Here is a 55,304-nt window from a genome sequence, read left to right on the forward strand (position 1 = left end):
CTTGATTCGATTTGTTAAAGAGCGGTTGGTTAAGAGCTTTTCGCCTCAACCGAGGCGCGCATTTTACGCTTTCCTCATTTGCTGTCAAGCGTTTATTTTGAAGTTTTTTACAACCGCTTTCTTTCGAAAGCTTCAACCTCAATAACTTACCGCTTGCCCCGAAGCGTTCATCGCTGCGAGGAGGCGAATAATACGCGCTTTGAAATCAGAGTCAACACCTTGATCTGAAAAAACTTTCCGCCAGTGTTTGGCCTCCATCCGGCAACTAATGAAGATGCAGCGAATCTGTAAAGAAACACCCCCACGGAGCGTAGCGGCCATGAGCGATGCGCAAAGCGAGAAAACCCCAGGCTTGTCGGCAGACGAAGAACAGGAAGTCAGCCATAACCAGCCACCGCGGGCAGCAGTGCTGCACGAAATCATTCGTTACCAAGGCGACCAGGAACTGGAGCGCACACTGGCCGCACTGTGGTGGTCGGCACTGGCTGCGGGCTTGTCCATGGGCCTGTCGCTCATGGCCATGGGGCTGTTCTATGCCCGCCTGCCGGAAGGTGACAGTGCCCAGGTGATAGCCAGCATCGGCTACAGTGCCGGCTTCCTCGCTGTGATCCTGGCGCGCCAGCAACTGTTCACCGAGAACACCTTGACTGCCGTGCTGCCAATCATGACCGCCCCTACCTTGGCCAACCTCGGGCGCCTGCTGCGCCTGTGGAGCGTGGTATTGCTCGGCAACCTTGCCGGTACCGTGCTGGTAGCCTGGGTAATGCTGGAATTGCCGATCTTCGACGCCAAGACCGACGTGGCTTTCCTTGAAGTCGGCCGCAAGGTGATGAAGAACGACATCAGCCAGATGTTCGCCAAAGGTATCGTCTCGGGCTGGATGATCGCCACCATGGTGTGGATGATTCCGTCGATGGAGCACGCCAAGATCTGGATCATCCTGATGATCACCTACCTGATGGCCCTGGGCGACTTCACCCATATCGTGGTCGGCTCGGTCGAGGTGTCCTACCTGGTCTGGGCCGGCGATGAAACCTGGCGTAGTTTCTGGTTGGAGTTCGCCCTGCCGACCCTGGCGGGCAACATCATTGGTGGCAGCTTCATCTTCGGCCTGATCAGCCATGCACAAGTACGTAGTGACAGCGGCAAACCGCCCTCGCGGCTACTCGAGGACGACCACCACACCTCCCCACCCAGCAAGGACGGCAACGAATGAACATCAGCGTGCCGTCACTGCACGTTCGGTCGACTGAGCATCGGCCTGTCGGCGTTCGAGGCTGGCCTGGAATCCCCCGAGCACTGGCTGGAACAGACGGACAAGGCGCTGTACACCGCCAAGCACGCTGGCCGCGACCAGGTCAATTTTGCCCGCAGCGAAGCTGCGACGCTCAGGCTGGCCTATCCTGATTGAACCTCCTTCCTGACTGCCTGGCGGGAGGCTGCTTGAAGGAGCCGCCTATGGCCAGGACCGCCGACCTTCCACCCGCCAGCCCCACACCGCGCGTCCAGGTGCACCGCCTCATTGCCGGCTTCAGCGTCATTTTCGGCCTGGCCTGCCTGGTCACCCTCGGCGCCCTGTTCAATATCGCAGCCACCCTTGATCATCAGGAGCGCCAGCGCAGCGCCTTCCATGCAACCCAGGCGCTGGAGCAACGGCTGCTCGCCTCGCGCCAGTTCCTGTCCAGCTACGCCGTGTGGGATGCCGCGTTCGAACACCTGGCGGGCCAGGCCGACTGGCAATGGGCCTACAAAGAAAAGAATGTGGGCGAGTCGCTGTACGGCGCCAGCGGCTATGAAGGCGTGTTCGTGGTGGAGAACGCGCGTACTACCTATGGCTTGTTCAAAGGCCAGCCCACCCAGGCGGCCGCCAGCACCTACATCAATGCAGCGCTGCAACCGATCATCGACCAGGCCCGTGCCGCAGCCATTGCACGCGAACAGATCACCCGTTTCGTCCTCTTCAACGGCTGGCCAGCCGTGCTCAGTGCCGCTGCCGTACGCCCGGACCGGGATGTCACCGACGAAGAAGTGAGCCAGGCGCCGGTGATGCTGTTCATCGACCAGCTTACCGAGGACAAGCTGGCGCGACTGGGCAGCGGTGCCGGCCTTGCCGGCATGCACCTGGAAAAGGATGATGTCGCCAAGCGCGGCCAGCCGCGCATCGAACTGGGCAAAACCGGCTACCACCTGTCCTGGAGCAGCCCTCTACCGGGGCGCCAACTGCTGTGGGCGGTGTTACCAGCGCTGTCATGTGCGCTGCTGATACTCGGCTTGATCATGCTGTACCTGTTTCGCCTCGCCTTGCGCAGTTCGCGGGCGATCGACCTCACGCTCGCGCACCTGCAGCAGAGCAACCAGGCCCTGGAGGCCAGCGAGCAACGTTTTCGCGCCGTGGCCGAGTCGGCGTCCGACTGGATCTGGGAAACCGACCGACAACAACGCCTGACCTACCTGTCGCAACGTTTTGCCAACGTCACCGGTTACCCGCTGGACGACTGGCTGGGCCACCCGCTCAACCAGTTGCTGGCCTGCGATACCACGCCACTATCGCCCTGGCTGGACGCCCTGACCACGGCCGACCCGCAACAACTGGCCAATCTGCGCTGTACCTACCGCGACCAGAATGGCCAGAACCGCTACTGCCGGATTTCAGCCCGCGCCATCTGGTACCAAGGCAAACCCGTGGGCTTTCGTGGTACCGCCAGCGACATCACTGACGAAGTCGACGCCCATGCGCGCATCCAGCACCTGTCGCTGCACGACCCATTGACCGGGCTAGCCAACCGTAACAAGCTCGCCAGGCACCTGGAACAGGCGCTGCTGCGCGGCAGCGATTCACCAGCATTGACCTTGCTGCTGCTGGACCTGGACAACTTCAAGCCGATCAACGACTCCCTCGGTCACGCCGCCGGGGACGCCGTGCTGCAGGAGGTGGCGACGCGCCTGCGCGACACCACCCGCGATGGCGACCTGGTTGCGCGCCTTGGCGGCGACGAGTTCATACTGGTGCTGACCGGCATGGACAACCGCAGCGAGATCGACCGCTTCTGCGCGCGGCTGATCAGCCGGCTGCAGCAACCCATCGCCTTCGACAACCAGCCACTGCACGTTGGCGCCAGCATCGGTGTCGCGCAAACCCGCACTCAGGGCTTCGATGCCAGCGAACTGATCCGCTGCGCCGACATCGCGCTGTACCAGGCCAAGGCCGACGGCAAGAACACCTGGCGCTACTTCGCTGCCGAAATGAATCAGCAGATCCAGTACCGTCGCCAGTTGGAGAACGACCTGCGTCGTGCCCTGCGCAACCAGGAGTTCGAACTGCATTATCAGCCGCGCTACCGCCTCAGCGACCTGCGCATCGTCGCGATCGAAGCCTTGCTGCGCTGGCAGCATCCGCAGGAGGGGTTGCTGGGGCCGGACATCTTCATCCCGTTGGCCGAACAGAGCGACATCATTGTCGCACTAGGCCGCTGGGTGCTGCGCGAAGCCTGCCGCACCGCCCACGACTGGCCCGCCGACGTGCTGGTTTCGGTGAACCTGTCGCCCGCACAATTCCTGCGCAGCGATGTGGTGGCCGACGTGCGTGAAATCCTGCTGGAAACCACCTTCCCTGCCCAACGCCTGGAACTGGAAATCACCGAGAACGTGATGCTCAACGACATCGAAGGCGCGTTGGGTACCATGCTGGCACTCAAGGAACTGGGCGTGCGCCTGAACATGGACGACTTCGGCACCGGCTACTCGTCGCTGGGTTACTTACGCACCTACCCGTTCGACAGCATCAAGATCGACAAGCGCTTCATCAGCGGCCTGAACAACCCCGGCGGCAGCGACCGCGCCGTAGTGCAGGCCATCATCAACCTTGGCGAGGCAATGGGGTTGACGGTGACGGCCGAGGGGGTGGAGAGCGAACAGCAGCTGCGGACGCTGCAAAAGGACCGCTGCCACGAGGTACAGGGCTATTACCTGAGCCGGCCGCTGGACAGTGCGGGGGTACAGGCGTTGTTGCACCAGGCATCCGAGCACTCGACACCCTACCTGTAACACGTGGAAGCAACTGTGTTGCTCAGAATCTGAAGGCTTGCACGCCAACCTGTGGGAGCAGGCATGCCTAACGCCAGTCAGTTAAGCCATTTGGGGCCGCTGTGCGGCCCATCGCCGGCAAGCCAGCTCCCACAGGGACTGCGCAAAGCTTGAGATCTGCAAGGTACCTGTGGGAGCTGGCTTGCCGGCGATGGGCTGCACAGCAGCCCCAACAATGTGCTTTATTAGGGCATGCCTGCTCCCACAGGTTGGCGTGCAAGCTTTCAGATTTTGAGCAAGACAGTTGCGCCTCTATTACAGAGCGGAATTGCCCTGCAAACTGCGCTCGGCCACGATTTCCGGCAGGTCGCTGCGGCGCAGATAGGCGCGCAGCGGCTCGCCGATGTTCAAGCGGTCATCCACATGCTGCTCCAGCAACAATGCCAACCGTTCACGGCACAGGGCCATGCGCTGCCCTTGCTCGGGCCGCCAGACGAACTCGCTGCAGGGGGTGATACTGGCGTCCGCCACGTCCATGCCGAACGAATCTTCGGAAAAACGCACGATATGAACGCCGCGCTTGCCATGAAAACCGACAAAGCCCTTGAGCTGATCGGCAGCGTTGCAGATGTCCTGGGAAGTAATGGCCATGACGTAACCTCGCAATGAAATCGGAAGATACGCACGCCAGGCGGGGAAGGGTCGCCTCTGTCGGGCCACTCGCAAGGGGCAGCCTAACGCAAGTGGCCGTCCATATGCCACGGCTTTGCTCAATCGCTGGCCTGTGCGTCGACCTGGTCGAGCAGTACTTCGGCCAGCCACTGCATGAACGCCTGTACCCGGCGTGGCACATGCCGTTGCCGGGCATATAACAGTGACACCGGCATGGCCGGAGCCTGCCAGTCTTCCAGTACCGACACCAGTTCGCCTCGCCGCAAGTGCTCGGCCACGCCCACTGCCGGCACCTGGATCAACCCCAGCCCCGCCAGGCAGGCCGCCGAGTAGGCCTCGGCATTGTTGACCGTGACCACCCCGGCCATGGCCTGGTACTGCAGCTCACCCTCGCGCAGGTATTCAAAACCGGCGCTACGCGCCCCCAGGCTACGCACGTAATGCACCAAGCGGTGCTCGGCCAGGTCCTGCAACGTGCGGGGCACGCCATGACGGGCCAGGTAGGCGGGGCTGGCGCAGTTGCGCATGCTCAGTTGCCCGACCGGCCGCGCCACCACGTCCAGGTCCTGCAGGGCGCCAATGCGCATCACGCAGTCGAACCCTTCGCGCAGCAGGTCGACCTGGCGGTCGGTGCAACTGAGTTCCACATCCAGGCGCGGGAAGCGCTGCAAAAACTGCGGCAGCGCCGGGATGATGACCCGGCGCGCCATCATGGTCGGCAGATCGATGCGCAGGCGCCCGACCAGTTCGGCATCGTCGGCGCTGAACAGGCTCTCGATCTCGTCCATGCCCGACAGCAGGTCCTTGCTACGCTCATACAGCAAGGCGCCATCCTGGGTCGCCTGCACCCGGCGGGTTGTGCGGTTGAACAATTGTGTGCCCAACAAGCGCTCCAGCGCCCTGACCTGCTCCGACACGGTCGAACGCGGCAGCCCCAGGCTCTCGGCAGCCAGGGTGAAACTACAGACCTCACTGACCCGCACAAAGGTGCGCAACAACTCCAGCTTGTTCACTCGGGCCTCGACTATCCGGTTTTAGCGAACAGTATTTCCATATTTGCTGGATTTAACAGCACCACGCCGACCAATAACCTGTGCTCACCAGCCCACCATGAGGTTTTCACCATGACCCGCAAGATTGCCCTGATCACTGGCGCCAGCCGCGGCCTGGGCCGCAATGCTGCCGAACACCTGGCCGCACGCGGCATCGATGTCATCGGCACCTACCACAGCAAGGCGGACGAAGCGCAAGCCGTAGCGGCCCGGCTGGAGCAGGCCGGGGTCAAGGCCGCCATGCTGCAACTGGACGTCGGCGACAGCGCCAGCTTTGCCGGCTTCACCGAGCGCCTGGGTGCGACGCTGCAGCAGCATTTCGGCCGCGAGCGTTTCGACTTCCTGGTGAACAATGCCGGGATCGGGCTGAACGTGCCGTACATCGAAACCAGCGAGGCGCAGTTCGACCAGTTGCTGAACATTCAGCTCAAAGGGCCCTTCTTCCTGACCCAGCGCCTGCTGCCGCTGCTGGTCGACAATGGCCGTATCGTCAATATTTCCACCGGCCTGGCGCGCTTCGCGTTGCCGGGGTATGCCGCCTATGCAGCGATGAAGGGGGCGATGGAAGTGCTGACCCGCTACCAGGCCAAGGAACTGGGGGCGCGTGGCATTCGCGTGAACATTCTGGCGCCAGGCGCGATCGAGACTGATTTTGGTGGCGGCGTGGTGCGAGATAACCAGCAGGTGAATGAGTACATTGCCGGTAATACCGCGCTGGGACGAGTGGGCTTGCCGGATGATATCGGGGCGGCGATTGCCTTGTTGCTGGAAGACGGCAATGGCTGGATTACCGGACAGCGGCTGGAGGTGTCGGGCGGGATGTTTCTCTAGATTCGAGATCTTGGGGCCACGTTGTGGCCCCAGTATCACTGCTCATGCACTTGCACACTCGCCGTCATCCCCGCACTCAGAGTCACCCCCTCTGGTACCTGATCCAGGCGAATGCGCACGGGTATGCGCTGCGCCAAGCGCACCCAGTTGAAGGTTGGCTCCACCTCCGGCAGCAACTGGCTGTCCGGGTTGCTGTTGCGGTCGGTGATGCCGCGGCTGATGCTTTCCACATGCCCCTGCATCGGTTCGCCCGCGCCCATCAGCCAGACCTTCACCGCGTCCCCCACGCGAATGCGCGGCAGCTTGGTTTCCTCGAAATAGGCCTGGATATAGAAGGTTGAATCATCCACCAGGGCCATAACCGCTTCCCCGGTGTTCACATAGTTGCCCTCGGCCAGACGCAGGTTGGTGATGTGCCCGCTACGGGGCGCGCGTACTTCACTGCGCTTCAGGTTGATCCTGGCAACCTGCAACTGCGCCTCGGCCTCATGCAGTTCGCCGCGGGCGATGGCCGCGTTGATCTGGGCGTTTTCGCGCAACTCGGCACTGATCGCCTCCGGCCCCAGCGCGGTACGCCGGGCCGCTTCGCGTTCGCGCAGGCGCAGTTGCTGGGTGCGGGTCTCGGTCACCGCGCTGGCCTGGTCGAAGGCCGCCTGGAAGCGCTCGCGGTCGATGCTCATCAACAGGTCGCCAGCCTTGACCTGCTGGTTGTCACGAACCTTGAGCTCGCGCACCCAGCCAGACACGTCAGGGGCGATCACCACCACATCGGCGCGCACACGGGCATCGCGGGTCCAGGGGGTGAGCATGTAGTACTGCCACAACTGGTAGCCGGCCAACACGGCCAGGGCCACCACACACAGGGTCACCAGAATACGTACGGCCGCACGCATCGAAACACTCCTTTATAAAGCTCCCAGCAGTCGTACCACCAGGAACAGCACACAAACGAACAGCGCCGCATCGAACAGCGCTTCATGCCAGATCCAACGCCCCAACGGTGTGGCCTGCACCAGCAGGCGCAGCAATCCGGTGAGCACCAGCGCCAACAACACATAAAGCAGAAACGGGCTGAGCAGTACCCCGCCCAGCTCCCATTCACGCAACCCCATGGGCTTCCTCCTGCCAGCGGCACCACTTGCCCCAGCTTTTCTGCAATTGCAGCACCGCGCCCTCGGCCAGCCGTAGCGGGTCGCTCGAAGGCAGCCGGTGCAAGGCGGCAATGAACTGTTCACTGGCGCTATCCAGATGTTGTCCACGCCCGGCGGCAGGCCCTTTGGCCAGTACCACCTCCACCTGTTGCAGGTACTCGCGCTCGGCTCGCCCCAAGGGCGCCTGGGCGACCGCCAGGCACATGCGCAGGTGCACCAGTTCGTCGCCGATATCCAACCCGTGCAGGCCGTCATCCCAGCGTTTGCGCTCGCCTTCCGGTAATTCACTGGCATGCCGCGCCAGTTGCATCAAGCGGTCGGCCATACGCCCGCCAAACCAGGTGTCGGCACCACGCAGATCGCGCCGGGTCAGGCGCACCAGGTCGCTCTGGGTGGCAGCGCGCAGGCGCCGGCCCAGCCAGGCCGGGTGGCGGAACACCAGTAGACGAAAGGCCATCACCGCCGCAGAAACCCCCACCAACATGGCCAAGGCACTGTTCAGCATCGTCGCTACGCCGAACTGCATGGCGTTGAGTGGCGACACCAGCACAATGAAGTGCAGACAATAGGAGGTGGCGGTGGCCCCGGTACGAGGGTGGGCCATGCCCAGCGCGCCAAGAAACAGCGGCACCCCCAGGCCCAGGCAGAGCATGGCGAAGCTGCTCCATTGCGGCAGCAGAACCTGCCCGACCAGAAACGCCACAGGTATCGCCAGGAAGATCCCGCGCAAGAAGCTCAAGCCGATCTGCGCGCCGTTCTCGCGGCTGGCGAACAGGCTGCAGACCACGCAAGTCAACACCAGGCCGCCCGGCGCCGAAGGCCAGGCCGTGGCCAGCCAGAAACCGCTCATGACCAGAAAGGCCAATGCGCTGCGTGAGCCGAACAGCAAGGCCAGCGACCAGTCGCGGTGCGCAGCCAGCCCCTGGGACACATCCTTGGGCGCCCTGCCCGCTTCCACATCCTCCAGCGCCTGGCTAGCGGCCATGGCGTAATCCAGCAGCAGGGCCATGCGCGCCAGGCAGAAGTGTTCCGCCGAACTGATCTGCTCATCGTGGGCAGCATCCCAGACACGCTGGCGCAGCAGCAACAGGCTGGGCTGGTCCGGCTTGCCCAGCAGCGCGCGCACTTCTGCCAACCAAGGCGCTAGGTGCCCGGCCTCGCGCTCGTCGAGTTGGCGCCATTGCCGACGCACCGAGCGAGAGATGCGCAGCAGCACCATCAGTTTCTGGCTCAGCCCGCGAATGGCGCGGGCACGCTGACGCCCGCGGTTGCCTTCGAACCAGGCATGTTCGCGCTGGCTATCGATGGCGACGATGCGCCCCAGGCTCTCCAGCAAGCCTTTGCGTGCCTCATCTTCGCCGCCGAGCATGGCACTGGCGGCTTGCAGGCCGTTGTGCCAAGCCTGGCGGGCCTGGCCACCCAGTTGCTGCTCCACCCGCATGGGCCAGAGCAAGGCACTGCTGGCGGTGGCGCAGAAAATCCCCAGGCAGATCTCGGTGCAGCGCGCCACGGCCTGGTCGAACACCTGCAGCGGGTGGTCGATGGCCGGCAAGGCGATGATCGCCGCGGTATAGCCGGCCAGCACGAAGGCATAGGCCCAGGCACTGCGCAGCTGGGTAGATGCAGCGGTGCACAGGGCCAGGGCGAGCAGGAACAGCCCGGGGGTCTGGGCGAACAGGCCGATGAACAGCACCGACATGACCGTACCCACCAAGGTGCCGGCCAGCCGCGCCAGGCCTTTCTGCACCACCATGCCTGATAACGGCTGGGCGACGATGAAGGCGGTCATCAGCGCCCATGACGGTTGCTCCAGGCCCCAGCGCATGGCCAGCCACAGCGCCAGGCCGCCACCGAACAGGGTCTTGATGGCGAACTTGAGGGCGAGGCTGCTGGGGGCGAACAGGGCCTGGAAAGTGATGGGCACGAGGCGGACCTTGCGGGGACGGTCTTACAGGAAAGATAGACAATGAGGGGAAGGATAAAGCGGAATAGATTAATTAGCTAGCTAATCATCTTTATTGAGATTCCCTGCCACAGGCAAAACACAAATCCCAGGCAAAAAAAATGGGCGACCGAAGTCGCCCTAAATGCCTTGCGTGCTCGTGTACCCGGAAGGTCAGCGCGGCTTGCGCTTGTTCGAGTCCTTCCAGATGAAAATGCCCAGACCGGCAAAGAAGGCAACCATCAACCCGACCGTTACCACACCGGCGATAACCACGTTGTCGAAGAACATGCGGGCCTCCCCATTCGTTTGCCGTTGTCCGATGGGTGCAAGTTAACCAATGTGGAGGCGGGGAAAATTGATCGGGGTCAATGGTGCCCGGGACCGGGCACGCGAGGCGGGTGCAGGGTTGACCTGCATCAAGTTTCAGCGCTTCTTGGGCTTGCCCTTGGGTTTCTTTTTCTTTGTGCCGTTCAACGGCAGCGCCTGCTCGAACGCGTTGCGCATTTCGTTCAAGCGCTTTTCCTTGAGGTCGTGGACACGCTTGGCGCGTTCGGCATCGAAATCGATGAGGTTGTCTTGGCTCATGGGTAGGCTCGACGATCAACTGAGACTTGCATGATGAAGCCAGCCACGGGCGCTGACCAGCCCCGCTTCAGACTTCGATGTCCACCAGCAGCCCCTGGCGTACGTGCTCGCCCATCAACGGCGCCACTGGCACGGTATTGTCGGCGTTGACCTCGTCGCCTGGCACGGCACTGTAGCGCTCTTCGTCGTCCTTCTGCCGGCGTCGTTGCTGGCGCTGCTGCTCATCGCGCAACAGCAGCGCCTGCTCCTGCGGGTCGCGCTGGCGCTTGAGGTCGATGGAGCTTTCGCCGGACGCCGGCTGCGCCGGAACCACAGGCTTGATGTCGGGGGTCGGCTTTACCGGGTCCTGTTGCGAGGTCACCGGGGCGGCACTGAGCGGAATGATCGGCGGCAGCATGGACGTTCTCCTATGCCCCTGTATCGGCAGGCTCGGGTTTACCTTGATATCACGGACAACACTTATTCGTCTTCGTCGCCAGGGTCATCGTAGGTTGGCGGGCTGGCTTCGCTCCAGGGCCGCTTGTAAACCTGCTGCCAGACCGCGTCCATATGGTCGCGCAGCACTTGCGGCGCGGCTTTGAGCGAGGCGCTGTCCTCGCGCTCGCCGCCGACCGGTTCCTCCCCCGCCGGGGTGATCTGCGACTGGCCGGTGATGGTGTAGCTGGCCTGCCCTTCGCGCATCTCGATGGCGATGTCGTGCGGGTCGATGCCACCGCCGCAGAAGGCGTGGCTGGCAACCGTCACCTCGGCGACGCCGTCTTTGTTCAGATCGCTGACCTCGCTGACATCGGTGTAGAAGTCCACATCCAGGTCCAGGCCCGGGCAGGTGGTTTCCTGCTCGATCTGCCAGCGCGCCTTGAACACGTCGCTGTCGTCGCTGCGCCCGTACAAGGTGGCCTTGAGCACCACCTTGTCCACTTCCTGCTCGCTTTCCGGGTCGCTGGCCTGGCCATCGCTGCGGCTCAATACCAGCAGGCCTTCACCGTCGCGGTCACGAAAGTGCACGCTCTTGATCGGCGTCTGCACGCCCAGTACCTCGAGCTGCTCCATCGGGATGGCGGGCAACGCCTCGAAGTTTTTCTGCTCGCAGGCGGCCAGCAGCAGCAGGCTGCCCACGACCATGGAAGCGCTGATCCAGCGGTGCTTGGCAGACATGTCGATCCTGGGCCCTCGTCGCAACACGGTACGGGGTGATGAAACGGCTAGACTGATGCACTTACTATTGCAGTTCGGCACCTTTCGGTGCGCTCGGCACTTTGGTCTGACCGGCCGATCCGTTAACATAATCGGCTTTTTCATCGCGGGAGTTCAGGCAGTATGGCGCAGCAGTATCAACCGGGGCAACGCTGGATCAGCGACAGCGAAGCCGAGCTCGGCCTGGGTACCATCCTGGCGCAGGATGGCCGCCTGTTGACCGTGCTCTACCCGGCCACTGGCGACACCCGTCAATATTCCCTGCGCAATGCGCCGCTGACCCGCGTGCGCTTCTCGCCAGGTGACCAGATCACCCACTTCGAAGGCTGGAAGCTGACCGTGCGCGAGGTCGAGGACATCGACGGGCTAATGGTCTACCACGGCCTGGACGGGCAGAACCAGCCACGCACCCTGCCAGAAACCCAGCTGTCGAACTTCATCCAGTTCCGCCTGGCCAGCGACCGCCTGTTCGCCGGGCAGATCGACCCGCTGGCGTGGTTCAGCCTGCGCTACAACACCCTGCAGCACACCAGCAAGCAGATGCAATCGGCGCTGTGGGGCCTGGGTGGCTGCCGCGCGCAACCGATCGCCCACCAGTTGCACATCGCCCGCGAAGTCGCCGACCGCAGCGCCCCGCGCGTGCTGCTGGCCGACGAAGTGGGCCTGGGCAAGACCATCGAAGCCGGCCTGGTGATCCACCGCCAACTGCTGTCGGGCCGCGCCAGCCGCGTGCTGATCCTGGTGCCGGAAAACCTTCAGCACCAGTGGCTGGTGGAAATGCGCCGCCGCTTCAACCTGCAGGTGGCCCTGTTCGACGCCGAACGCTTCATCGAAAGCGACGCCAGCAACCCATTCGAAGATGCCCAGCTGGCGCTGGTCGCCCTGGAATGGCTGGTCGACGACGAAAAGGCTCAGGACGCACTGTTTGCCGCCGGCTGGGACCTGATGGTGGTCGACGAAGCCCACCACCTGGTCTGGCACGAAGACCAGGTCAGCGCCGAATACGGCCTGGTCGAGCAACTGGCACAGGTGATCCCTGGCGTGCTGCTGCTCACCGCCACCCCGGAACAGCTCGGCCAGGACAGCCACTTCGCCCGCCTGCGCCTGCTCGACCCCAACCGTTTCCACGACCTGGCCGCCTTCCGCGCCGAGAGTGAACACTATCGCCCGGTAGCCGAAGCGGTCCAGGAACTGCTCGACGAAGGCCGCCTGTCGCCCAAGGCCCATGCCACCATCCAGGGCTTCCTGGGTGCCGAAGGCGAAGCCCTGCTGGCCGCGGTCAGCGACGGCGACAGCCAGGCCAGTGCCCGCCTGATCCGCGAACTGCTGGACCGCCACGGCACCGGCCGCGTGCTGTTCCGCAACACCCGCGCGGCGATCCAGGGCTTCCCCGAGCGCGAGTTGCACCCTTACCCGCTGGCCACGCCCGAGCAGTACCTAGACCTGCCAGCCGGCGAACACGCCGAGCTGTACCCGGAGGTCGCCTTCCAGGCCCAGGGCGAGGCGGCTGACGACGAGCGCTGGTGGCGTTTCGACCCGCGCGTCGACTGGCTGATCGACACCCTGAAAATGCTCAAGCGCACCAAGGTGCTGGTGATCTGCGCCCACGCCGAAACCGCCATGGACCTGGAAGACGCCCTGCGCGTGCGCTCCGGTATCCCGGCTTCGGTGTTCCATGAAGGCATGAGCATCCTCGAGCGCGACCGCGCCGCCGCCTACTTCGCCGACGAAGAGTTCGGCGCGCAGGTGCTCATCTGCTCGGAAATCGGCAGCGAAGGCCGCAACTTCCAGTTCGCCCACCACCTGGTGATGTTCGACCTGCCGGCGCACCCCGACCTGCTCGAGCAGCGCATCGGCCGCCTCGACCGTATCGGCCAGAAGCACACCATCCAACTGCACATCCCCTACCTGCAGGACAGCCCGCAAGAGCGCCTGTTCCAGTGGTACCACCAAGGCCTCAACGCCTTCCTCAATACCTGCCCCACCGGCAACGCCCTGCAGCATCAGTTCGGCCCACGCCTGCTGCCGCTGCTCGAGGGTGGCGAAAGCAAGGCCTGGGACACCCTGGTGGCCGACGCCCGCAGCGAGCGCGAGCGCCTGGAAGCCGAGCTGCACACCGGCCGTGACCGACTGCTGGAGCTCAACTCCGGCGGTGCCGGCGAAGGCCAGGCGCTGGTCGAGGCGATTCTCGAACAGGACGACCAGTTCGCCCTGCCGATCTACATGGAAACCCTGTTCGACGCCTTCGGCATCGACAGCGAAGACCATTCCGAGAACGCTTTGATCCTCAAGCCGAGCGAGAAGATGCTCGATGCCAGCTTCCCGCTGGGTGACGACGAAGGCGTGACCATCACCTATGACCGTGCCCAGGCGCTGTCGCGCGAGGACATGCAGTTCCTCACCTGGGAGCACCCAATGGTGCAGGGCGGCATGGACCTGGTGCTGTCCGGCTCGATGGGCAACACTGCCGTGGCACTGATCAAGAACAAGGCGCTCAAGCCGGGTACCGTGCTGCTCGAACTGCTGTTCGTCAGCGAAGTGGTGGCCCCACGCAGCCTGCAGCTGGGTCGTTACCTGCCACCGGCGGCATTGCGCTGCCTGCTCGACGCCAACGGCAACGACCTGGCTTCGCGCGTGGCCTTCGAGACCCTCAACGACCAGCTCGAGAGCGTGCCGCGCGCCAGTGCCAACAAGTTCGTCCAGGCTCAGCGCGACGTGCTGGCCAAGCGTATCAGTGGTGGTGAAGAGAAGATCATGCCAACGCACGTCGAGCGCGTGGCCGAGGCCCAGCGCCGCCTGGCGGCGGAGGCCGACGAAGAACTGGCCCGCCTGGTCGCGCTGCAAGCGGTCAACCCGAGCGTGCGTGACAGCGAGATCAACGCCCTGCGCAAGCAGCGTGAAGACGGCCTGGCGATGCTGGAGAAGGCAGCGCTGCGCCTGGAAGCCATTCGCGTGCTGGTGGCTGGCTGATCCCGGCCTGCGCCGCCCGTGTAGGAGCGGCCTTGTGGGAGCGGGCGTGCCCGCGAACACCGGCGAAGCCGGTGCCAGCCACCGCGCTGGATTCTTCGCGGGCACGCCCGCTCCCACAGAGGTCGCGTCGCGCATACGAATTGAGTCTCTGCGCGACAGCGCAGCCCTGCAGGGCTGGGTAATCTCCTACAGGGATGTCGCAATGGTCAAACTCTTTATTCCAACCTGCTATCAGGGCCATAACCAAATCATAGAAATCAATGTGCCATTATTCAGGAAGGCTTAAACACCTCTTCCTATACTGCCTCTGGACAGTCTGCACAGGGTCGTAGCGCAGACGAGTGAAAACTCGATCAAGAGGCACTCAATGGAATGGCTGGGGCTGCAACTGTTCGCCGACCTGCCGGCAACCGGGCGCATCGTCATCGATTGCCGGCATGAACCGTTCCTGGTTCTGCTCGCCTACTTCGTCGCCTGTGCGGCCTGCTTCGCCACCCTGGACATGGCCGAGCGCCAGTCCCACAGCGAAGACCCCACTGCCCACCGGCAATGGAACATGCTTGGCGCCTGCTGCCTGGCTGGAGGCATCTGGGCCATGCACTTCATCAGCATGCTGGCCTTCCAGGCCCCGGTGGAAGTGCACTACGACGTTTCCCTGACCATCCTCTCGCTGCTCATTGCCCTGGCCGTCGCCTGGCTGGCCATGCACAGCCTCGACCGCAAGCAGATGCGCGCGCATCACTTCCTGCAAAACGCATTGCTGATCGGCCTGGGCATCATCCTCATGCACTTCGTTGGCATGGCCGCGCTGGAAACCGGCGCCCACCAGTACTACCAGACCGGTCCGCTGCTGGCCTCTGTCGCCATCGCCCTGCTCACCAGCCTGGCCGCATTGTGCCTGGCCCGCTACTTCCGCAATGGCAGCGGCACCCTGTACCAGGCCACGAAATACGGCGCCAGCCTGCTGCTGGGCGGTGGCATCATCGCCACCCACTTCACCGCGATGTCTGCCATGACCCTGGTCGTCCCGGCCGATACCGCACTGCGCCTTCCCACTGCCGACAACAGCCTGCAGCTAGGGCTGGGCATTGGCTTCATCACCCTGTTGATCAGTGGCGCCAGCATCAGTGCCGCCCTGGCGGACAAGAAGCTGCAAAGCAAGGAGCACGACCTGCGCCGGGTCAACCTACTGCTCAGCCAACTGGACCAGGCCCGCGCGTCGTTGCTGCAGGCCGCGCACTACGATGCCCTGACCAACCTGGTCAACCGCCGCGGCTTCAACCAGGTGTTCGCCGAGCGCCTGGCCGAGCACCAGGCCACTCAAAGCCGCCTGGCGGTGATGTTCCTCGACATCGACCATTTCAAGCGCATCAACGACAGCCTTGGCCACGACGCTGGCGACGAGCTGCTCAAAGTGATCGCCAACCACATCCAGGCCGCCACCCGCAGCCACGACCTTGTCGCGCGCTTTGGCGGCGACGAGTTCTGCGTGGTCACCAGCCTCAACAGCCGTGACGAAGCCCGCCACCTGGCCCAGCGCATCATGCAACGAATGAAGGACCCCATCGACCTGGGCGGCCGGCGCATGGTCATGACCACCAGCATCGGCATCAGCATCTTCCCCGACGACGGCAACACCGCCGAAGAACTGCTCAAGCATGCCGACCTCGCCCTGTACCAGTCCAAGGGCAATGGGCGCAACAGCCTGAACTTCTTCAACGACAGCCTGAAGACCCAGGCCTCGATGGCCTTGCAATTGGAAGAAGAACTGCGCCTGGCCCTGCTCGAAGAACGGGGGTTATGCGTGCACTACCAACCAATTTTCGACCCAGGTACCGGGCACGTAGCCAAGCTCGAAGCCCTGGTGCGCTGGCAGCACCCGCAACACGGCCTGCTCGGGCCCGAGCGTTTTATCACCATCGCCGAAGCCAACGGCCTGATCATCGACCTCGACCTGTGGGTACTGCGCCATGCCTGTGCCGACCTGGCCTACCTGCAGCGCCGCGGTTATGACAACCTCAAGGTCACGGTGAACTGCTCGGCGGTCACCCTAAGCCACGATGAACTGGCCTGCGAGGTGGAAAAGGCGCTGCTCCACGCCGGCCTTGCTCCCCGGCAACTGGAGTTGGAGGTGACCGAGAACGCCCTGATGGGCGATATCCAGCGCACCGTCAACCTGCTCAAGCGCGTTCGCGCCTTGGGTGTGGCGTTGTCGATCGATGACTTCGGCACCGGTTACTCGTCACTGGCCTACCTCAAGCGCCTGCCGCTGGACGTGCTGAAGATCGACCGCAGCTTCCTGCAAGATGTGCCGGGCAGCCAGAAGGACCGCGAGATCGTCCAGGCGATCATCGTCATGGCGCATACCCTGCATTTGCAGGTAGTCAGCGAAGGCGTGGAGACCGTCGAACAGCTGGCGTTCCTCGAAACCCATGGCTGCGACTACCTGCAAGGCTACCTGTTGGCACGCCCGGTGCCGCTGGCCGAACTGCGGCCGCTACTGGAACGGCCGCAGCGCCACAGCGGCGTGCTCAACCCTTGCTACGGTACAGTTCTACCAGGGTCGCCGGATCTTTTTGCAGGTAACCCTGGCTACCGTGCAAGCGCATCAATTGCGCGGCAAGGCCACTGAGCGGCGTCGCCGAGCCCTGTTCACGAGAGAATTTGACCGCACCATCCAGGTCCTTGAGCAGCGTGCGCACGTGCCACTTGACCGGCTCGAAGCGGCTCTCGGCCATTTGTGGCGCCAGGATCTGCAGCGGTCTGGAATCGGCAAAGCCGCCAGCCAGCGCTTCGGCGAGCAGCGTCGCGTCCACACCGGACTGTTCCGCCAGCGCCACCACTTCGGCGATAACCAGGGCATTGCAGGCCACGATCATCTGGTTGCAGGCCTTGGTCACCTGGCCAGCGCCCACCGCCCCCATGTGCGTCACCCGCTGGCCGAGCACCTGCAGCACCGGGCGGGCACGCTGCAGGTCAGCCGCCTCGCCACCGACCATGATCGCCAGGGTGCCGGCTTCGGCCCCGGGCGTGCCGCCGGACACCGGGGCATCCAGCCAGGCCATGCCGCACAGCGCCGCAAGTTCGGCCGCCATTTCACGGGTGGCGGTAGGCTCCAGGCTGGAGAAATCGATCAGCAACTGGCCGCTGCTCCCGCCTTCGGCAATGCCCTGTTCGCCAAACACCACCTCACGCACCACGGCTGTGTCGGCCAGGCACAGCAGCACCATGTCGCTGTCACGGCACAATTCGGCCGGGCTGGTGGCCAGGCGTGCACCGGCTGCGATCAGTGCGGCGCACTTATCCGGGCTGCGGTTCCATACGGTCAGCGGGTAACCCGCTGCCAACAGGCGCCGGCACATGGGCAGGCCCATCAGGCCGATACCGGCGAATCCAAGCGAAGGTAGTTGTGAGCTCATGAACGACTCCAGACAATTGATATCGGTCTGGGCCGCTTTGCGGCCTTCGCGGGCATGCCCGCTCCCACAGGTCCAGTGCAAATGCTGAGACAGCACCCCACCTGTGGGAGCGGGCGTGCCCGCGAAGGGCTGCAAGGCAGCCCCATTACGCATCCCGTAAACTGTTACCGCCACGCCGAATTGTTACTTACCTCTACCCGCCTTGAGTGCCATCAAGCACCAAATCGGGGCTGCTGCGCGTTTTTGCGCACCAAAAACGATCATGCCTCTGCCAGGCGCTTCACCTGGATCACGATGAACGGCGAAACCACTACCGCCCAGATCTCTGGATCGCGGCTTTGCAGGGCCTGGGCCTGCTCGGCCGTGACCGGCCCTACAGTGCCATCACTACGCCACTTGGCGAAGATCTCGCTGCGATTCTCGGCCATCGCCTCGGCAACAGTGATCAGATCCAGGCTTGGATCGACCCAAATCAGGTCACCCTTGGCCCAGAAACGCTCCAGCGCTTTCCACTCGATGATTGCCGTCTCGCCAAGCAATTTGGCATAGAGGGTGCTTGTTTGATCAGTCATGGGTAGTACCCGCAAAAATCGGCCAATAAAAAAGGCCGGCATTTTTGCAGAAAAACCCGGTTTCAAATATGTAATTTGGTCGATTGACCCCGAACTTGTGGCTCGGGGTCGCAGATGCAGGCAGTTTGATGGCGCCTTTCTGTATCTTTATGTCGATCAAGCGACACCCCAGGGAATAGGCACTTTTCGACCGCTTTTCAAGCGCTCGAACAGCGCTCTACACTGTACCGGTACAGTTCCGGGACATGTTCCGGGGGAAGGTGGGCTTGCGCGTTGGCATGGCCACGCCGCAAATCCCGCCCGGTCTGTAGCCCTGGCCGCCAGGACTATAAGAATTACAACAGAATGAGTGGAGCACTATGATCAAGATTTCCAAGCTGTTCGCTGCAATGGTACTGGCCGGGGTAGCCAGCCATTCGTTTGCCGCCGATACCATCAAGATCGGGATTGCAGGCCCTAAAACCGGCCCTGTGACCCAGTACGGCGACATGCAGTTCATCGGCGCCAAGCAAGCCATCAAGGATATCAACGCCAAGGGCGGCGTCGATGGCAAGATGCTCGAAGCCAAGGAATACGACGACGCCTGCGACCCTAAACAGGCCGTGGCAGTCGCCAACAAAGTGGTCAACGACGGCGTCAAGTTCGTCATCGGCCACCTGTGCTCCAGCTCCACCCAGCCTGCGTCCGACATCTACGAAGACGAAGGCGTGATCATGATCACCCCAGCTGCCACCTCCCCGGAAATCACCGCCCGTGGCTACAAGCTGATCTTCCGCACCATCGGCCTGGACAGCGCTCAGGGCCCGGCAGCCGGCAACTACATCGCCGACCACGTCAAGCCGAAGGTGGTCGCTGTGCTGCACGACAAGCAGCAGTACGGTGAAGGCATCGCCACCGCGGTCAAGCAGACTCTGGAAGGCAAAGGCACCAAGGTTGCCGTGTTCGAAGGCCTGAACGCCGGTGACAAGGACTTCTCCTCGATCATCCAGAAGCTCAAGCAGAACAACGTCGACTTCGTCTACTACGGCGGCTACCACCCAGAGCTGGGCCTGATCCTGCGCCAGGCTCAGGAAAAGGGCCTGAAAGCCAAGTTCATGGGCCCGGAAGGCGTGGGCAACGACTCCATCTCGCAGATCGCCCAGAACGCCTCCGAAGGCCTGCTGGTGACCCTGCCGAAGTCGTTCGACGCCGATCCTGAGAACAAGGCCATCGTCGACGCCATCAAGGCTGACGGCAAGGACCCAAGCGGCCCGTTCGTGTTCCCGGCCTACTCGGCAGTGGAACTGATCGCCCAGGGCATCCAGGCGGCCAAGTCCGAAGACACCGAGAAAGTGGCCGAGGCCATCCACGCGGGTTCCTTCAAGACCCCGACCGGCACCCTGTCGTACGACGAAAAAGGCGACCTGAAAGACTTCAAGTTCGTGGTCTACGAATGGCACTTCGGCAAGCCGAAGACCGAAGTCTCCCCTCAGTAACTGCGTGACTAATAGCTGACCGTAAAGCCCACTGTGCGAGCAGTGGGCTTTGTTTTACGAGGTTCATGGGTCTGACTCCCGCGATCCGGGGGCGGGCTCACCTGAAAATCTTAAAACCGTCACCCGCGGTTTCCTGGCCGTACCCCCGCCAGCGAAATGCAAATCAGGTTTTTAGGAGCGCTGTAATGCCTGAGATCTACCATTTCTTCCAACAACTGGTTAATGGATTGACCATCGGCAGCACCTATGCCTTGATCGCCATCGGCTACACGATGGTGTACGGCATCATTGGCATGATCAACTTCGCCCACGGCGAGGTGTACATGATCGGTTCCTATGTGGCCTTCATTGCCCTCGCGGGCCTGGCCATGATGGGTATCCATTCGCTGCCGATCCTGATGACCGTCGCCTTCGTCGCGACGATCTTCGTCACCAGTGCCTATGGCTACAGCATCGAACGGGTTGCCTACCGCCCCCTGCGCAACAGCAACCGCTTGATTCCGCTGATTTCCGCCATCGGCATGTCGATCTTCCTGCAGAACACCGTCTTGCTGTCGCAAGACTCCAAGGACAAATCCATCCCCAACCTGATCCCCGGCAGCTTCTCGTTCGGGCCAGGCGGTGCTGAAGAAGTCCTGATCAGCTACATGCAGATCCTGGTGTTCGTGGTCACCCTGGTGGCCATGACCTGCCTCACCCTGTTCATCTCCCGTTCCCGCCTGGGCCGCGCCTGCCGTGCCTGCGCCGAGGACATCAAGATGGCCAACCTGCTGGGCATCAACACCAACAACATCATCGCCCTCACCTTCGTCATCGGTGCCGCCTTGGCGGCGGTGGCGGCCGTGCTGCTGAGCATGCAGTACGGGGTGATCAACCCCAACGCCGGTTTCCTGGTAGGCCTGAAGGCCTTCACCGCGGCGGTGCTGGGTGGCATCGGCAGCATCCCGGGCGCCATGCTCGGCGGGCTGGTGCTGGGCGTGGCCGAAGCCTTCGGCGCCGATATCTTCGGCGACCAGTACAAGGACGTAGTGGCATTCGGCTTATTGGTTCTTGTCCTGCTGTTCCGGCCGACCGGCATCCTGGGCCGCCCGGAGGTTGAAAAAGTATGAACAGAAATCTCAAACAGGCGTTCTTCAGCGCCTTGCTGGTATGGGCTGTGGCCTTCCCAGTGCTGGGCCTGAAACTGAGCATCGACGGCATCAGCCTGATCGTGCACAGCCAAGGCTCGTTCACCATCAGCATCATCGCCGTGTGCTCGGTCCTGATGTTCCTGCGCGTGCTGTTCGACAGGCAGTGGAACTCGGTGATACGTCGCCGTTCGGATCGCAAGCTGGTCCCGCCCGCCGTCAGCAACTACCTGACCCTGCCGAAAACCCAGCGCTGGGTGATCCTGGGGCTGGTCGTCGTGGCCCTGGTGTGGCCGTTCTTCGGCTCGCGCGGGGCGGTCGACATTGCCACGCTGATCCTGATCTACGTGTTGCTGGGCCTGGGCCTGAACATCGTGGTCGGCCTGGCGGGCCTGCTCGACCTGGGTTACGTCGGCTTCTACGCGGTCGGCGCCTACAGCTACGCCATGCTCTCGCACTACCTGGGCTGGAGCTTCTGGGTGTGCCTGCCGATCGCTGGCCTGATGGCCGCTATCTTCGGCTTCCTGCTCGGCTTCCCGGTGCTGCGCCTGCGCGGTGACTACCTGGCGATCGTGACCCTTGGCTTCGGCGAGATCATCCGCCTGTTCCTGCGCAACCTCACCGACTGGACCGGCGGCCCCAACGGCATCAGCAACATCCCTAAACCGGAACTTTTCGGCCTCACCTTCGAGCGCCGCGCCGCCGAGGGCATGCAGACCTTCCACGAGTTCTTCGGGCTGCAATACAACTCGATCAACAAGGTCATCTTCCTGTACCTGGTGGCCCTGCTGCTGGCCCTGCTGGCGCTGTTCGTGATCAACCGCCTGCTGCGCATGCCGATCGGCCGCGCCTGGGAAGCCCTGCGCGAAGACGAGATCGCCTGCCGCGCACTGGGCCTGAACCCGACCGTGATCAAGCTCTCGGCGTTCACCCTGGGTGCCTGCTTCGCCGGTTTCGCCGGCAGCTTCTTCGCCGCCCGCCAAGGGTTGGTGACACCCGAGTCGTTCACCTTCATCGAGTCGGCGATCATCCTCGCCATCGTCGTGCTCGGCGGCATGGGCTCACAACTGGGCGTGATCCTCGCGGCCATCGTGATGATCCTGCTGCCCGAGCTGATGCGTGAGTTCAGCGAATATCGGATGCTGATGTTCGGTGCGCTGATGGTGTTGATGATGATCTGGCGTCCGCAAGGCCTGCTGCCTATGCAACGCCCACACATGGAGCTGCGTCGATGAGCCGCGAAATTCTGCAAGTCAGCGGCCTGAGCATGCGCTTCGGCGGCTTGTTGGCGGTCAACGGCGTGGGCCTGACCGTCAAGGAAAAACAGGTGGTGGCGCTGATCGGCCCGAACGGTGCCGGCAAGACCACCGTGTTCAACTGCCTGACCGGCTTCTACAAGCCCAGCGGCGGCACCATCCTGCTCGATGGCCAGCCGATCCAGGGCCTGGCCGGCCACCAGATCGCCCGCAAGGGCGTGGTGCGGACCTTCCAGAACGTGCGCCTGTTCAAGGAAATGACCGCGCTGGAAAACCTGCTGATCGCCCAGCACCGCCACCTGAACACCAACTTCTTCGCCGGCCTGCTCAAGACCCCGAGCTTCCGCCGCAGCGAGAAAGAGGCCATGGAGCGCGCGCAGTATTGGCTGGAGAAGGTCAACCTGACCGATTTCGCCAACCGTACCGCTGGCACCCTCGCCTACGGCCAGCAGCGCCGCCTGGAAATCGCCCGCTGCATGATGACCCAACCACGCATCATCATGCTCGACGAACCTGCCGCGGGCCTGAACCCGAAGGAGACCGAAGACCTCAAGGCGCTGATCGCCTACCTGCGTGAGTCGCACAACGTCACCGTGCTGCTGATCGAGCATGACATGAAGCTGGTGATGAGCATTTCCGACCATATCGTGGTGATCAACCAGGGCACCCCCCTGGCCCACGGCACGCCGGAAGAGATCCGCGACAACCCTGACGTGATCAAAGCCTACCTGGGGGAAGCGTAAATGTTGAAGTTCGAGAACGTTTCCACCTTCTACGGCAAGATCCAGGCGCTGCACAGCGTCAACGTGGAGATCAACCAAGGCGAGATCGTCACCCTGATCGGCGCCAACGGTGCCGGCAAGTCGACCTTGCTGATGACCCTGTGCGGCTCGCCGCAGGCGCACAGCGGCAGCATCAAGTACCTGGGTGAAGAACTGGTCGGCCAGCCGTCCTCGCACATCATGCGCAAGAGCATTGCCGTGGTCCCCGAAGGCCGCCGCGTGTTCGCCCGCCTGACCGTCGAGGAAAACCTGGCGATGGGCGGTTTCTTCACCGACAAGGGCGACTACCAGGAGCAACTGGACAAGGTGTTGCAGCTGTTCCCGCGCCTGAAGGAACGTTACATGCAGCGTGGTGGCACCATGTCCGGTGGCGAGCAGCAAATGCTCGCCATTGGCCGGGCGCTGATGAGCAAGCCCAAGCTGCTGCTGCTCGACGAGCCGTCGCTGGGCCTGGCGCCGATCATCATCCAGCAGATCTTCGACATCATCGAACAGTTGCGCCGCGATGGCGTGACCGTGTTCCTGGTGGAGCAGAACGCCAACCAGGCGCTGAAGATCGCTGACCGGGCCTATGTGCTGGAGAACGGCCGGGTGGTGATGCAGGGTACCGGCGAAGCGCTGTTGACCGACCCGAAGGTGCGCGACGCGTATCTGGGGGGTTGATCAGGGAAAGGGCCTTCGGGCCCTTTTCTCTGCCTGCCGAATGTGTATCGCCTGTTCCGGCCCTATCGCTGGCAAGCCAGCTCCCACAGGTAATCTGCAAGTCTGAAGGCCTGTGGTGTACCTGTGGGAGCCGGCTTGCCGGCGATAGGGCCGGAACAGGTAACCATTAACTTGAGATCCGCCACCAGCCTGCGTAACGTGGCCAGCTTTCACGGCAAAGATCCCCGGAGCCCGCCCCATGCGCCTCACCCCCACCCTGCTGCTCACTGCCCTGCTGCCCCTGTTCGCCGGCTGCCAGCTCATGGCTGACGCCCCCAGCGACCCGAACATCGGCACCACGCGCATGCAGGGCGAACTGCGTGCCGCTGGGGGCCAGCTGCTGTTCAAGCCGTGCAGCGAAAACCGCACCTTCGTGGTCAACGACGTCGCCGCCACGGGCATCCTGCAGGAAGCCGCCAACCTCGCCGAGGACGCCAACGACAAGCTGTTCGCCGATGTCCGTGGGCGCCTCACCGGTAACAAGCAGGCCAACAACGACGGTCAGCTGGAAGTGCGCCGCCTGTATCGCCTTGAACCTTCCCCCCGCGCCTGCGAAGACCCCAACTTCAAGCAACTGACCCTGCGTGCCAACGGCCACGAGCCGGGCTGGGACATCAAGGCCAGCGGCAAAGGCATGGTACTCAACCGTGTCGGCCAGCCCCCCTTGCCCCTGCCCTTCCTGGAAGAAGAAGTACCGGGCGGCGGCCTGACCTTGACCAGTGAAGCCAACGGCCAGCATGTCGAGCTGTGGGTCGCGCCACAACGCTGCGTGGACATTGCCACCGGCGCCATCCGGCACCTGCGCGCCGAGCTGCGCATCGACGGTAAGACCCTGCAGGGTTGCGGTTACTACGGCGGCGCGCGCGACAACTGATCGCCGGGCGCTTTTATCCTGCCAGTCGGGGCGGCGAACAGCTTATACTTGGCGGTTTGTGTAAAGCCGCCGGCCGCCCATGGCCGGGATACTGGACCCTGCCATGCTACGAATCACCGAACTGAAGCTGCCCCTGGACCATCCCGATGAAGCCCTGCGCGAAGCCATCGTCCAGCGTCTGGGCATTCGCGACGAGCAACTGCTCAGCTTCAACCTGTTCAAGCGCAGCTACGATGCGCGCAAGAAGAACAGCGAGCTGCTGTTCATCTACACCATCGACCTGGAAGCCAGCAACGAAGCCGAATTGCTCGGCAAGTTCGCCGACGATCGCAACATCGGCCCAGCCCCGGACGTAACCTACAAGTTCGTTGGCCAGGCCCCGGCTGGCCTGCAGGAGCGCCCGATCGTGGTCGGTTTCGGCCCGTGCGGCATCTTCGCCGGCCTCTTGCTGGCGCAGATGGGCTTCAAGCCGATCATCCTCGAACGTGGCAAGGAAGTGCGCCAGCGCACCAAGGACACCTGGGGCCTGTGGCGCAAGAGCGTGCTCAACCCCGAATCCAACGTGCAGTTCGGCGAAGGCGGCGCCGGTACCTTCTCCGACGGCAAGCTGTACAGCCAGATCAAGGACCCGCAGCATCACGGCCGCAAGGTGCTGGAGGAATTCGTCAAGGCCGGTGCGCCGGACGAGATCCTCTACATCAACAAGCCGCACATCGGTACCTTCCGCCTCACCGGCATGGTCGAGCAAATGCGCCAGGACATGATCGCCCTCGGTGCCGAAGTACGCTTCCAGCAGAAGGTCACCGACCTGCTGATCGAAGACGGCCAACTGACCGGTGTGGTGCTGGAGAGCGGCGAACAGCTGCACTCGCGCCATGTGGTCCTGGCACTGGGCCACAGTGCTCGCGACACTTTCCGCATGCTGCATGCCAAGGGCGTGTACATGGAAGCCAAGCCGTTCTCGGTGGGCTTCCGTATCGAGCACCCGCAAACGCTGATCGACAAGGCGCGCCTGGGCAAGTACGCCGGCCACCCGAAACTCGGCGCCGCCGACTACAAGCTGGTGTACCACGCCAAGAATGGCCGTTCGGTGTACAGCTTCTGCATGTGCCCGGGTGGCACCGTGGTCGCTGCCACCAGCGAGCCGGGCCGGGTGGTCACCAATGGCATGAGCCAGTACTCGCGTAACGAGCGCAACGCCAACTCCGGTATCGTCGTCGGTATCGACCCCGAGCGCGACTACCCGGGAGGCCCGCTGGCCGGTATCGAACTGCAGGAGCGCCTGGAAGCCCACGCCTATGTGATGGGTGGCAGCAACTACCAGGCGCCCGCGCAATTGGTGGGCGACTTTGTAGCTGGCCGGCCATCGACCGCGCTGGGCAGTGTCGAGCCGTCCTACAAGCCGGGTGTTACCCTGGGCGACCTGGCACCGAGCCTGCCGGACTTCGCCATCGAGGCGATCCGTGAAGCGCTGCCGGCGTTCGACCGGCAGATCAAGGGCTACAACCTGCATGATGCGGTGCTGACCGGGATCGAGACGCGGACCTCGTCGCCGCTGCGGATTACCCGGGGTGAGGATTACCAGAGCCTGAACCTCAAGGGGCTGTTCCCGGCAGGTGAAGGGGCTGGGTATGCGGGCGGGATTCTGTCGGCGGGTGTCGATGGCATTCGCATTGCCGAGGCAGTGGCGCGGGATATGCTCGGCCTTTAATCCTGTATCGCCAGCCATGGCCTCTTCGCGGGTAAACCCGCTCCCACCTCGACCGCATAGGCCTCAAGCCCCTGTGCAGTACCTGTGGGAGCTGGCTTGCCGGCGATGAGGCCGGTCCAGGCAATACAAGACGGTTGCTCCCACAGGGCAGTAGTGATTATGCCGGAAGCATGAAAAAACCCCGACTGGCGAGTAGCCAGGTCGGGGTTTTCTGTTGTTGCGTTACGCTCAGTGCGAAACGCGGCTGGTACCGTCAACAGTCATGATGCGCACGCGGTCGCCGACACGGAAGATTTCATTCTCCTGCACAGCCTGCACGTAGGCGCGCATGCTGCCATCGTCTTCTCGCACTGTGATCTCGACACCTTGGGTACGGGTCAGGCCTTCTTCGGCGGCGGAACCGGCCAAGCCACCGGCAACGGCACCAATCACCGCAGCCACGATGCTGCCACGACCACCGCCTACGGCGCTACCGGCAACGCCACCCACGATGGCGCCAGCGCCACCGCCGATCGGGGTCTTGGTACCTTCGATCTTGACCGGACGCAGGGACTCGATGGTGCCCATGCGCACGGTTTGCACACGGCGGGCCTCGTCACGGGAGTAGCTATCACCGGTCAGGCTCGAGGCACAGCCCCCCAGCAGCAGCGACATGGTGGTAAAGGTCGCCACCAGCAAAGCGGATTTACGCATGGGTAAAGTCTCCATAAGTCAGTTGTTCATTAGACGCTGCACGTTGACGGCTGTCACGGTACAAACGTAATAAAATTGTTTTCATTCAGCCGAGGTACAGCCCGTGCAGGTTGTGCCACTGGCCTTTCAAGTGAGACCAAGGATAGCCATGGATTACTTCATCGTCGTGGTCACCACCGTTGCGGGGCTGTATTTCCACTGGTGGTTGTATGTACGCATGCGCCGCTGGATGGACCGTGACCTGGCGTTGTCGCTGGCCGGCGCCGATCCCGGGAAGCGCGAATACATGCTGCAGAAGCTGGAGCAGGCGCGGGTGGAGAAGGTTGGACGCAAGCAGTTGGCGGGGTGGTTGGAGCGGGAGGCGGAGGGGTATTCGGGGTAGCCTGATCGCGACGCAAGGCCGCTCCCACAGATGAAATGCGGATTTAACCTGTGGGGCGGCCTTGTGTCGCGATTGGGCCGCAAAGCGGCCCCTGGATCTCAGGGCGCCAGCCGCTCCCGCAGCCATTGCCCATCGACCAAGCGATAGTTCAGCCGGTCATGCAGGCGGCTTGCCCGCCCCTGCCAGAACTCGATACGCTCGGGCAGCAAACGATACCCGCCCCAGTGCTCCGGGCAATGCGGCTGGGTGTCGGAGAAACGCGCCTCGGTGGCCTTCACCAGGCCTTCCAGTTCCTCACGCCCGGCAATCACCCGGCTCTGCGGCGAAGCCCAGGCTCCCAGGCGGCTGCCCAGTGGGCGCACCTGGTAGTAGGCATCCGACTCCTGCGCCGTAACCTTTACCACTCGCCCTTCGATGCGCACCTGACGCTCCAGCGCCGGCCAGAAGAAGGTCATGGCGGCAAACGGATTGGCCTGCAGTTGCTGGCCCTTGGCGCTGTCGTAGTTGGTGAAGAAGGTGAAGCCCTGCTCATCGAGCCCCTTCAACAGCAAGACGCGGCAGTGGGGACGACCTTCGCCGTCGACAGTGGCCAGGGTCATGGCGTTGGCCTCCACCGGTACCTGCTCGGTCTTCACCGCCTCGGCAAACCACTGGTGGAACAGGGCGAACGGCTCCCCCGGGGCCTGAGCTTCGGTCAGGCCATCACGGGTGTAGTCGCGGCGCATATCGGCCAGGGATTGGGTCATTGCTGCGTTCCTTGACGATCAGTTGGTCTTCGCAGGGCTGTTGGCAGCTACTTTCTTGTCAGCGGTAGCTTTCTTGGCGGCGGGTTTGACCGGCGCGGCTTTTTTCTTGGCAACAGTCTTGGCAGGTGCCTTGGCCTTGGCAACAGGCTTCTTCGCCGCTGGCTTGGCTGCTGGCTTGCTGTCGGCAGCCTTGGCAACAGGCGCCTTGGCATCCTGCACCGCCACCATCGAGGCCGGGGTTGGTGCCGGGGTGGCCTGCTGGTACTTGGCCAGCAGTGCGACCATGGTGTTCTGCGGGGTCAGCAGCATTTCCACACGGCGGTTCAGGGCACGGCCCTCGGCGCTGTCGTTGGCGGCGCGCGGCATGACCGAACCCATACCCTTGAGGGTCAGGCGGTCACGCTGCAGGCCACTGAGGCGGAAGATCGCCGACACCGAAGCGGCGCGCTCCAGGCTGAGCTTCTGGTTGGCGGCCGCAACACCGCTGCTGTCGGCATGGCCCAGTACCAGCACGGCAGTCTTGGGGTCGCCTTCGACGGTCTTGGCCACACGGGTGATCGGGCCCAGGCTCATGGGCAGCAGCATGTTCGGGCGATCGGGGTTGTACGAACCATCCACCGGGATAGTCACGGCCAGCACGTTGTCGCGGCGTTCCAACTCCAGCTTGCTGTCCTTGATCGCCTCGCGCAGCTTGGGCTCGTACTCGTCCAGCCAGGCCTGGGTGGCCTTCTGGTCGATCTTCGGCACGCCCCCCTTGGCTTGCTTGTCGTCACCACCAAACGGCCACCACCAGCGGCTGGCGCTTTCCGACTTGGCATCGGCCTTGGCCACTTTCTCGGTGACAGCTTCCTTCACTTCCTGCTCGGCAACCTTGTCCGAACCAAAGGGCCACCAGCTCGATTCGCTGCCCTTCGAAGCGTCCTGGGAGTGGCTGGCGCAGCCGGTCACGGCGGTCAGGCACAGGGCGAGTGCTAAGGTTTTATGTGAAGACATCAGCGATACACCATGAAATAGAAAGAAATTTTGCCTACACACTTCAGGCGTTGGCATTGAGAATAGTCAAACAGGGGGGGCAATACCCGCATTACCCGATCAAAGGCAACTGCCAAGGACGCGTACCAGTTTCTGCGCGCGTGGGTCCATCAGCACATAAGGGCCAAGGGTATTGACCACGAAACCGAAGGCCACATCGTGCTCCGGGTCGGCGAAGCCGACCGAGCCGCCGGCACCAGGGTGGCCGAAGGCACGGGCACCAAGGCCAAAGGTGGCATTGGCCACGTCGGGTTGGTCGAGCATGCAGCCCAGGCCGAAGCGGGTCTGGGTGAGCAAGGTGCGGTCCTGGCCAAGGCTGTGCTCGCGGGTCAGTTCGTCGAGCAGTTCGGATTCGAGCAGGCTGCCGTCCAGCAACCCGGCATAGAAGCCTGCCAGGCTGCGTGCATTGCCGTGGCCATTGGCCGCTGGCTGCTGCATGCGCCGCCATTCCGGTTTGTTGGTGCTGGTCAGGATCGCCGGCGGGTTGGTGAAGGCACGGGTCGACAGTGCCTCGGGCTCGCGCATGGTCACCTGCAGCAAGCGCTGCGCCGCTGCATCACCGGGGTTGCCCTTGCCGCGGGCGATATGCGCCACGCGGTGAAACTCTTCGTCCGCCAGGCCAACATGAAAATCCAGCCCCAACGGGCGAGCTGTACGGGCCACGATCGAGTCGCCGGGGCCACGGCCGTCGGCACGGCGGATCAGTTCACCAATCAGCCAGCCGTAGGTGATGGCGGCGTAACCGTGTTCGCTACCTGGTGTCCACCACGGCGTTTCGGTAGCCAGAGCATCGACCATGGCCTGCCAGTCATACAAGGCTTCGGCTGGCAGCAGCTCACGGATGGCCGGCAGGCCGGCGCGGTGGCTGAGCAGTTGGCGCAGGGTGATCGACTGTTTACCGGCTTGGGCGAACTCGGGCCAATAGTTGGCCACCGGGGCGTCCAGCGCCAGCTTGCCCTCGCCGACCAGCTGCAAGGCGGTGACGGCGGTGAAGGTCTTGGTGCAGGAGAACAGGTTGGCGATGGTGTCGCTGTGCCAGGCCTGCTGGCCATCCTTGTCGGCACTGCCGGCCCACAGGTCGACGACGGTTTCACCACCGACCTGGATGCACAGCGCGGCGCCACGCTCCTGGGGATCATCGAACACCGCGGCGAAAGCTTCGCGCACGGCTTCGAACTTCAGCTCATAGTGACCCTGGATCTGCACCCTCTGTTCTCCGTACGACATTTCCAAAAAATGGTGTGCATTGTTTCAGTAGTTTGGCGTTTTGCAAACTGGCTTGGGCCAGATGGTCGCGATGAACGGTAAAGCGCATTCCCTGTGGGAGCGGCCTTGTGTCGCGATTGGGCCGCAAAGCGGCCCCAATCGCTTAACTGACTGGCATTACCCGCGTCAGCCTTGTCTTAGGGAGCAGGCTTTTCCAGCTCGGCGCGAAGCTGGCTCATCACCTGCAGGTTGCTCTTGCGCACGGCATCGACAAACCCCGGGTACGGCATATCGGTGATCGCCACCAGCCCTAGGTGGCCGTTCTCGCCATCGAGCAGGCGCCCGCTGGCCGGCTGGTCGAGGTACTGGAACCAGTGCGCGCCAACGATCATCGGTTGCGCCAGGGCCGCCTTGAGGAAGTTGCCGTAGGCCGGGCCGCGGTCTTCTTCACGCGCCACTTCCAGCGGCCCAGGCCAGAACGGCCCGCGATCACGCGAACCGAACTGGAACTCGGACACCAGCACCGGCTTGTCCAGCTCGGCCAGGCGGGCGAAGTCATAACCGTCCTGCGGCTTGAGGGTATAGAAGTTGAAACTGAGCACATCGCAGAACTCAGCGCAGGCCTTGACCGCCTCCGGCGTGCTGACGGCATAGCGGCCACCGAGCAGCAGGTGGTTGGGGGCATGCCACTTCAATGAATCGGAAATGGTCTTGAAGTAAGTCTCGGCGAATACCTGCTGGAAATGCTGGTAGTCACGTTCGATTTCCGGGTGTTCCGGGCTGGGCAATGGCGCCTCGAAGCCTGGGTCTTCCATCAGTTCCCAGGCGGTCAGCTCGATGCCCCAGGCCTTGGACAACCCCTCCTGGTTGCGGTATTTGTCCCGCAACTGCTTGAGGAAGGCGCGCTTGGCCGGCACATCGGTGGTCAGGCGCAAGGTGCCGTAGGCCAAGCCGTAGCGGGCCTTGGCGTCGCTACCCGGGGCGGCCCAGGCCAGCTCGTTGTCGGCGAAATAGCCGATCAGCCAGGGGTCGTCCCGGTGATCGCGGGCAGCGATGGCCACGGCGCGTTCGGTGGCCATGGCAAAACGCGGGTCGAACGGGTCTGGCATGCTGCCCCACCAGTCCATGCCGGTGCTGATGCTGGTGTAATCACCCACGATCGACAGCGGCAAGGTATACGGCATGCGCTTGGCCTGGCCCAGGGCTGGCTCGCTCCAGTTGCCGACCGTGTTGAAACCCCAGGCCTGCAAACGGTCGAGCGCATGCGCCTGCCAACGGGCGGCATCCAGCACCAGCGGCGGACAGTTTGCCGGCTGCCCCTCCACTGCAGGCAGGCAGGATTTGCCGTAGGTGCGCTGCACGTTGGCGGCATAGAAGTCGAACCAGCGTCCCTGTTTGAAGTTGCGCCCTTGCGACGAGGTATTGCCGTCGTCGTTATTGCCTTCGCCATAGAACGCGGCCAGTGCATCGCCCTCGCCGGGCAAGGCCTTGAACATGCCTTCACGCCCGGCGACATAGGTACGCCCGCCATCCGCGGCCACCGCATTCACCCCCAGGGAATAGAACGGATGCCCCTGCGGAGTTACCAGATACCAGCGGCCGTCACGTTTCTCTGTGCGGAAGAAGCCCTTGGCCTCGAACGCCGGCCCGGCCAGCAGGCCGCCGTAAGGGTCCAGTCGCTGTTTGCCACGCTCTGCCAGCCAGCCCTTGAGCTGTTGCTGTTCACGCGCATCGGCAGCCTTGAGTTGCTCATCATTGGCGACCTTTTCTGGCCAATGCCCGCGGGTGGACTGACCGTAGGCATCGATCAACTGGTGGTAAGCCGCCTGGTAGGCCTGGTCGTCATCCTGGATACCCACCCGCTCGATCAGCAGATTCTGCGCCACCTTGGGGTTGGGGATGCTCAGGCTGACCGAGACCACCTGCTTGAGGTCGACCGCCCCGGCGCTGCTGGTCAGCAGCAGGCGCTGGCCGCCATAGCTCCAGGGCATGGGCGGGCCGGCACGCATGCCCTGGCTCAGCGGCGAGCTGGCCGTCAGCGGCACCATCACGGTTTGCGCAGGGCCGGCCGGCAGGTCGATGCGGCTGGTCAGCGTGCGGCCATCACTGCCCAGCACCGTGACATCCACGGTCAGTGCCCAGTCCATGGCACTTTGCAGGCGCAGGGTCAGAAACTGCCCGGCGGACCAGTCCCACACACCGCTTTGCGGGCTCAGGCGCAGGGTCGGCCGCTCGGCCGGGTTGAACACCACACGCCGCAGTACCTCGCCCTCGGCCGTCTGCTCCGCGTTGTACTGCGGCATGCCGGCATCTTCGGTTGCCACATTGACCACCGAGGCCGGGCGCACGAAGCTGAACAGCGTCTGCTGCCCAGCCAGCAACGGCGAGCTGAACAACAGGGCGAAAACGGCGGGCAGGGCACGGCGGACCATAAAGCTGGGGCTCTCCTTCAGGGCCCTCATGAGCCCAGGACTGAGTAATGGACAACGCGCCGGAGCAGGTACTCCGGCCGTCAGGAAATCTCCCGCCGGAACGGCGGCAGCGCATTGAGAATAGCCTTGCCGTAGCGCTGGGTGACCAGGCGCCGGTCAAGCAAGGTGATGACACCGCGATCCTGTTCGGTACGCAGCAGGCGGCCACAGGCCTGGATCAGGCGCAGCGAGGCGTCGGGCACGGCGATTTCCATGAACGGGTTGCCACCGCGAGCCTCGATCCACTCCGCCAGCGCCGCTTCGACCGGGTCGTCAGGTACGGCAAAGGGAATCTTGGCGATCACCACGTGCTCGCAATAGGCGCCAGGCAGGTCGACCCCCTCGGCAAAGCTGGCCAGGCCGAACAGGACACTGTGCTGGCCATCGTCGACCCGCGCCTTATGCTTGTTCAGGGTTTCCTGCTTGGACAGGTTGCCCTGGATCAGCACCAGTTTGCGCCAGTCACGGTCCAGGCCGTCGAATACGTCCTGCATCTGCTTGCGCGAGGAGAACAACACCAGCGCGCCGCGGGCATCTTCGACGATGTTCGGCAGCTCGCGGATGATTGCCGCGGTGTGCGCCGCCGCATCGCGTGGGTCGGCCTTCAGGTCGGGGACCCGCAACAGGCCGGCATCGCCATGCACGAACGGGCTGGGTACCACGCAGGTGACTGCGTCACGCGGCAACCCCGAACGCATGCGGAAGCGGTCGAACTTGCCCAGCGCGGTCAGTGTCGCCGAGGTTACCAGCGCGCCATGTGCAACGCTCCACAGGCTGCGACGGAGCATTTCGGCAGCCAGGATGGGGCTTGCATTGACTTCGATATCGAACAGCGCACCGCTCTCGGCCAAGGTCAGCCAGCGGGCCATGGGCGGGCTGTCTTCCGGGTCTTCGATGGTAAAGGCCGTCCACAACTCCCAGTTGCCCTGGGCACGGGTTTGCAGGCTACCGAACAGCGGGTACCACTCTTCAGCCTGATGACTGGCAATGCCAATATTGACTTCGCCACCCATGCCTTCCTTGAGAAGATCGGTCAAGCGGGTGAACAGATCATTGAGGCGAGCAAAGCCCTTTTTCAGCTCGGTGCCCACTTCGCGGATCTGCTCTGGTACCACCCCGCCTGGGAAACGGTAACGGGGGCGCTCGCGGCCTTCGTTATCTTCGCCGGGGCGAAAATCCGCCACTTGCTCACACAAGGTGAACATGAACTGTTGCTGGGTGCGGATTTCACGCGCCAGTTCAGGGACCTGCTCGATCAGCTTGCCCAAATCGCCCGGCAAGGGGTGCTGTGCCAGCAGCTTGGTCAGGTTCTTGGCAGTCTGCTCCAACCAATCAGCCGTAGAGCGCAGCCGTGAATAGTGGGCGAAGTGACCGATGGCCTTGTCCGGCAAATGGTGGCCTTCGTCGAACACATACATGGTGTCACGCGGGGCAGGCAACACTGCCCCTCCTCCCAACGCGAGGTCGGCCAGCACCATGTCATGGTTGGTGACGATCACGTCGACCTTGCCCATGCCCTCACGGGCTTTGTAGAACACGCATTGCTGGAAGTTGGGGCAATGACGGCCGGTGCACTGGCTGTGATCGGTAGTCAGACGCGCCCAGTCTTCATCCTCCAGGTTCTCTGGCCAACTGTCCCGATCGCCATCCCAGCGATTGCCGGCCAATTTCTCGATCATGCTGTTGAACAGTTTCAAGCTGCGTTCATCAACGTCGATACGGAACCCCTCTTCCTCTAGCAACTGAGCCTGAGACGACTGCGCATGGCCTTCCTGTACCAGGATGTCGAGCTTGGACAGGCACAGGTAGCGGCCACGGCCTTTGGCCAGGGCGAAGCTGAAGTTAAGGCCGCTGCTGCGCATCAGGTCGGGCAGGTCCTTGAAGACGATCTGCTCCTGCAGGGCCACGGTCGCGGTGGCGATCACCAGGCGCTTACCGGCGGCCTTGGCGGCCGGAATGGCTGCCAAGGCGTAGGCCACCGTCTTGCCGGTACCGGTGCCCGCTTCCACCGCCACCACGGCAGGCTCGCCAGCACGGCGGCCTTCATCGTCGCAGGCGATGTCGCCGAGTACCTTGGCCACTTCGGCGATCATCAGGCGCTGGCCATAGCGCGGCTTGAGGCTCTTGGCTTCGAGAAAACGCGTGTAGGCGCCCTGGATGGTGGCTTTGAGTTCGTTGCTGATCATGGTCTGCAGGCGCCCGGAGGGCTGGATATATTTTCAGTGTTTCGCATGGGGCGGCTATCATACCCCGCTATTGCCCTTTGTGCCGCATGGAGATCCGGATGCTCGCCTTTGCCCTGCCCTACACACTGCATGTCCTGGCCGCCCTGGTATGGGTCGGCGGCATGTTCTTCGCCTGGCTGGTGCTGCGCCCGGCAACGGTTGCAGCCCTTGAAGGGCCTGCGCGGCTGCGTTTATGGGTGGAAGTTTTCCGACGCTTCTTCGGCTGGGTCTGGCTGGCCGTGGCGGTTTTGGCGATAAGTGGTATCGGCATGTTGCACATGCGCTTCAGCGGCTTCGAAACCGCGCCTAAGTACGTGCAGGTGATGATCGGTGGGGGTATCGCCATGTTCGCCCTGTTCATGCGCATTCAGGCGTTGCTGCTGCCGGAGTTGAAGGCGGCGGTGCAGGCCGAGGACTGGCCGGCGGGTGCGGCGGTGCTGGGGCGGATCCGGCGGATGGTAGGGATCAACCTGCTGCTGGGCATTGCGGTGGTGGCGGTGGCCAGTTCGCGGCTGATGTTCTGACAAGTAGCACGTCCTCCTTGTGGGACCACGATCCTGCCCAAAACCTGAAGGTTTGCGCGATACCTGTGGGAGCGGCCTTGTGTCGCGATTGGGCTGCATCGCAGCCCCGAATTTGCGCGTTTACACATAAACCGCTGGGGCCGCTGCGCGGCCCAATCGCGACACAAGGCCGCTCCCACAAGGGTCAGAGGCGCTGTAGGATCAGCTCACCCGCTGTCCCCGCCAAGCCAGGCTGGCCCGGCTGTCCCGGCCGGCCATTGGCCCCGGCATCGGTGCGGTAGACCAGGCAACCTTTGCTCGCCCCGCCCTTACCGGCCTTGCCTGCCGCCCCGGCCTTGCCCGGCGCACCGCCGTCCAGGCGTACCACGATGCGTTCCTGCGGGAAGCCCTGCGGCACGCTCAGGCGTATGCGCCCACCCGGCGCGCCATCGTGGCCGTTGCCGCCGTCATCACCATTGGCACCGCGGCTGGCCTGGCCCCAGGTGCAGCCACCAGCCTGGCCATTGGCGCCATCGAGCCCCACGTAACCCGGTGCACCAGCGCCACCACGGGCATCGATCGCCAGCCGCTCGGCATCCACTTCAGCCAGCTTCAGGTCCAGGCTGCGGCCCGACCGGGCTGCCCGCTGGTAGGTACCGGCCGCCCCCGGTGCACTGAATTCGCTACCCTCGCCCAACCTCGCGCTGCGCGCCTCGATCAGCAACGGGCTATCGGAAGGTGCAATGGCGATACGCGCATCACGCCCCAGTTCCAGCTGGTCGACCTTCAACTCCGCCAGCGAGGCAGGCAGCAGCAGGGTTGCGGCGTCGGCGATACGCAGGTGCGCAAGGTGCACGCTGGCCGACTTGTCAGGCAGGCGCAGCATGGAATTGGCGGCGACCGCCAGGCTTTCGGCCTGGGCCAGGGGAGCGGCCAACATGGCCAGCAACATCAGATTACGCATTTCGCGGCGCCTCCTGCGCACGGGGAATGGACATGACATGGAAGATACCCGTCAACAGGATTTGCAAACGGTCGAACCAGCGATGGCTGCGCCCACGCAGGCTGCCATTGAAGAACAGCACCTCGAGCAGGTGCAGGCCCAGCAAGGCGATGCCGGCGGCGTTGATCAGCAGATTGAAGGGCAAGGGTTGTGGCATCAGCTGATTGAACAGCACTACCCCCCAGAAAGCGACTGTCAGGACCTTGCCCAGGCCCAGGATGAACTTCATACCCCGCCCCTCTGAATAGTTGTTATGTCGAGACGGCCCGTTCGAGCGAGCCGTGCGACCAACAGTACCCGTATTGCCAAGGCAGGCGCCAGCACCGCTCAGTTGAGGTGCAGTTCCACCCGTCGGTTGCGCGCGCGGCCCTCTTCGCTTTCGTTGTCGCTGACCGGTTCGCTTTCCCCGCGCCCCTGGCTGGTGACCTTGCCCGGCTCCAGCCCCTGGCCGATCAGGAACTCGGCCACGCTGCCGGAGCGGCGTTCGGAGAGCGCCTGGTTGTAGCTGTCGGAACCAACGCTGTCGGTGTGCCCGATCACCCTGACCTTGGCCACCGTCGGTGAATTGAGCTTCTCCACCAGGCCTTGCAGGCGCTGCTGGGCCGCCGGAGTCAACTCGGCGGAATCGAAAGCGAACATCACGGCGCCGTTGTCATCCAGGATAATCACCGTGGGTTCCGGCTCAGTGGCCGGCGGCGACGCCGGGTACTGCTTCAACGGGCAACCCATGTGATCGACCGCGGTGTTGGCTGGGGTATCAGGGCAACGATCGCGGCGGTCGAAAATACCATCGCCATCTTCGTCACCATCCTGGGCGTAGCAGATCAGGCCCCCGGTGATGGCGCCCAGGGCACCGCCAGCCGCTGCCCAGGTCGAACTTTCGATGGCGCCCAGGCCACCACCGACCAGGCCGCCCAGCAGGCTGCAGATGGGCCAGGTCCTTTGGTTGAGGGGTGCGCTGCCATCGCTGTGGGTGGCGCAGCCCGTGAGCAGGCTGGCAGCCACCAACAGCGGCAATGCCGCCTTCGACGACACACTCATGCTGAATGCTCCTGTGTCATTGGCCATGAACGGCTTACCGGCATGAAGACACGCCCGCACCACTGCTCAAGGCGCGGGCGCAAGCCGTCACCGCTGGATCTTGATCTCGGTACGGCGGTTCATGGCACGCCCTTCGCCCGTGGCATTGTCTGCCACCGGCTGGGTTTCACCGGCACCGACTACCGACACGAAGCTGCTGCGCGGCACACCGCTCTCGACCAGGTAATCGGTCACCGAGTGGGCACGGCGCTCGGATAGTTTCTGGTTGTAGCTGTCGGAGCCGACACTATCGGTATGGCCGCTGACGCTCAGGCGCGCAGATGGCGCTTCCTGTTTCAGGCGCGTGGCAATGGTATTGAGGCGCTCTTTGTCTCTGGCGGTCAGGCGCGCAGAATCGAACTCGAAGTGCACATCGCGGATGACGATGACTTCTTCTTTCTGCACCACCACTTCCTCGACCACCGGGGCCGGCTCTGGCGGGCAGCCGTTGGCATCGACCTGCACGCCACGCGGGGTGCCAGGGCACTTGTCACGGCTGTCCGGCACGCCGTCGCCATCCTCGTCGCCATCGCCATGGGCCCAGCAGTAACCCGCCGCCAGGCCACCGCCCAGCAACGCGCCCCAACCAGCCCAGCTGGAACTCTCGATGGCACCCAGGGCGGCGCCGCCTACACCCCCGACGGCGGCACATTTCGGCCAGTCGGTTTTTTGCAAACCTGCACAACCAGTCAACACACTGGTGAGCAGTACCAGGGGTATCGCTGTGCGTACTATGCTCATTTCATTGCTTCTCCTAGGGGGAATCGGCATAAGGCCGATCTCTGGGAGTAAAGACCGCGCATTCCAACCCTGCCAGCAATAAGCCACGACGCGGTCACATGCCTCTTTGCCCGCACGCTGCGGCCCGTTAGTCTTGGACGACTTGAACGAGGAATGGCAATGACCGACGGTTTTTCCCAACGCACCCCGCAGCAGGCCCTGGCGGCTCTGCTCGAACGCTTCACTCCTCAACGCCTGCTGCTGGTGGGCACGCGCTTTCCGGCGCTGGACGCCTTCGCCCAGGCGCACCCGCAAGTGACCATCGCCAGCGCCGCTCCGGGCCCGCTGCCAGCTGAGCTGGCCGCCCAGCGCTTCGACCTGGCGGTACTGGTGGACTGCCTGGAGCACTTGCCCAAGCGCACCGGCCTGGAACTGCTCGGCGGCATTCGCAACCTCAATGCCAGCCGGGTCGCGGTGCTGGCCGACCTGGGCGCTTGTGGCTGGCAAGACACCGATTTCTTTGCCTTGGCCCTGTCGGCCAGCGAGAAATTTTGCCGTGACCAGCAGGTACTGAGCCTGTTCACCTATGATCTACATGACTACAAGCAGGTCCCGGACTGGCTCAATGCCAAGTTCTGGGCCAACCCTGAAAACTTCGGCAAGTACTGGTGGTGATGATGAGTGTCTCGGTCTGCCCTTGTGGCAGTGGCAACCTGCTCGACGCCTGCTGCGGGCACTACCATGCTGGCACCCCGGCACCGGATGCCCAGGCGCTGATGCGCTCACGCTACAGTGCCTATGTGCTGGGCCTGGTCGACTACCTGGTGGCCACCACCCTGCCGGCCCAGCAAGCCGGCCTGGACCGTGCCGCCATGGCCGCCTGGAGCGCCCAGAGCACCTGGTTGGGGCTGGAAGTGGAAAGTACAGAAGTGCTGGGCGGCCAGCCCGAGCACGGTTTTGTCACCTTCACCGCACGCTGGCATGACCAGGACGGCGATCACCAGCACCGCGAACGCTCGGCGTTCGTCCAGCATGACGGGCGCTGGTACTTCATCGACCCCACCGTCGGGCTGAAGGCCGGGCGCAACGACCCCTGCCCGTGCGCCAGCGGCCAGAAGTTCAAGAAATGCTGCGCCAGTTACGTGGCTAGCTGAGCATGCTCGCCCGCGCCCGTCTGCTGCTGCTCGGCTCCCTGCTAGCGCTGCTGGTGGGTTGTGCCAGCTGGGGCGGTGACGATTGGCGCGAACCCGAGGTGCACCTGGTCGAGGTCGAGACGGTCAAGGCCAGGCTGCTGGAGCAAGAGTTCGTGCTGCACCTGCGGGTCGACAACCCCAATGACAGTCGCCTGTTCATCCGCAATCTGGCGTATTCGATACGCCTGAACGACCTGCTGCTGGTGCAGGATGAAACCAGCATATGGCGCAGTGTGGGCGCGCATGCCCGGCGCACCTTCAAGATCACCGCACGGACCAACCTGTGGCAGCACCTCAAGCCACTGGCCAAGCTGCTGCGCAGCGGGCAACCGCTGCATTACACCCTGCAGGGCGACCTGGCGACCGGGTTGCTCATCCATCGGGACCTGCACTTGTCGCGCAGTGGTGAGATAATCCCCGGCGATAACAACCCGGAGTAACCCTGCAATGTCCCAACAACCCCACGTTCATGGCCCTGACTGCAACCACGATCATGATCACCACCACGATCACGGCCATGTACACGGTCCGCACTGCAACCACGGCCACCAGGAACCGGTACGCAACGCCCTGAAGGACGTTGGCCGTAACGACCCATGCCCGTGCGGTAGCCAAAAGAAGTTCAAGAAGTGCCACGGCGCCTGACAGGCCACCCTTCGCCGTAGGCAAAAAACCTGGGGCTCGCGCTGTGCCTGTGAGAGCAACTGCCTTTGCGGCCCTTCGCGGGCACGCCCGCTCCCACAGGTTTGGCGCTGAGCTATAGAAATGCGCGGTCTCTGTGGGAGCGGGCGTGCCCGCGAAGGGCTGCAGAGCAGCCCCAGTAAAGTCTGGAGGCACAGGCTATACCCGCACGGGACTACGCGGCCTTGCGCCGGTTCGCCCCCAGCAGGTCCTGATACCACAGGCCGGCGTCATAGGCGATGGTCACCAAGGTAGTGCCGACATAGCGCGGATGCTGGGCCATGCGCTGGGCAACAGCGAGGCAGGCGGCGGCGGTATTGCCGACGAAAATGCCACTTTGCATGTAGAACCAGCGCTGGGCAGCCAGCATTTCGGCGTGTTGCACCTGGGCCCGCTCGTCTACCAGCGACCAGTCCATGAACGGCGGGCACACCCCCACCGCCATGCCTTCGAAGCGATGATCGGCGAACACGCCAGCTCGCGAGTCACAACCGCAGGGATCGACCAGCACCGTCGACACCTCGAAGCCATGGTCCTTCAGCCCCAGGGTAATACCGGTGAAGCTGGCACCAGTACCGGCGCAGCCGACAAACAGGATCTCCCGCCCGGCCCCGGCGTTGGTCAGTTGCACAGCCAGCTCGCTGGCAGTCTGATAACGATGGGCTTCGACACCCACGGGGTTGTTGAACTGATCGGTGTAGAAGTATGACTTGCCCAACGCGGCCTGGTTTTCCAGGTGATGCATCACCACATCCTTGGGGGTGGCACCGGCCAGCAGCATTTCCTTGCCAATCAGCCGAGCACCGAAACACTCCAGCAAATCCCGCTTGGTCTGGCTGAAACTCAGCCCGACCGCCAACTCCACGGCTACCTGGTATTTGTGGCAGGCCGCCAGCAAGCCGAAGCCGAAACTGCCACCAGTTTTTTCGATGACGGTCGTCACCCCGGGAATGATGTCACCATTGCGCACGGCATGCTCGACGATGCGCCGGGCCGCCCGGTACTTGTGGCTGCCACCGGGGTTGTTCATTTCCAGCTTGGTGTAGATGCGGTCGCTGACGCTGATGAGCTGGCTCATTTGCGGCTACCTTCCAGTGAAGTATTCAGGCAAGCCTTGTTCTGCATCAGGCCGACAGTGGCAATCAGCAGCCCGATGCACAGGGCCATGCAGATGACATTGGTGCCGTCCCAGCCCACCGAACTCAGCAACAGCGAAGGGCTGAACGCGCCGATGGTGGCGAAAATGGCGATGGCCAGGTCGTTCTTGCCCTGCATCTGCATCGCTACCGGGCTGTTCTGCAGCGACTGGGCCAGCAAGGCACCACCGCCTACATAAGTCAGGTTCCAGCCCAGCCCGAGGGCAATCAGCGCCAAGGTCATCATGGCGTAGCTGTGCGACCAGATATTCATCGCCGAGCAACCGATCAACAGGGCCAGGCCCGCACAAATGGTGGTCCTGATGCCCAGCCTCTGGATGATCGCACCGGTGAAGAACGACGGCGCAAACATGGCAATCACATGCCACTGAATCGCCAGGCGCACGTCGGTGAAGTCCTCGTGCATGTGCTTCATGTGCATCGAGGCCTGGATCATCAGCAGGTTCATGATCCCGTAACCCAGCGCAGCAACGGCCATTGCCACAACCACACTCGGGCTCAACTGCTCGGTACGGGCGCCAGCCGGCTTGGCTGCGCTGCTGGCGGCGCTGGCCGTACCAGCATCGTTGGGCAGGCACAGGGCGCTCAGCAGTGACAGCAGCGCCAGGCCGACAAACGCGGCGTAACACAGCGAAAACAGTGGGTAGCCGCCAACGTCCCGCAGCCACTCGGTGAGCATCGGCCCGACCACAGCAGCGATAACGCCGCCTGCCACGACCAGCGAAAGGGCTTTAGGCTTCAAGGCCTGGGGAAGGTTGTCGGTTGCCGCGAACCGGTTGAAGTTGGCGAACGCGATATACACGCCCAACGCAGAATGGCTGAGTACCAGCGTTGCAAAATGCTGGTGCTCCACCGCCAGAAAGCCGCTTACACCAGACAGCGCAAGAGGAATCGCGCCGAGCATGAATGCCTTCTTGCGGCCTATGCGGCTCATCAACCTGGAGACCGGATAGGTTGCCAGCATCAGGCACAGAAACTGAAAGCCGTACGGCACCGTGGACCACGCGGCGTCAGGCGCCAGCGCGGCGCCGACGATGGCGGCCATGGTCACCGACATGACTGCAGTGGTCAGGTTGATCGACTGTGCGGTGAAATACAGGTACGTTCGCCGCGGTAGCGTGCTGTTCATAGTGCGTGCTCGTGATAGGTGGACAGGTCGATTTCGGCATCGGGGAACACGCAGATCAGCCGTTCCTTGCCTTTGCCCAGCCGTTTGCGCCTGACGCTCAGGCGGCCGATACGCCGTGGTGAATCGAGGTGTGTGCCACCGCACGGGATTTCGATGCCGTCGTAGGTCCACAAGCGCGCGTCTTCCAGCCCCTCGACCGCGTAGTGCTCGATGGGCGCATCGTTGCCGATCAACTCATTCGCCCGCCGTTCTATTTCAACCACGTCTTCGGCCGTGAAGGCGTCCTCGACCAGGAAGTCGAAACGTGCCGTGTCCTCTTTGATATGGCAGCCGATGGTCCATTGCTTCAACTCTTCACGCAGCCCGATCGCAGCGGCATACAGGAAGTGGCTGGCACTGTGCGACAGCGTCAGCCGTTCGCGCCGTTCTATATCAATCGTGACGCGGGCCGGCATGCCGACGGTGACTTCATCCAACAAGTGCAGGTCATCAGGGTGCAGGCTGTGAATAATGATGCCGCCCAGTTTTCCGCCTTTGAAACCTTCCAGGCGAATCGGGCTGCCGTAGAGTTTTTTAACCCAGACAAACCGCACAGTACCGATCGGTAATTCAATCGTGCCGAAGTCGGCTTCCTGGCCGCCACCTTCCGGGTAGGCCACGGTACTTTGCAACTCGATGCCGTCACTGTGCACACGCGTTACTTGAGTATTCGCGCCCGCCAGGTATTGGTCTTTGTAATACAGCTTCTCGGTATTGCGTAAAACTTCATAGTTCAGAGAGTTCATGCTTCCAGTACCACCTGCAATGATGTTTTTACCTGCACCCGGGCAGCGGCAGGGACGTCTTTGGTAACAATGCAGCCCGGCCCGATGAAGGCGCCGTCACCAACGTGGATAGCGCCCAGTACACTGGCGAAAGCGCCGATCTGTACCCGGTTGCCCAAGGTCGGGTGCCTGGCGCTCGAAGGGTTGTCGCTGATGCCGCGGGCGCCCAGGGTGACGCCGCCGAGCACGTAGCAGTCGTCACCGATGGTCGATGTTTCACCAATCACGGTGCCCATGCCGTGATCGATGATGAAGCGCGCACCGATACGGCTGCGGAAATGGATTTCCGCCCCCGAAAGCATTTTTCCGCGCCTGGAGACCAGGGCGGCCAGGCATTGGCCACCGGCACCGTATGTACTGGCGGTGTTGTTATAGATCCAATGGGCAAGCCGGTAATGCAAAACAGCGGAATAAGACGTGTAGGTTTTTGCAATGAATACCAGATCGCGGCCTGCCGCCGGATCTTTCATGGCAAATGCCTGCAAGTCGGCATGGGCCTGTTCGGTCACACTTTCAATAATCAGTGTTTGTTTCAGCACTTCGAACTCGTCGATTGAGCAGCATTCCAATAACGCCGAGGTCACAAGGTTCTTTACAACTTTGAATGACTCCAGTTCGTCAGGCACAGGAAGCCTGGCAATGACAGCTGTTTGCATGTCCATAGGGTGCATGGCTCGATATCCAGTGGTCTGGTCTGCACAGACGCTAAAAGTGCCGCCTTCGCTGGCAGCCGAAAGTTCCGACAAGGGGATATTGGCAGGTACTGGCCATTTGCAAACGAACAGTCGACAAGCATTTCCGTTAACTGTTAGGCTTTTTTTTCTAACGGTTTCGGAACTGCCATGACCAACTGCAGCCTTCATCACCTGTTGAAGCAACGCCTCGATGCAGGTGAGTGGTTGCCTGGGCAACGCATGCCCTCCATCCGCAAGCTGACGGCCGCAGTCGACTTCAGTTACCACGACGTGGTCTCGGCCTATGCCCAGCTGGTCAGCGAAGGTGTGTTGACGGCCTCACCTGGCCGAGGCTACTTCGTCGCCAACCGGACCCAGCAAGCGAGCGTGATCCATGAACCCGAGTGCATGGCCGGCGATCCGCTGTTCCGCCTGCTGCAGGGTGGACAGCACTACACCAAACTGGGCAGCGGCTGGTTGCCCCCGGCGTGGCGCGACACCGAACTGCTGGCCAAGGCGATTCGGCGCACGGCGCGGCTGGAGCAAAGTTCGCTGGCCGAGTACGGTGACATCCAGGGTTACCTGCCCATGCGTAAACAACTGTGCGTGCACATGAAACGGCTGACCCGTGTCGAGGCCCGCCCCAACCAGTTGCTGACCACGCTGGGCGCCACGCAAGGCCTGGACCTGGTTGCACGGTTGCTGATCAAGCCGGGCGACCACGTTTTTGTCGATGAACCGGGCAACGGCAACCTGATCAAGCTGATCCAGCTGGCGGGCGGGCATGTGGTCGGCATCCGGCGCACCCAGGACGGGCCGGACATCGAAGAAATGCGCAGCTACCTGGCCCGGCACAAGGTCAGGGCGTTCTTCTGCAACAGCACTTTCCACAACCCGACTGGCAGCAACATCAGCCCGCACAACGCCTTCAGCGTGCTGCGCCTGGCGGTGGAACACGAGTTCTTCGTGGTCGAGGACGATGTGTATGGCGACTTCAGCCCGGCCGTGCGCCAAACCTTCGCCGAGCTGGACAACCTGGACCGGGTCATCTACATCGGCAGCTTCTCCAAATGCCTGTCGGCATCGCTGCGCGTGGGTTTCATTGCCTGCTCGCAAGATCTGATCGAGCCGCTGACACGCCTGAAATTACTGACCTGCGTTGCCGTTCCGGCGTTTTGCGAGCGCTTCGTCAACACCATATTGTCGGATGGCACCTATGCCCGGCATATGAAGGACGTGCAGCAGCGCCTGATCCGCCAGCAAGTCCAGACCCAACGCCTGTTGCTCGAGCGCGGCTGGCAATTCGAAATCGCGCCGCAGGGAGGCATGTTCCTCTGGGTCTACCACCCGGACCTGCCAGACCTGCAACCCTTCATGCACAAACTGGAGCGACACAAGATCCTGCTGATGCCCGGCTCCGCATTCGCTGTCAGCCGTGACTACCGACGCTACGCACGTATCAATTGCACGCATTTTTCCGACGCCCTTGCGGAGCATTTCGACGTTTGCCCCAGCGTGATCAAATAAACCGACCTGGGACCTTGCATGGCGCCTGCGCGCTTACTACCTTAGCGCCTTTCCAAACCAGCCTCGCCTTGCAGGAGCCCTTGTCATGGCCGCCCCCGCCTTTCCTCCCTTCCGCCCGCGCCTCGCAACCGCTGCCACGCTGCTCGGCATGCTCGGGCTGGCCGGCTGCCAGACGGGCGGCTACCAGGACAGCGTGCCACCGACCAGCGGCGTGCAGCCGCTCAAGGGCCTGGCGCAGAACGTTTCGGTACGGCGCAACGCCATGGGCGCACCGCTGATCGAAAGCAGCAGCTTCCATGACGCGCTGTTCAGCCTGGGGTATGTGCATGCCGGCGACCGCATCGAGCAGATGGTCGCCATGCGCCTGCTTGCCCAGGGCCGCCTCGCCGAACTGGCAGGCCGCGAAGCACTGGACATCGACCGCCTGATGCGCGCCGCCAACCTCAAGCAGAGCGCCGCCCAGCAATACGCCGACGCATCGCCACGGCTCAAACGCTTCTTCGAAGTGTACGCACGTGGGGTAAACGCCTATCTGTTCCGCTATCGCGACAAGCTACCCGCTAGCCTGGCCAACAGTGGCTATCGCCCCGAATACTGGAAACCCGAAGACTCGGCGCTGATCTTCAGCCTGTACGCCTTCAGCCAGTCGGTGAACCTGCAAGAGGAATTGAGCGCCCTGACCCTGGCGCAGAAAGCCGGCAGCGACAAGCTGGCCTGGCTGCTGCCCGGCGCTGCGGACGAGCCGTTGGCCGAAAGCGAAGTGGACAAGCTCAAGGGCCTGAACCTGGCCAGCCAAATGCCGGGCCTACCGGCCTTGGCAGCCGCCAGCCAGAAGCTGGCCGACCTCGACCTGCTCGGTAGCCCGGGCTCGGCCAACCTGGCCCTGGGCCCGCTGCGCAGCCGCAGCGGCAAGAGCCTGCTGGCCAGCGACAGCCGCGCCTCCTGGGCCCTTGGCCCGGTACAGATCCACACCAGCAAGTACCAGGTCGCCGGCCTGTCGCTGCCCGGCCTGCCGATCGTGCTGGCCGGCTACAACGGCAAGCTGGCCTGGAGCAGCAGCGCAGTCATGGCCGACAACCAGGACCTGTACCTGGAGCAGCTACGCCGCCAGGGCAGCCAGCTGAACTACCTGGCCGACGGCAAATGGCTGCCGGCCCGCGCCCGTAGCGAAACCTTCTTCGTCCGTGGCCAGCGCCCACTGCGCGAGGTGATGTACGACACCCGCCACGGCACCCTGCTGGCCCAGCCAGACAATGCCAGCCTGGGCCTGGCGCTCAACCTGCCGCAGTTCAAGGGCGACCGCAGCCTGGATGCGCTGTTCGACCTGACCCGCGCCAACAGCGTGGAGCGTGCCTTCGACAGCACCCGTGAAGTGACCGCCGCCGCCCTCAACTTCGTCTTCGCCGAGCCAGAGCACATCGGCTGGCAAGTCAGTGGCCGCTACCCCAACCGCCGCGAAGGCCAGGGCCTGCTGCCCTCGCCGGGCTGGGACGGGCGTTACGACTGGGACGGTTATGCCGACCCGATGCTGCACCCTTACGACCAGGACCCACCCGCCGGCTGGATCGGCCACGCCAACCAGCGCAGCCTGCCGCGCGGTTACGGGATGCAGTTGTCCAACACCTGGTACTACCCCGAGCGCGCCGAGCGCCTGGCCCAGCTGGCCGGCAATGGCCGCCATGACAGCCGCAGCCTGATGGCCCTGCAGAACGACCAGGAGACCCTACTGGCCGACAAGCTCAAGCAGATGTTCGACGCCCCCGGCATGGCCCAGCCGCTGAAGCAGGCGATCGACGCCCTGCCGGCAGCGCAGCGCGACAAGGCCCGCGACGCGCTGGCCCGGCTCAAGGCCTTCGATGGCCGCCTGAGCCCGGTATCTGCGGATGCCGCGCTGTATGAGCTGTTCCTTCAGGAAGTGGCACGGCAGACCTTCCTCGATGACCTGGGCCCGGAGTCCGGCCCGGCCTGGCAGGCGTTCGTCAGCAATGCACGGTTGTCGTTCTCGGCGCAGGCCGACCACCTGCTCGGCCGCGACGACAGCCCGTTCTGGGATGACCGCAACACCCCGCAAAAAGAAGACAAGCCGGCCATCCTCGCCCGTAGCCTGGCTGGCGCAGTGGATGCCGGCACCGCGCAACTGGGCGCCGACCGCCGCGCCTGGCAGTGGGGCAAGTTGCACCAGTACCGCTGGCCGGCACCGGCCTACCATGGCCTGGGCGATGCCATCAGCCGTTCGCCGCTGGCCGCAGGCGGCGACTTCACCACGCTGGCCCTGACGCCCTATGCCTGGGGCAGCGACTTCGACACTCGCCTGCCCGCCTCGGCGCGGATGATCGTCGACTTCGGCCAGGTCGAACCGTTGCAAGTTCTGACCAGCAGCGGACAATCCGGCAACCCGGCCAGTGCGCATTACAACGACGGGCTGGATGCCTGGTTCAAAGGGCGCTTCATGAGCCTGCCGCTGCAACAGCAGAACTTCGGGCGGGCGTATGGCAGCCAGCGCTTGACCTTGGTGCCTGGCAAGTAGAGCGCTTAGCCAAAGCCGTCATTCATGGCGGCTTTGGCCTGACGTCAAACGGCGACGACCGAAAGCTCGATTCGCTGCCCCAGGACCTGCAACGCATGCTCAACCTGCTCGATCTTGGAGCGATGCAACAGATCGACCAGACGATCGACCTGGGGACGATTTACTCCTAGTCGGCGCGCCATCTCGGTCTTGCTGATTTTTTGTGCCACCATCGTATTCCACAGCGCCGCTTTCGCTGCCGTCAGGGCTGGCAGACGTACGACGGGTTGACCAGCCGTTGGAGCTGCAGGTAGCGGGATAGCCTGCTTCTGATCCACATAGAACGAAAGCGCGGACTCCAACGCATCCACGGCATCGAACAGTGCTTCTTCCAAGGTATCACCAGCGCAGGCCATCTCAGGCACATCGGGACAACTCAGCCAGACACTGCCGTCTTCTTGATGAACGACCACCGGGTACTCGAATTTCATCCCCTGCCCCTCTAAACCCTTCGACCTTGAGCCCACAGTTAACCGCAAAAGGCGCTTCGGCATTTCTGAATGGTGTGTAGTCCTTTTCGCTCAGCTAAAACCGTTCGAACTCCCGGGACAGCTCCGAACTCTTAACAAATACCCTCGGCAACCAGCGCCCGTGCCATGGACCTCGTCATCGCCCGCCCCGAAGGCCTGTATTGCCCGCCCGGTGATTTCTATATCGACCCCTGGCGGCCCGTGGACCGCGCCGTGATCACCCATGGCCACGGCGACCATGCACGTATTGGCAACGGCCATTATCTGAGCGCCAGCCCAGGCGCCGGTATCCTGCGCAGCCGCCTGGGCCAGGACATCGATTTGCAAACCCTGCCCTACGGCGAGCGTCTGCTACACCACGGGGTAACGTTGAGCCTGCACCCGGCCGGGCACGTACTGGGCTCGGCGCAGGTACGCCTGGAATACCAGGGCGAAGTCTGGGTCGCCTCCGGTGACTACAAGGTCGAACCCGATGGCACCTGTACGCCCTTCGAGCCGGTGCCCTGCCACACCTTCATCACCGAATCGACCTTCGGCCTGCCCATCTACCGCTGGCCCAGCCAAGGTGAGATCTTCGCCGGCATCGATGCCTGGTGGCGGGCCAACCGCGATCAGGGCAAGACCAGTGTGCTGTTCTGCTATGCCTTCGGCAAAGCCCAGCGGATTCTGCACGGGCTGGACGCCAACATCGGCCCGATCTTGGTGCACGGCGCTGTCGAGCCGCTCAACCGGGTATACCGCGACGCCGGTATCCACCTGCCGGAAACCCACTATGCCGGTGACATCCCACGCAACGATCCACTGGTGCGTCAGGCACTGGTCCTGGCCCCGCCATCGGCCAGCGGCAGCAGCTGGGTACGCCGTTTCGGCGACTACAGCGATGCCTTCGCCAGTGGCTGGATGCTGCTGCGCGGTACCCGTCGACGGCGCGGTGTCGACCGCGGCTTCGTGCTTTCCGACCACGCCGACTGGCCCGGCCTGCTCTGGGCCATCGGCCAGACCGGTGCCGAACGGGTGATGGTCACCCACGGCTCGGTCAACGTGCTGGTGCGCTATCTCAACGAGCAAGGCTTGGATGCCCGTGCCTTCGCCACCGAGTATGGCGAAGAAGACGACGTGTCAAACACCGAGCCATCGCCATGAAAGCCTTCGCCACGCTGTACCTGCGCCTGGACGCGACCACCTCCAGCAACGCCAAGCTCGAGGCGCTGCGCGACTACTTCGCCACGGCCCCCGCCGAAGACGCCGCCTGGGCGGTGTACTTCCTGGCCGGCGGCCGCCCCCGCCAGCTGGTGCCCACGCGCGTTCTGCGTGACCTGGCCACGGCCTTGGCCGGCCTGCCAGACTGGTTGTTCGAAGAAAGCTATCAGGCCGTGGGCGATCTGGCCGAGACCATTTCGCTGTTGTTACCCTTGCATGTCGATGGCAGCGATGAAAGCCTGGCCACTTGGGTGGAGCAGCATCTGCTGCCCCTGCGCGGGCTACCCCCTGAGCAGATCCAGCAGCGCCTGCCGCCGCTCTGGGCGCAACTGGACCGCCCCAGCCTGATGTTGTGCCTGAAGCTGATCACCGGCAGTTTCCGCGTAGGCGTGTCGAAGCTGCTGGTCACCCGCGCCCTGGCACAACTGGCCGGGCTGGATGCCAAGCGCGTGGCCCAGCGCCTGGTCGGCTACACCGACATCGGCCATCGCCCCACGGCAGCCGGCTACCAGAAGCTGATCGCCGCCGAATCGGCAGATGAACACAACCAGCGCGGCGGCCAGCCCTATCCCTTCTTCCTGGCCCACCCGCTGCAGGCGCCTGCCGAACAGTTCGAAGCACTGCTCGGGCCGCCGAATGCCTGGCAGATCGAATGGAAGTGGGACGGTATTCGCGCCCAGGTGGTCAAGCGCGAGGGCCAGTTATGGGTCTGGTCACGCGGCGAGGAACTGGTCACCGAGCGTTTCCCCGAGCTACACAGCCTGGCGCAGACGCTACCCGATGGCGTGGTGCTAGATGGCGAGATTCTAGTCTGGAAGCCAGCCGACACAGCGGCTGAACTGGCGGTACAGCCGTTTGCCTTGTTGCAGCAACGCCTGGGCCGCAAGACGCTGGGCAAGAAATTGCTGAGCGACGCCCCAGTAGTGCTGCAGGCCTATGACCTGCTCGAATGGCAAGGCAAGGACTGGCGAAGCCGGCCGCAGCATGAACGCCGTCGGCAACTGGAACAACTGCTCGAGGACCATCCGTTGGCGCCGGTACTGCTTTCGCCCCTGCTCGAAGGTGCGGACTGGGCCGACCTCGCCCGCCAGCGCGAGCAGTCGCGCAGCCTGGGTGTCGAAGGCCTGATGCTCAAGCAGCGCGATGCCCTGTACGGCGTAGGGCGCACCAAGGACATGGGCACCTGGTGGAAATGGAAGATCGACCCGTTCAGCGTCGATGCCGTACTGATCTATGCCCAACGTGGCCATGGGCGCCGGGCGAGCCTGTACAGCGACTACACCTTCGCCGTGTGGGATGCCCCGGCCGGCGCGCCGGAGCGGGCACTGGTGCCCTTTGCCAAGGCCTATTCCGGGCTCAGTGACGAAGAAATGCGCAAGGTCGACGCGATCATCCGCAAGACCACGGTGGAAACCTTCGGCCCGGTACGCAGCGTGACGCCAACGCTAGTGTTCGAACTGGGCTTCGAAGGCATCGCCTTGTCCCGGCGCCACAAGAGCGGCATCGCCGTACGCTTTCCGCGCATGCTGCGCTGGCGGCTGGACAAGCCGGTGGAAGAGGCGGATGACCTGGCGACCCTGCAGGCGCTATTGGCCTGAAGTGACCATGTAATCTATGCCGGCCCGATCGCCGGCAAGCCAGCTCCCACCTCGACCGCATTCGCCTCAGGCCCTGTGCAGTCCCTGTGGGAGCCGGCTTGCCGGCGATTGGGCCAGTACAGGCAGAACTCATCTGGAATGAGGCACACCCGGCAAATCTATGCTTCTATCTGTGTGCCGACCCGTGTCGCAGACCGTTTTCGCCACGCATCCAGGACCGCCATGCACCATTCGACCCACGACCTGCTCTCACCCGTTCCGGGCATCACCCGCCAACTGCACAGCTTCCACTTCGGCCCTCGCGGTGGCGGCAAGGTCTATATCCAGGCCTCGCTGCATGCCGACGAGCTGCCCGGCATGCTGGTGGCCTGGCACCTCAAGCGCCGCTTGGACGAGCTGGAACGGCAAGGGCGCCTGCAACGCGAGATCATCCTGGTGCCAGTGGCCAACCCGGTCGGCCTGGAACAGGTGCTGCTGGATGCGCCATTGGGGCGCTTCGAGCTGCAAAGCGGCGAGAACTTCAACCGCAACTTCGTCGACCTGTCGGATAGCATCGGCGACCAGATCGAAGAGCACCTGACCCAAGACCCGCAGCACAACGTCGCGCTGATCCGCGAATACCTGCGCCGAGGGCTGGATGCACACCCCGCTCGCACGCCGCTGCAGGCCCAGCGCCTGATCCTGCAGCGCCTGGCCTGCGATGCCGACATGGTGCTGGACCTGCACTGCGACTTCGAAGCGGTCGAGCACCTGTACACCACCCCCGACGCCTGGCCGCAGATCGAACCGCTGGCCCGCTACCTGGGTGCCCAGGCCAGCCTGCTGGCCACTGACTCGGGCGGGCAGTCGTTCGATGAATGCTTCAGCCTGGTCTGGTGGCAGTTGCAGCAACGTTTCGGCAAGCGCTTCCCGATTCCGCTGGGCTGCTGCTCGGTGACGGTCGAGCTGCGGGGCCAGGCGGATGTCAGTCATGACCTGGCCAACAAGGACTGCCAGGCGATCCTCGACTTCCTGACCCATGCAGGGGTTATCGAGGGCGCCAGCGCGGCCCTGCCCGCCTTGTTCCGCCCGGCCACGCCGCTGGCTGCCGTGGAACCTGTGGCGACACCCTTGGGCGGGTTGCTGGTATACCACGCCAGACCGGGCCAGCACCTGGAGGCCGACCAGTTGATCGCCGAAGTCATCGACCCCCTCAGTGACCGGGTCACCGCCATCCGCAATAGCCAGCCCGGCCTGCTGTATGCACGCAGCGTGCGACGTATGGCTAGCGCCGGCATGGTCATTGCCCATGTAGCCGGCGAACAGGTGTGCCGCAGCGGCTACCTGCTGGGCAACTGATCCGGTCAAACCATCGCCGGCGATGAAGCCGGCGCAGGCCGTGCCTGGCCGCTATAGCAGCGCTCAGACCACAGGCGCGGGAGGTGGCTCGTCCGGCAAGGTTGGCTCACCCGGCTCCATCGGCGGGGGTTCACCAGGTTCGGCTGGTTGCGGGGTATCGGGGTCAGGCTGGTGCGGTACGCCCCCTGCCTGCATCGGCAGCGGGTGCGCCAGCAGTGACCAGGGCAGCAACCCGACGTGGTTGGGCTGCAGGCCTGCCAGCTTGGCACTGATTGCGGGATGGAGTTTCATTGGCTGCTCCTGACGAGAGCCACTGCGCATCATGCGCAGTGGCGTTATCCCATTGGAGTGCCAAAGGCGCGGGTAATTCCCCGCGCTTGTCGGCTCAGGTACGCGGCAGAGTGACGCCGCGCTGGCCCTGGTACTTGCCGCCACGGTCCTTGTACGACACTTCGCATTCTTCGTCGGACTGCAGGAACAGCATCTGCGCCACGCCTTCGTTGGCGTAGATCTTCGCCGGCAGCGTGGTGGTGTTGGAGAACTCCAGCGTCACGTGGCCTTCCCACTCGGGCTCGAGCGGGGTGACGTTGACGATAATACCGCAACGGGCGTAGGTGCTCTTGCCCAGGCAGATGGTGAGGACGTCACGCGGGATGCGGAAGTACTCGACCGTGCGCGCCAGGGCGAACGAGTTTGGCGGGATGATGCATACGTCGCTCTTGATGTCGACGAAGCTGCCGGCATCGAAGTTTTTCGGGTCGACGGTGGCCGAATTGATGTTGGTGAACACCTTGAATTCGTCGGCGCAGCGCACGTCATAACCGTAGCTGGAGACGCCGAAGGAAATTACCCGGTTGTCCTGCTCGCCGCGCACCTGGCGCTCGACGAACGGTTCGATCATGCCGTGTTCCTGCGCCATGCGGCGAATCCACTTGTCCGATTTGATGCTCATGGCGGGGTGTCCTGAAAGAGTTGCGTGGTGAAAATCGTGAGGCGCATCTTACCGGTCCCGGCGCCCAGGTTAAAGTTCCATGCCTTATCCCGCGCCGGGCGGGGGCTGCAGCAGCCGTCGATCCGAATTTGCGTAAAGCGCCTTCTGACCATTGGCAGGTTGCGGAAAGTGGGGTAAGGTGGCGCCACTGTGCTGCACGTGACACCGAGAATCTCTAGTTTGATGCACGATCCTGATCGGCCCATCGCTGAATTTTCTGCTCTCTTTGCGCTCAGTCCCGGCCAGGGTTTTTCCTGACCGTTATCAAATTGTCCAAGGAGACAGAAAAATGTCCAACCGTCAATCCGGTGTTGTTAAGTGGTTCAACGATGAGAAAGGCTACGGCTTCATCACCCCTCAGTCGGGCGACGACCTGTTCGTGCACTTCAAAGCCATCCAAGCTGACGGCTTCAAAACCCTGAAAGAAGGCCAGGCTGTTACTTTCGTCGCTACCCGCGGCCAGAAAGGCATGCAGGCTGAAGAAGTTCAGATCGCCTAAGTCGATCCGAAGCTTCCTAGCTTTCAAAAAAACCCGCCTTCTGGCGGGTTTTTTTATGCCTGCTCGAAATTCGGCGCTGGCTTCTTCGCGGGCTTGCCCGCTCCCACAGGGATCGCGCAGGCTTCAAGTGCTGTGCAGTCCTTGTGGGAGCGGGCATGCCCGCGAAGCAGGCGACTCGGTCTCAGGTCAATCCTCGCTGATGGTAATGCTCGGCATCGCCGGCGCTGCAGCCTCCTGCAGCACGATCCGCGCGCCCACCTGGCGGGCCAGTTCCTGGTAGACCATGGCAATTTGGCTTTCCGGTTCGGCAATCGCCGTCGGCTTGCCGCTGTCGGCCTGCTCACGGATCAGCATCGACAATGGCAGCGATGCCAGCAGGTCGACGCCATACTGGCTGGCCAGCTTCTCACCACCGCCTTCGCCGAACAGGTGCTCGGCATGGCCGCAGTTCGAACAGATGTGCACGGCCATGTTCTCGACCACGCCCAGCACCGGGATGTTGACCTTGCGGAACATTTCCACGCCCTTCTTGGCATCCAGCAGCGCCAGGTCCTGCGGCGTGGTGACGATCACGGAGCCTGCCACCGGCACCTTCTGCGCCAGGGTCAGCTGGATGTCACCGGTGCCCGGCGGCATGTCGATCACCAGGTAGTCCAGGTCATCCCAGGCAGTCTGGGTAACCAGCTGCAGCAACGCACCGGAAACCATCGGGCCACGCCACACCATCGGTGTGTTGTCGTCGGTGAGGAAGGCCATGGACATGACTTCCACGCCATGGGCCTTGATCGGCACGAACCACTTCTGCTCGCGAACCTGCGGCCGGGTGCCTTCGGCGATACCGAACATCACGCCTTGGCTGGGGCCGTAGATGTCGGCATCGAGAATGCCCACCCGGGCACCTTCGCGCGCCAGGGCCAGGGCCAGGTTGGCCGCGGTGGTCGACTTGCCCACACCGCCTTTGCCCGAAGCCACGGCGATGATGTTCTTGACGTTGGCCATGGCCGGCACCTGGGCCTGGGCCTTGTGCGCGGCGACCACGCAGTCGATCGCAACCT

General features: G+C 63.4%; 53 protein-coding genes and 1 pseudogene (1 of these 54 running past the window's edge). 25 read left to right on the top strand and 29 right to left on the bottom strand.

The features are described 5' to 3' along the window. Window positions 1–319: 319 nt before the first annotated feature. The 3 genes and pseudogenes from TZ03_RS21380 (at window position 320) to TZ03_RS21385 (ending at window position 4,044) form a co-directional block, all read left to right on the top strand. The gene (locus TZ03_RS21380) at window positions 320–1,216 is read left to right on the top strand and encodes a formate/nitrite transporter family protein (protein WP_051100275.1); all 897 of its coding nucleotides are present in this window, start codon (window positions 320–322) and stop codon (window positions 1,214–1,216) included. A gap of 33 nt (window positions 1,217–1,249) precedes the next feature. Then, window positions 1,250–1,411: pseudogene (locus TZ03_RS31570) on the top strand (diguanylate cyclase AdrA); the annotation flags it as partial. A 47-nt stretch (window positions 1,412–1,458) separates the two neighbouring features. Further along, window positions 1,459–4,044 carry an EAL domain-containing protein gene (locus TZ03_RS21385; RefSeq protein WP_051100276.1) on the top strand — a complete coding sequence of 862 codons (2,586 nt, stop codon included), beginning with the start codon at window positions 1,459–1,461 and terminating at the stop codon, window positions 4,042–4,044. 294 nt (window positions 4,045–4,338) lie between these two features. Here TZ03_RS21385 and TZ03_RS21390 read toward each other — a convergent pair whose 3' ends face one another. Together TZ03_RS21390 and TZ03_RS21395 are read right to left on the bottom strand one after the other, a co-directional pair. Beyond that, on the bottom strand, window positions 4,339–4,674 hold the full coding sequence (locus TZ03_RS21390; RefSeq protein WP_051100277.1) for a DUF2025 family protein: 336 nt from the start codon (window positions 4,672–4,674) through the stop codon (window positions 4,339–4,341). Between the two features lie 119 nt (window positions 4,675–4,793). After that, window positions 4,794–5,708, bottom strand: a complete 915-nt coding sequence (locus TZ03_RS21395; RefSeq protein WP_051100278.1) for a LysR family transcriptional regulator — start codon at window positions 5,706–5,708, stop codon at window positions 4,794–4,796. Between the two features lie 111 nt (window positions 5,709–5,819). Between TZ03_RS21395 and TZ03_RS21400 the strand changes: the two genes are divergently transcribed. After that, on the top strand, window positions 5,820–6,578 hold the full coding sequence (locus TZ03_RS21400) for an SDR family NAD(P)-dependent oxidoreductase (protein ID WP_051100279.1): 759 nt from the start codon (window positions 5,820–5,822) through the stop codon (window positions 6,576–6,578). 35 nt (window positions 6,579–6,613) lie between these two features. Here TZ03_RS21400 and TZ03_RS21405 read toward each other — a convergent pair whose 3' ends face one another. From TZ03_RS21405 to TZ03_RS21430, 7 genes are all read right to left on the bottom strand, one after another. Continuing rightward, a complete protein-coding gene (locus TZ03_RS21405) occupies window positions 6,614–7,471 on the bottom strand; it encodes an HlyD family secretion protein (RefSeq protein ID WP_051100280.1) in 858 nt (285 codons plus the stop codon). A 12-nt stretch (window positions 7,472–7,483) separates the two neighbouring features. Beyond that, window positions 7,484–7,690: a DUF1656 domain-containing protein gene (locus tag TZ03_RS21410; RefSeq protein ID WP_051100281.1), complete on the bottom strand. Its 207-nt coding sequence runs from the start codon at window positions 7,688–7,690 to the stop codon at window positions 7,484–7,486. Beyond that, complete coding sequence (locus TZ03_RS21415; RefSeq protein ID WP_051100282.1) at window positions 7,677–9,653, bottom strand: FUSC family protein; 1,977 nt, start codon at window positions 9,651–9,653, stop codon at window positions 7,677–7,679. The genes TZ03_RS21410 and TZ03_RS21415 overlap by 14 nt, the downstream gene beginning before the upstream one ends. Before the next feature lie 192 nt (window positions 9,654–9,845). Next, on the bottom strand, window positions 9,846–9,962 hold the full coding sequence (ccoM, locus tag TZ03_RS31825) for a cytochrome c oxidase subunit CcoM (RefSeq protein WP_003254862.1): 117 nt from the start codon (window positions 9,960–9,962) through the stop codon (window positions 9,846–9,848). A 135-nt stretch (window positions 9,963–10,097) separates the two neighbouring features. Next, window positions 10,098–10,259: a hypothetical protein gene (locus tag TZ03_RS31285; protein ID WP_177328496.1), complete on the bottom strand. Its 162-nt coding sequence runs from the start codon at window positions 10,257–10,259 to the stop codon at window positions 10,098–10,100. A gap of 67 nt (window positions 10,260–10,326) precedes the next feature. Next, entirely contained in the window at window positions 10,327–10,656 is a 330-nt protein-coding gene (locus TZ03_RS21425) for a hypothetical protein (protein ID WP_051100283.1), read from the bottom strand. Between the two features lie 62 nt (window positions 10,657–10,718). After that, window positions 10,719–11,414 carry a M949_RS01915 family surface polysaccharide biosynthesis protein gene (locus tag TZ03_RS21430; protein ID WP_051100284.1) on the bottom strand — a complete coding sequence of 232 codons (696 nt, stop codon included), beginning with the start codon at window positions 11,412–11,414 and terminating at the stop codon, window positions 10,719–10,721. 162 nt (window positions 11,415–11,576) lie between these two features. Here TZ03_RS21430 and rapA point away from each other — a divergent pair, with 162 nt between their 5' ends. Next, window positions 11,577–14,423, top strand: a complete 2,847-nt coding sequence (gene rapA / locus TZ03_RS21435; RefSeq protein WP_051100285.1) for an RNA polymerase-associated protein RapA — start codon at window positions 11,577–11,579, stop codon at window positions 14,421–14,423. A 367-nt stretch (window positions 14,424–14,790) separates the two neighbouring features. Beyond that, on the top strand, window positions 14,791–17,055 hold the full coding sequence (locus TZ03_RS21445; protein WP_051100287.1) for a putative bifunctional diguanylate cyclase/phosphodiesterase: 2,265 nt from the start codon (window positions 14,791–14,793) through the stop codon (window positions 17,053–17,055). Here TZ03_RS21445 and TZ03_RS29095 read toward each other — a convergent pair. Together TZ03_RS29095 and TZ03_RS21455 are read right to left on the bottom strand one after the other, a co-directional pair. After that, complete coding sequence (locus tag TZ03_RS29095) at window positions 16,955–17,842, bottom strand: NAD(P)-dependent oxidoreductase (RefSeq protein WP_082056680.1); 888 nt, start codon at window positions 17,840–17,842, stop codon at window positions 16,955–16,957. The genes TZ03_RS21445 and TZ03_RS29095 overlap by 101 nt on opposite strands. Window positions 17,843–18,102: 260 nt before the next feature. Beyond that, window positions 18,103–18,414 (bottom strand): DUF2288 domain-containing protein, encoded by a 312-nt coding sequence (locus TZ03_RS21455; RefSeq protein ID WP_051100288.1) that lies wholly within the window; start codon window positions 18,412–18,414, stop codon window positions 18,103–18,105. 359 nt (window positions 18,415–18,773) lie between these two features. On the opposite strand from TZ03_RS21455, the gene TZ03_RS21460 reads away from it, so the two are divergent. From TZ03_RS21460 to TZ03_RS21490, 7 genes are all read left to right on the top strand, one after another. Beyond that, a complete protein-coding gene (locus TZ03_RS21460) occupies window positions 18,774–19,889 on the top strand; it encodes a branched-chain amino acid ABC transporter substrate-binding protein (RefSeq protein WP_051100289.1) in 1,116 nt (371 codons plus the stop codon). A gap of 185 nt (window positions 19,890–20,074) precedes the next feature. Then, the gene (gene livH / locus TZ03_RS21465) at window positions 20,075–20,998 is read left to right on the top strand and encodes a high-affinity branched-chain amino acid ABC transporter permease LivH (RefSeq protein WP_025340356.1); all 924 of its coding nucleotides are present in this window, start codon (window positions 20,075–20,077) and stop codon (window positions 20,996–20,998) included. Beyond that, window positions 20,995–22,251, top strand: a complete 1,257-nt coding sequence (locus TZ03_RS21470; RefSeq protein ID WP_051100290.1) for a high-affinity branched-chain amino acid ABC transporter permease LivM — start codon at window positions 20,995–20,997, stop codon at window positions 22,249–22,251. Before livH ends, TZ03_RS21470 begins: the two co-directional genes overlap by 4 nt. Then, a complete protein-coding gene (gene livG / locus TZ03_RS21475; protein ID WP_051100291.1) occupies window positions 22,248–23,015 on the top strand; it encodes a high-affinity branched-chain amino acid ABC transporter ATP-binding protein LivG in 768 nt (255 codons plus the stop codon). Before TZ03_RS21470 ends, livG begins: the two co-directional genes overlap by 4 nt. Further along, window positions 23,016–23,717 carry an ABC transporter ATP-binding protein gene (locus TZ03_RS21480; RefSeq protein WP_021785841.1) on the top strand — a complete coding sequence of 234 codons (702 nt, stop codon included), beginning with the start codon at window positions 23,016–23,018 and terminating at the stop codon, window positions 23,715–23,717. 238 nt (window positions 23,718–23,955) lie between these two features. Next, entirely contained in the window at window positions 23,956–24,630 is a 675-nt protein-coding gene (locus TZ03_RS21485; protein ID WP_051100292.1) for a COG3650 family protein, read from the top strand. Between the two features lie 103 nt (window positions 24,631–24,733). Continuing rightward, a complete protein-coding gene (locus TZ03_RS21490; protein ID WP_051100293.1) occupies window positions 24,734–26,341 on the top strand; it encodes an NAD(P)/FAD-dependent oxidoreductase in 1,608 nt (535 codons plus the stop codon). Between the two features lie 228 nt (window positions 26,342–26,569). Here the strand turns inward: TZ03_RS21490 and TZ03_RS21495 are convergent, their stop codons facing one another. Beyond that, the gene (locus TZ03_RS21495; protein ID WP_009684613.1) at window positions 26,570–27,034 is read right to left on the bottom strand and encodes a glycine zipper 2TM domain-containing protein; all 465 of its coding nucleotides are present in this window, start codon (window positions 27,032–27,034) and stop codon (window positions 26,570–26,572) included. Between the two features lie 148 nt (window positions 27,035–27,182). Between TZ03_RS21495 and TZ03_RS21500 the strand changes: the two genes are divergently transcribed. Then, window positions 27,183–27,416 (top strand): hypothetical protein, encoded by a 234-nt coding sequence (locus TZ03_RS21500; RefSeq protein WP_051100294.1) that lies wholly within the window; start codon window positions 27,183–27,185, stop codon window positions 27,414–27,416. A 98-nt stretch (window positions 27,417–27,514) separates the two neighbouring features. On the opposite strand, the gene pdxH is transcribed toward TZ03_RS21500, so the two are convergent. The 5 genes from pdxH to dinG form a co-directional block, all read right to left on the bottom strand. Next, window positions 27,515–28,162 (bottom strand): pyridoxamine 5'-phosphate oxidase, encoded by a 648-nt coding sequence (gene pdxH, locus TZ03_RS21505; protein ID WP_051100295.1) that lies wholly within the window; start codon window positions 28,160–28,162, stop codon window positions 27,515–27,517. Between the two features lie 18 nt (window positions 28,163–28,180). Further along, a complete protein-coding gene (locus TZ03_RS21510) occupies window positions 28,181–29,155 on the bottom strand; it encodes an OmpA family protein (protein ID WP_051100296.1) in 975 nt (324 codons plus the stop codon). 99 nt (window positions 29,156–29,254) lie between these two features. Beyond that, window positions 29,255–30,400 (bottom strand): serine hydrolase domain-containing protein, encoded by a 1,146-nt coding sequence (locus tag TZ03_RS21515; protein WP_051100297.1) that lies wholly within the window; start codon window positions 30,398–30,400, stop codon window positions 29,255–29,257. 197 nt (window positions 30,401–30,597) lie between these two features. Beyond that, entirely contained in the window at window positions 30,598–32,832 is a 2,235-nt protein-coding gene (locus TZ03_RS21520) for a beta-galactosidase (protein ID WP_051100298.1), read from the bottom strand. Between the two features lie 80 nt (window positions 32,833–32,912). Then, window positions 32,913–35,057, bottom strand: coding sequence for an ATP-dependent DNA helicase DinG (gene dinG, locus TZ03_RS21525; protein WP_051100299.1), 2,145 nt, complete (start codon window positions 35,055–35,057; stop codon window positions 32,913–32,915). A gap of 98 nt (window positions 35,058–35,155) precedes the next feature. On the opposite strand from dinG, the gene TZ03_RS21530 reads away from it, so the two are divergent. After that, window positions 35,156–35,620, top strand: a complete 465-nt coding sequence (locus tag TZ03_RS21530; RefSeq protein ID WP_051100300.1) for a CopD family protein — start codon at window positions 35,156–35,158, stop codon at window positions 35,618–35,620. Between the two features lie 184 nt (window positions 35,621–35,804). On the opposite strand, the gene TZ03_RS21535 is transcribed toward TZ03_RS21530, so the two are convergent. The 4 genes from TZ03_RS21535 to TZ03_RS21550 all read right to left on the bottom strand — a co-directional run bounded on the left by TZ03_RS21535 (window position 35,805) and on the right by TZ03_RS21550 (window position 38,423). Next, entirely contained in the window at window positions 35,805–36,563 is a 759-nt protein-coding gene (locus TZ03_RS21535; protein WP_051100301.1) for a hypothetical protein, read from the bottom strand. Further along, complete coding sequence (locus TZ03_RS21540) at window positions 36,556–36,831, bottom strand: DUF1145 domain-containing protein (protein WP_051100302.1); 276 nt, start codon at window positions 36,829–36,831, stop codon at window positions 36,556–36,558. Before TZ03_RS21540 ends, TZ03_RS21535 begins: the two co-directional genes overlap by 8 nt. A 98-nt stretch (window positions 36,832–36,929) precedes the next feature. Further along, on the bottom strand, window positions 36,930–37,643 hold the full coding sequence (locus tag TZ03_RS21545) for an OmpA family protein (RefSeq protein ID WP_051100303.1): 714 nt from the start codon (window positions 37,641–37,643) through the stop codon (window positions 36,930–36,932). 87 nt (window positions 37,644–37,730) lie between these two features. Further along, window positions 37,731–38,423, bottom strand: coding sequence for an OmpA family protein (locus TZ03_RS21550; protein WP_051100304.1), 693 nt, complete (start codon window positions 38,421–38,423; stop codon window positions 37,731–37,733). Window positions 38,424–38,582: 159 nt separating this feature from the next. On the opposite strand from TZ03_RS21550, the gene TZ03_RS21555 reads away from it, so the two are divergent. The 4 genes from TZ03_RS21555 to TZ03_RS29105 are packed head-to-tail and all read left to right on the top strand — an operon-like array spanning window position 38,583 to window position 40,240. Beyond that, on the top strand, window positions 38,583–39,077 hold the full coding sequence (locus TZ03_RS21555) for a DUF6231 family protein (protein ID WP_051100305.1): 495 nt from the start codon (window positions 38,583–38,585) through the stop codon (window positions 39,075–39,077). Between the two features lie 2 nt (window positions 39,078–39,079). Then, window positions 39,080–39,556, top strand: a complete 477-nt coding sequence (locus TZ03_RS21560; RefSeq protein ID WP_051100306.1) for a YchJ family protein — start codon at window positions 39,080–39,082, stop codon at window positions 39,554–39,556. A gap of 2 nt (window positions 39,557–39,558) precedes the next feature. After that, on the top strand, window positions 39,559–40,035 hold the full coding sequence (locus tag TZ03_RS21565) for an LEA type 2 family protein (RefSeq protein WP_051100307.1): 477 nt from the start codon (window positions 39,559–39,561) through the stop codon (window positions 40,033–40,035). A 7-nt stretch (window positions 40,036–40,042) separates the two neighbouring features. Next, the gene (locus TZ03_RS29105; RefSeq protein ID WP_003258907.1) at window positions 40,043–40,240 is read left to right on the top strand and encodes an SEC-C metal-binding domain-containing protein; all 198 of its coding nucleotides are present in this window, start codon (window positions 40,043–40,045) and stop codon (window positions 40,238–40,240) included. A 211-nt stretch (window positions 40,241–40,451) separates the two neighbouring features. Here TZ03_RS29105 and TZ03_RS21575 read toward each other — a convergent pair whose 3' ends face one another. Genes TZ03_RS21575 through TZ03_RS21590 form a run of 4 tightly spaced genes read right to left on the bottom strand, consistent with a single transcriptional unit; the run spans window position 40,452 to window position 44,057 of the window. Next, window positions 40,452–41,354: a pyridoxal-phosphate dependent enzyme gene (locus tag TZ03_RS21575; RefSeq protein WP_051100308.1), complete on the bottom strand. Its 903-nt coding sequence runs from the start codon at window positions 41,352–41,354 to the stop codon at window positions 40,452–40,454. Then, on the bottom strand, window positions 41,351–42,562 hold the full coding sequence (locus tag TZ03_RS21580; RefSeq protein ID WP_051100309.1) for an MFS transporter: 1,212 nt from the start codon (window positions 42,560–42,562) through the stop codon (window positions 41,351–41,353). The genes TZ03_RS21575 and TZ03_RS21580 overlap by 4 nt, the downstream gene beginning before the upstream one ends. Then, complete coding sequence (locus TZ03_RS21585; protein ID WP_051100310.1) at window positions 42,559–43,347, bottom strand: alanyl-tRNA editing protein; 789 nt, start codon at window positions 43,345–43,347, stop codon at window positions 42,559–42,561. The genes TZ03_RS21580 and TZ03_RS21585 overlap by 4 nt, the downstream gene beginning before the upstream one ends. After that, entirely contained in the window at window positions 43,344–44,057 is a 714-nt protein-coding gene (locus TZ03_RS21590) for a serine O-acetyltransferase (RefSeq protein ID WP_051100311.1), read from the bottom strand. The genes TZ03_RS21585 and TZ03_RS21590 overlap by 4 nt, the downstream gene beginning before the upstream one ends. A gap of 171 nt (window positions 44,058–44,228) precedes the next feature. On the opposite strand from TZ03_RS21590, the gene TZ03_RS21595 reads away from it, so the two are divergent. After that, the gene (locus TZ03_RS21595) at window positions 44,229–45,587 is read left to right on the top strand and encodes a PLP-dependent aminotransferase family protein (RefSeq protein ID WP_051100312.1); all 1,359 of its coding nucleotides are present in this window, start codon (window positions 44,229–44,231) and stop codon (window positions 45,585–45,587) included. 85 nt (window positions 45,588–45,672) lie between these two features. Continuing rightward, window positions 45,673–48,114: a penicillin acylase family protein gene (locus tag TZ03_RS21600; RefSeq protein ID WP_051100313.1), complete on the top strand. Its 2,442-nt coding sequence runs from the start codon at window positions 45,673–45,675 to the stop codon at window positions 48,112–48,114. Between the two features lie 44 nt (window positions 48,115–48,158). Here TZ03_RS21600 and TZ03_RS21605 read toward each other — a convergent pair whose 3' ends face one another. Further along, complete coding sequence (locus TZ03_RS21605; protein WP_051100358.1) at window positions 48,159–48,584, bottom strand: type II toxin-antitoxin system HicB family antitoxin; 426 nt, start codon at window positions 48,582–48,584, stop codon at window positions 48,159–48,161. Window positions 48,585–48,749: 165 nt separating this feature from the next. Here TZ03_RS21605 and TZ03_RS21610 point away from each other — a divergent pair, with 165 nt between their 5' ends. The 3 genes from TZ03_RS21610 (at window position 48,750) to TZ03_RS21620 (ending at window position 52,759) form a co-directional block, all read left to right on the top strand. After that, entirely contained in the window at window positions 48,750–49,766 is a 1,017-nt protein-coding gene (locus TZ03_RS21610) for a ligase-associated DNA damage response exonuclease (protein WP_051100314.1), read from the top strand. Then, window positions 49,763–51,421 carry an ATP-dependent DNA ligase gene (locus tag TZ03_RS21615; protein ID WP_051100315.1) on the top strand — a complete coding sequence of 553 codons (1,659 nt, stop codon included), beginning with the start codon at window positions 49,763–49,765 and terminating at the stop codon, window positions 51,419–51,421. The genes TZ03_RS21610 and TZ03_RS21615 overlap by 4 nt, the downstream gene beginning before the upstream one ends. A gap of 222 nt (window positions 51,422–51,643) precedes the next feature. Then, entirely contained in the window at window positions 51,644–52,759 is a 1,116-nt protein-coding gene (locus TZ03_RS21620; protein WP_051100316.1) for a succinylglutamate desuccinylase/aspartoacylase family protein, read from the top strand. A gap of 63 nt (window positions 52,760–52,822) precedes the next feature. Here TZ03_RS21620 and TZ03_RS21625 read toward each other — a convergent pair whose 3' ends face one another. Beyond that, window positions 52,823–53,050 carry a hypothetical protein gene (locus TZ03_RS21625; RefSeq protein ID WP_051100317.1) on the bottom strand — a complete coding sequence of 76 codons (228 nt, stop codon included), beginning with the start codon at window positions 53,048–53,050 and terminating at the stop codon, window positions 52,823–52,825. A 94-nt stretch (window positions 53,051–53,144) separates the two neighbouring features. Next, the gene (gene dcd / locus TZ03_RS21630) at window positions 53,145–53,711 is read right to left on the bottom strand and encodes a dCTP deaminase (RefSeq protein ID WP_003254920.1); all 567 of its coding nucleotides are present in this window, start codon (window positions 53,709–53,711) and stop codon (window positions 53,145–53,147) included. A gap of 328 nt (window positions 53,712–54,039) precedes the next feature. Here dcd and TZ03_RS21635 point away from each other — a divergent pair, with 328 nt between their 5' ends. After that, window positions 54,040–54,249 (top strand): cold-shock protein, encoded by a 210-nt coding sequence (locus tag TZ03_RS21635; protein ID WP_003254922.1) that lies wholly within the window; start codon window positions 54,040–54,042, stop codon window positions 54,247–54,249. A 186-nt stretch (window positions 54,250–54,435) separates the two neighbouring features. Here the strand turns inward: TZ03_RS21635 and apbC are convergent, their stop codons facing one another. Beyond that, window positions 54,436–55,304, bottom strand: the 3' portion of a protein-coding gene (apbC, locus tag TZ03_RS21640; RefSeq protein ID WP_051100318.1) for an iron-sulfur cluster carrier protein ApbC. Its footprint extends 226 nt past the window's final position; the window shows 869 of its 1,095 coding nt (coding positions 227–1,095); its start codon lies beyond the right edge, outside the window; it ends in the stop codon at window positions 54,436–54,438.

It is taken from the genome of Pseudomonas sp. 10-1B, assembly GCF_000935045.1.
Taxonomy (GTDB): Bacteria; Pseudomonadota; Gammaproteobacteria; order Pseudomonadales; family Pseudomonadaceae; genus Aquipseudomonas.

What these genes read in the sequence shown, in the direction of transcription:
- TZ03_RS21380 (WP_051100275.1), top strand. Translation starts at nt 320, where the DNA reads ATGAGCGATGCGCAAAGCGAGAAAACCCCAGGCTTGTCGGCAGACGAA.
- TZ03_RS21385 (WP_051100276.1), top strand. Translation starts at nt 1,459, where the DNA reads ATGGCCAGGACCGCCGACCTTCCACCCGCCAGCCCCACACCGCGCGTC.
- TZ03_RS21390 (WP_051100277.1), bottom strand. Translation starts at nt 4,674, where the DNA reads ATGGCCATTACTTCCCAGGACATCTGCAACGCTGCCGATCAGCTCAAG.
- TZ03_RS21400 (WP_051100279.1), top strand. Translation starts at nt 5,820, where the DNA reads ATGACCCGCAAGATTGCCCTGATCACTGGCGCCAGCCGCGGCCTGGGC.
- TZ03_RS21405 (WP_051100280.1), bottom strand. Translation starts at nt 7,471, where the DNA reads ATGCGTGCGGCCGTACGTATTCTGGTGACCCTGTGTGTGGTGGCCCTG.
- TZ03_RS21410 (WP_051100281.1), bottom strand. Translation starts at nt 7,690, where the DNA reads ATGGGGTTGCGTGAATGGGAGCTGGGCGGGGTACTGCTCAGCCCGTTT.
- ccoM (WP_003254862.1), bottom strand. Translation starts at nt 9,962, where the DNA reads ATGTTCTTCGACAACGTGGTTATCGCCGGTGTGGTAACGGTCGGGTTG.
- TZ03_RS31285 (WP_177328496.1), bottom strand. Translation starts at nt 10,259, where the DNA reads ATGAGCCAAGACAACCTCATCGATTTCGATGCCGAACGCGCCAAGCGT.
- TZ03_RS21425 (WP_051100283.1), bottom strand. Translation starts at nt 10,656, where the DNA reads ATGCTGCCGCCGATCATTCCGCTCAGTGCCGCCCCGGTGACCTCGCAA.
- TZ03_RS21430 (WP_051100284.1), bottom strand. Translation starts at nt 11,414, where the DNA reads ATGTCTGCCAAGCACCGCTGGATCAGCGCTTCCATGGTCGTGGGCAGC.
- rapA (WP_051100285.1), top strand. Translation starts at nt 11,577, where the DNA reads ATGGCGCAGCAGTATCAACCGGGGCAACGCTGGATCAGCGACAGCGAA.
- TZ03_RS21445 (WP_051100287.1), top strand. Translation starts at nt 14,791, where the DNA reads ATGGAATGGCTGGGGCTGCAACTGTTCGCCGACCTGCCGGCAACCGGG.
- TZ03_RS29095 (WP_082056680.1), bottom strand. Translation starts at nt 17,842, where the DNA reads ATGAGCTCACAACTACCTTCGCTTGGATTCGCCGGTATCGGCCTGATG.
- TZ03_RS21455 (WP_051100288.1), bottom strand. Translation starts at nt 18,414, where the DNA reads ATGACTGATCAAACAAGCACCCTCTATGCCAAATTGCTTGGCGAGACG.
- TZ03_RS21460 (WP_051100289.1), top strand. Translation starts at nt 18,774, where the DNA reads ATGATCAAGATTTCCAAGCTGTTCGCTGCAATGGTACTGGCCGGGGTA.
- livH (WP_025340356.1), top strand. Translation starts at nt 20,075, where the DNA reads ATGCCTGAGATCTACCATTTCTTCCAACAACTGGTTAATGGATTGACC.
- TZ03_RS21470 (WP_051100290.1), top strand. Translation starts at nt 20,995, where the DNA reads ATGAACAGAAATCTCAAACAGGCGTTCTTCAGCGCCTTGCTGGTATGG.
- livG (WP_051100291.1), top strand. Translation starts at nt 22,248, where the DNA reads ATGAGCCGCGAAATTCTGCAAGTCAGCGGCCTGAGCATGCGCTTCGGC.
- TZ03_RS21480 (WP_021785841.1), top strand. Translation starts at nt 23,016, where the DNA reads ATGTTGAAGTTCGAGAACGTTTCCACCTTCTACGGCAAGATCCAGGCG.
- TZ03_RS21485 (WP_051100292.1), top strand. Translation starts at nt 23,956, where the DNA reads ATGCGCCTCACCCCCACCCTGCTGCTCACTGCCCTGCTGCCCCTGTTC.
- TZ03_RS21490 (WP_051100293.1), top strand. Translation starts at nt 24,734, where the DNA reads ATGCTACGAATCACCGAACTGAAGCTGCCCCTGGACCATCCCGATGAA.
- TZ03_RS21495 (WP_009684613.1), bottom strand. Translation starts at nt 27,034, where the DNA reads ATGCGTAAATCCGCTTTGCTGGTGGCGACCTTTACCACCATGTCGCTG.
- TZ03_RS21500 (WP_051100294.1), top strand. Translation starts at nt 27,183, where the DNA reads ATGGATTACTTCATCGTCGTGGTCACCACCGTTGCGGGGCTGTATTTC.
- pdxH (WP_051100295.1), bottom strand. Translation starts at nt 28,162, where the DNA reads ATGACCCAATCCCTGGCCGATATGCGCCGCGACTACACCCGTGATGGC.
- TZ03_RS21510 (WP_051100296.1), bottom strand. Translation starts at nt 29,155, where the DNA reads ATGTCTTCACATAAAACCTTAGCACTCGCCCTGTGCCTGACCGCCGTG.
- TZ03_RS21520 (WP_051100298.1), bottom strand. Translation starts at nt 32,832, where the DNA reads ATGGTCCGCCGTGCCCTGCCCGCCGTTTTCGCCCTGTTGTTCAGCTCG.
- dinG (WP_051100299.1), bottom strand. Translation starts at nt 35,057, where the DNA reads ATGATCAGCAACGAACTCAAAGCCACCATCCAGGGCGCCTACACGCGT.
- TZ03_RS21530 (WP_051100300.1), top strand. Translation starts at nt 35,156, where the DNA reads ATGCTCGCCTTTGCCCTGCCCTACACACTGCATGTCCTGGCCGCCCTG.
- TZ03_RS21535 (WP_051100301.1), bottom strand. Translation starts at nt 36,563, where the DNA reads ATGCGTAATCTGATGTTGCTGGCCATGTTGGCCGCTCCCCTGGCCCAG.
- TZ03_RS21540 (WP_051100302.1), bottom strand. Translation starts at nt 36,831, where the DNA reads ATGAAGTTCATCCTGGGCCTGGGCAAGGTCCTGACAGTCGCTTTCTGG.
- TZ03_RS21545 (WP_051100303.1), bottom strand. Translation starts at nt 37,643, where the DNA reads ATGAGTGTGTCGTCGAAGGCGGCATTGCCGCTGTTGGTGGCTGCCAGC.
- TZ03_RS21550 (WP_051100304.1), bottom strand. Translation starts at nt 38,423, where the DNA reads ATGAGCATAGTACGCACAGCGATACCCCTGGTACTGCTCACCAGTGTG.
- TZ03_RS21555 (WP_051100305.1), top strand. Translation starts at nt 38,583, where the DNA reads ATGACCGACGGTTTTTCCCAACGCACCCCGCAGCAGGCCCTGGCGGCT.
- TZ03_RS21560 (WP_051100306.1), top strand. Translation starts at nt 39,080, where the DNA reads ATGAGTGTCTCGGTCTGCCCTTGTGGCAGTGGCAACCTGCTCGACGCC.
- TZ03_RS21565 (WP_051100307.1), top strand. Translation starts at nt 39,559, where the DNA reads ATGCTCGCCCGCGCCCGTCTGCTGCTGCTCGGCTCCCTGCTAGCGCTG.
- TZ03_RS29105 (WP_003258907.1), top strand. Translation starts at nt 40,043, where the DNA reads ATGTCCCAACAACCCCACGTTCATGGCCCTGACTGCAACCACGATCAT.
- TZ03_RS21575 (WP_051100308.1), bottom strand. Translation starts at nt 41,354, where the DNA reads ATGAGCCAGCTCATCAGCGTCAGCGACCGCATCTACACCAAGCTGGAA.
- TZ03_RS21580 (WP_051100309.1), bottom strand. Translation starts at nt 42,562, where the DNA reads ATGAACAGCACGCTACCGCGGCGAACGTACCTGTATTTCACCGCACAG.
- TZ03_RS21585 (WP_051100310.1), bottom strand. Translation starts at nt 43,347, where the DNA reads ATGAACTCTCTGAACTATGAAGTTTTACGCAATACCGAGAAGCTGTAT.
- TZ03_RS21590 (WP_051100311.1), bottom strand. Translation starts at nt 44,057, where the DNA reads ATGCACCCTATGGACATGCAAACAGCTGTCATTGCCAGGCTTCCTGTG.
- TZ03_RS21595 (WP_051100312.1), top strand. Translation starts at nt 44,229, where the DNA reads ATGACCAACTGCAGCCTTCATCACCTGTTGAAGCAACGCCTCGATGCA.
- TZ03_RS21600 (WP_051100313.1), top strand. Translation starts at nt 45,673, where the DNA reads ATGGCCGCCCCCGCCTTTCCTCCCTTCCGCCCGCGCCTCGCAACCGCT.
- TZ03_RS21605 (WP_051100358.1), bottom strand. Translation starts at nt 48,584, where the DNA reads ATGAAATTCGAGTACCCGGTGGTCGTTCATCAAGAAGACGGCAGTGTC.
- TZ03_RS21610 (WP_051100314.1), top strand. Translation starts at nt 48,750, where the DNA reads ATGGACCTCGTCATCGCCCGCCCCGAAGGCCTGTATTGCCCGCCCGGT.
- TZ03_RS21615 (WP_051100315.1), top strand. Translation starts at nt 49,763, where the DNA reads ATGAAAGCCTTCGCCACGCTGTACCTGCGCCTGGACGCGACCACCTCC.
- TZ03_RS21620 (WP_051100316.1), top strand. Translation starts at nt 51,644, where the DNA reads ATGCACCATTCGACCCACGACCTGCTCTCACCCGTTCCGGGCATCACC.
- TZ03_RS21625 (WP_051100317.1), bottom strand. Translation starts at nt 53,050, where the DNA reads ATGAAACTCCATCCCGCAATCAGTGCCAAGCTGGCAGGCCTGCAGCCC.
- dcd (WP_003254920.1), bottom strand. Translation starts at nt 53,711, where the DNA reads ATGAGCATCAAATCGGACAAGTGGATTCGCCGCATGGCGCAGGAACAC.
- TZ03_RS21635 (WP_003254922.1), top strand. Translation starts at nt 54,040, where the DNA reads ATGTCCAACCGTCAATCCGGTGTTGTTAAGTGGTTCAACGATGAGAAA.